The sequence below is a fragment of the Streptomyces sp. NPDC034099 genome (genome assembly GCF_055575415.1).
Window position 1 is genome coordinate 57,407 of the sequence record NZ_JBVISR010000015.1, and the last position, 57,671, is coordinate 115,077.

Below are 57,671 nucleotides of genomic sequence, written 5' to 3' on the forward strand. Positions count from 1 at the left end.
GCCTCCTCCCGGCTCGGCAAGACCGTCTTCGACCTGGAGGACATCACCGTCCAGGCCGGTCCCAAGGTGCTGCTCAAGCACGTCACCTGGCAGCTCGGTCCCGGCGACCGCATCGGCCTGGTCGGCGTCAACGGCGCGGGCAAGACCTCCCTGCTGCGGGCCATGGCGGAGGCCGCCCGCAGCGACGGCGAGCAGCAGCCGGCGGGCGGTCGGGTACGGGTCGGCAGGACCGTCAAGCTGGCGTACCTGTCGCAGGAGGTCGACGAACTCGACCCCGACTGGCGGGTGCTGGAGGCCGTGCAGCGCGTCCGTGAGCGCGTCGACCTCGGCAAGGGGCGCGAGATGACCGCGGGGCAGCTGTGCGAGACCTTCGGCTTCGGCAAGGAGAAGCAGTGGACACCGGTCGGGGACCTGTCCGGCGGTGAGCGGCGGCGGCTGCAACTGCTGCGGCTGCTCATGGACGAGCCCAACGTCCTCTTCCTCGACGAGCCCACCAACGACCTCGACATCGAGACCCTGACCCAGCTGGAGGACGTCCTCGACGGCTGGCCCGGTTCGATGATCGTCATCTCCCACGACCGGTTCTTCATCGAGCGCACCACCGACCGGGTCTTCGCCCTGCTCGGCGACGGCGCGCTGCGCATGCTGCCGCGCGGCATCGACGAGTACCTGGAGCGGCGCCGGCGCATGGAGGAGTCCGCCGCGTCGAGCGCCCCGGTCGTGGCGGCCGGGCCCGCCGCCGCCGTGCCCGAGAAGAGCGCGGCCGACGTGCGCGCCGCCAAGAAGGAGCTCCAGAAGATCGAGCGGCAGCTGGACAAGGTCTCCGAGAAGGAGACCAAGCTGCACGCGCAGATCGCCGAGAACGCCACGGACTTCGCGAAGGTGGCCGAACTGGACGCGGAGCTGCGCGCGCTGACGGGGCAGCGCGACGAGCTGGAGATGCGCTGGCTGGAACTGGCCGAGGACGCCTGACCGCCTGCGCGCGGGGAGCGCGGGTGGTGTAAAGGGCGCGTGAAGGCTCGTAACAGAGGCATCACGGGCCGGTCCGCCCTTGGGAACAGGGGCGGACGCGGCCCGGTGGGCGGTTGGCCGTGGGTGATAGAAAGGCCGTCCGAGGACTGTCCCAGGGCGGTCCGAGGCATGTGGAACGAATGCCTACGACGACTCCGGGGCCAGCGCGTGACCCGGGGCGTGGCTAAAAATCAGTGAGTAATAAGGGGGAACGCGCTGATGAGCCAGCCGCCGAATCAGCCGCCGCAGCCGGGTGGCTTCGGAGCACCGCAGGACCCGCCGCCGGGAGGTTTCGGGGCGCCGACCCCGCCGCCTCCGCAGGGCCCGCCGCCCGGCCCGCCGCCGCAGCAGCCGGGCTACGGCTATCCGCAGCAGCCCGGTCAGCCGGGGCAGCCGGGGCAGCCCGCCCAGCCGGGGCCGTACGCGCAGCCCGGACCGTACAACTCCGGTCCGTACGCCCAGCCGCAGCAGCCCGGGCCGTACGGCCAGCAGCCCGGCTACGGCTACCCGCAGCAGCAGTACCCCGGCTACCCCGGCGCCCCCGGTACGCCGCCGCCCGGCGGTCCCGGCTCGCGCAACCCCTTCAAGGGCAAGCCCGCCCTCGCCATCGGAGCCGCGGCCCTGGCCCTGCTCGTCATCGGCGGCAGCGTGTGGGCGGTCACCGCGAGCGGCGGTGACGACGAGAAGAACAAGAAGCCCGTCGTCGCCAAGACCGACGACCCCAAGCCCTCCGGCTCCAAGGGCGGCGCCCCGGTCAACCCCGGTGACGGCAGCGGCGACGGCGGCGAGGACCCCGAGGACCTCAACGAGGGCCGCCAGGCCGGCGAGTCCAAGGTGCTCTGGTACAAGGAGGCGCCCGACGCCCCCGGTTCCGGCGCCGACGCCGACGGCATGTGGATCACCGGCAAGGCCGCGGTGAAGGCTGCGTACAAGCAGGTCTTCGCCTACAACGTCGGCGACGGAAAGCCCGCCTGGGACCCGATCGCCTTCCCGGAGAAGATCTGCTCGGTCACTCCCGAGAAGACGGCCGACGACAAGATCGTCGTCGCCTACATGAGTGGCTCCAGCGACCGCGCCAAGTGCAACAAGCTCCAGGAGATCGACCTCGCCACCGGCGACAAGGGCTGGTCCGAGGAGGTCGCCGACGGCGACCTGTTCGACTCCACGCTCTCCGTCGAACTCTCGCTCAGCGGCGACATCCTGATGGTCGGCCGCTCCCAGTCCGGCACCGCCTACGACGTCCGCAGCGGCAAGAAGCTGTACGACAAGAAGAAGTACGGCGACGCCTGCTTCCCGGCCGGGTTCGCGGGCAGCGCGACCAAGCTCGTCCAGGTCGCCTCCTGCGGCGCCGGCGGCAACAACGCGCACGACGAGCTCCAGGGCCTGGACCCGAAGACCGGCAAGGTCCTGTGGACCTACAAGTACGAGAAGGACTGGCGGATCGCCCGCGCCTACTCCGTCGACCCGCTGGTCGTCTACGCCACCAACGAGGACAAGAAGGTCTGGAACATCTCCAGCTTCACCTCCGCCGGCAAGGTCCAGGAACAGGTCGGCGTCGACGAGGACTTCGCCCCCGAGTGCGGCTGGGCCATCCTCGAACGCGATCTCCAGGGCTGCTCGGGCGTGGCGGTCGCCGCGGGCACGCTCTACCTGCCGACCGAGGCGACCAGCGGCGCCAACGAGATCGTCGCGATCAACCTCGCCACCGGCAAGGAGAAGTGGCGCACCAAGTCCCCCGCGGACGAGTCGATGATGCCGATGAAGGTCGAGGGCGACCAGCTCATCGCGTACGTCCAGCCGTCCTACGACGCGGGCGGGCAGGTCGTGTCCATCCCGACCGGCGGCAGCAGCCACAAGCCGGCCAAGCTGCTGCAGAACCCGCAGGGCGTCGCGGACATCGAGAACGGCTTCTACTCCAAGGACATCGACTGGGTCGACGGGCGGTTCTTCATCTCCAGCACCCGCCTGACCGGGAACGACGAGTCGAAGGAGAAGTTGATGCTCGCCTACGGCAAGTGACCTCTTCTCCGGCCGCGCTCCCGCGGCCCGTTCCGTCCCCGTCGTCCCCGCTCTCCGAGGTGCTCACGTCATGACCCAGCCGCCGCCCCCGCCGCCCAACCAGCCCCCGCAGGGGGGCGGTTTCGGCCCGCCGCAGAACCAGCCGCCGCAGCAGCCCGCACCGCAGCCGCCCACGCCGCCCTCGGGGCCCGACCTCGGCAAGGCGCCCGGGCCGGGCTACGGCTATCCGCAGACGCCCCCGCAGACCCCGCCGCAGGCGCCCGCGGCTCCGCCCACGCCGCCGGCGGGGCCGCCGCCCCAGCAGCCGGGGTACGGGTATCCGCAGACGCCGCCGCAGCCCCAGCCCGGGTACGGCTACCCGGGTCAGCCCGGTCAGCCCGGGCCGTACGGGCAGCCGACGCCGCCCTACGGTCAGCCGGGCCAGCCCGGATACGGCTATCAGCCGCCGTCCACCATGCCCATGCAGCCGCAGGCCGCGGGGCCGGGCGGCGGGCGGAAGATCAACGCGCAGGTCGCGATCATCGTGTCCGCCGTCGTCGCGATCGCGCTGATCATCGGCGGCGGGGTCTGGTACGCCGGTTCCTCCGACGACGGGGGCAAGGACGACACCGCCGGCTCCAGCGGCGGCACGGGCGGCGACGGCGGTACCGACCAGAAGGGCGGCGACGGCGGCAAGACCTCCGGCGCCCAGGAGAAGGCGCCCGCCGACCCGGCCTCGAAGGTCCTCTTCCAGGTCCCGATGCCCTCGGTGAGCAAGGAGGACAGCAGCGTCGTCGTCTCCGGCTCGTGGCTCACCGACAAGGTGTACGCCAAGAGCGGCGTCGCCGAGGTCGTCGGGTACGACCCCGACAAGGGCAGCAAGAAGTGGACCATCAAGCTGGACGGTCCCGTCTGCGCGACCACCCGGCACGTCACCGACGACAACAAGACGGTGATCGTCCACCAGCCCGCCATGCCGACCAAGGCCGAGCCCTCGCACGGCTGCACCCAGGTCGCGGTCCTCGACCTGGACGCCGGGAAGAAGGTGTGGACCAAGACCGCCGGTGACGAACCGATCTCCTTCGACAACGTCACGATCAGCGGGGACACCGTCGCCGCGGGCAGCACCGACGGCGGCGTCGCCTTCGACATCGCCAAGGGCGACATCCTGTGGTCCCCGAAGACCACCGACACCTGCTACGACGCGGGCTACGGCGGTGGCGAGAAGCTGGTCGCGGTGCGCAAGTGCGGCTCGTACGACGCCCGCCAGCTGAACATCCAGACCATCGACCCGAAGAGCGGGAAGGTGCTCTCCGAGTACAAGATGGCCAAGGGCATCGAGTACGCGGGCGTCGTGTCGACGGAACCGCTGGTCGTGGCCGCCGACGTCGGTGACTCCGCCGGTGACGGCAGCGGCATCTCGGACTTCTTCTCCATCGACAACAAGACCGGCAAGCTGCTCACCCGCATCTCGGCCCCCGGCGACCAGTTCGCGGCCCGCTGCGACAGCATCACCAAGACCGAGAGCTGCAACGGGCTCGCGGCCGGCAACGGCAAGCTCTACATCGCGACCGAGGAGCACGAGGGCAGCGGCGAGTCGTACAGCCGGGCCAACGAGGTCGTCGCCTTCGACCTGGCCACCGGCAAGCAGACCGGCCAGCGCGCGGACTCCGGCGACGACTACACGATCACCCCGCTGCGCATGGACGGCGGCAACGTGATCGCCTACAAGCGCCCGCCGTACGACAAGGGCGGGCAGGTCGTGAGCATCGACGGCGCGACGTTCAAGCAGACGACGCTGCTGGAGAACCCGGCGACGGAGGCGGTGCGGGACGTGGAGTCCAGCATGTCGCCGGACTACTCCGAGCTGCTCTACTCGCAGGGGCACCTGTACATGTCGCAGGTGTACGCCAGCGAGCCGAGCAGTGCGGACGAGAAGGAGTACCTGGCGATCGGGTTCGGCACCAGCGGCTGAACCGGTCCGGATCCCGGCCCCGGCCCCGTCCCTGCTTCCGCAGGGGCGGGGCCGCGCATTTGTGGGGTGGTTGTCGCCGGTAGGGGCAGCGCCCGGACGGGCTAGCGTGTAGCTTCCGGGGCATGCCGGGGGCATGGGTGCCGGGGACTGGGTGACTGGGGGGTTGCTCCATGGGAGTACGGCTCATGGTGGTCGACGATCACCGATTGCACGCCGAGGCGCTGGCCTCGGCGCTGAAGCTGCGGGGGCACCGGGTGCTGGCCGCGGCGGCACCGGCCGCGGGGGCGGCGGAGCTGGTGATCAGCCGGGCGCCGGAGGTGTGCCTGCTGGGTACGGCGACACCGGCGGAGCCGGGAATCTTCGACCCGGTGGTGCGGATCAAGCGGGAGCGTCCGCAGGTGGCGATGCTGGTGCTGGGCCCGGTGCCGAGCCCTCGCGGCATCGCGGCGGCGTTCGCGTCGGGGGCGTCGGGGTACGTACGGCACGACGAGCGCATAGAGGGTGTCGAGCGGGCGATCATGAAGGCGCGGGCGGGGGAGGCGGCGGTGGCGCCCGCGCTGTTGCAGGGGGCCTTCGGCGAGCTGCTGAACCCGGCTGCGCAGCCCGACGACGAGGGGCAGCGGCTGTTGCAGATGCTCACGCCCCGGGAGGTGGAGGTGCTGGTGCGGGTCGCGGACGGCGAGGACACGCGGCTGATCGCGGCGGGGATGGGGATCGCTCCGTCGACGGCGCGTACGCATGTCCAGCGGGTCCTGATGAAACTGGGCGTGGGCTCGCGTCTGGAGGCCGCGGCACTGGCCGCGCGGACGGGGTTGCTGGACCGGGCGGGGGCAAGGGCCTCCGGCGGTTGAGCGCGGTGCCTGCGGCGCCTGTGCGGGTTCGGTGGGGGTGCGCGGTGCGTTGTCTGGGGGTCTCGGGGCCGCGCCGGGGGGTGTCCGTCCTCGGAACGGCGCGGAATCGGTCGGTTACGGGGGCTGAGGGCGTTGACGCGCCAACCGCTGCGGGCGGACACCCCCCGACACGACCCCTTCGCGCCGTACCTACCTAGCTGCGGGCAGTCGTGCCTCCCCCAGTGCCTGAACGGCCTGGGAGGTACCCCCAGGCGGCACGGGTGGGCGCAGCGGCACCCCGGCAGCGCCGGGCCGCGACCCACCCGCGCGCCCACACCCACCCCGGGCGCCGGTCAAGCACCGGTGCACTGGGCGGCGTCACCAAGACACCGTTACTCCTTCGCGGCCTCCTCCACCGGCGGCGTCGGCGGAGCCGTCGGCCTCAGCTTCAGCCAGACCAGGAAGAAGAGCCCGAGGACCAGCATCCCGATCCCGGTCCACAGATTGATGTTCACCCCCTGCGCCTTGTCGATGTCCTCGTCGGACGCCGCGAAGCCCGCGATCGTCACGATCACGCCGTAGATCACGAACAGCCCGCCGATGATCCGCCGGATGTCGAACAGCCGCGCGGCGGTGACGGACTTGGTCTCCAGCTCGGAGACCTCGTCCTGGACGTTCTTGTCGGAGTAGGAATCAGACATGCTCTCTCAATCCTCCCGCGATCAGAACGAGAACGGGATGTAGCAGGCGGCGGCCAGGACGACCGCCCCCCAGCCCAGCAGCGCCGGCTTGCGGTACCACGCGTCGTCGCCCTCGGCGGGCGCCTCCGACATGCCGGGGGAGGTGGTGCCGTAGACCAGGCCCTGGAGATCGGCGACCGGCTTCGGCTTGGTGAACAGGGACACGGCGACCATGACCACCGCACCGGCGACGAAGCCCGCGATCGCGGAGACGAAGTTGGCGCCCTGGTCGGAGGGGATGTCGATGATGCCCTGCTTGTAGATGACGAAGTAGTTCACCATCGCGGCGGTCGTGCCCGCGATCAGCCCCCAGAAGCCGGACTTCATCGACGCGCGCTTCCAGAACATGCCGATGATGAAGACCACGAACATCGGCACGTTGAAGAAGGAGAAGAGCGTCTGGAGGTAGCTCATGATGTTGGAGAAGGACGAGGCCAGGAACGCCGTGCCGATGGAGGCCAGGACGCCGATCACCGTGATCAGGCGGCCGAAGCGGACGTAGTAGCCGTCCTCGCGGTCCTTCACCACGTACTTCTGCCAGATGTCGGTGGTGAAGACGGTGTTGAAGGAGGAGATGTTGGCCGCCATGCCGGCCATGAACGCGGCCAGCAGGCCGGTCACCGCGATGCCCAGGACGCCGTTGGGCAGCAGTTGCTGCATCAGGTACGGGATCGCGTCGTTGTACTGGAGGTCCGAGCCGGGGGTGCCGATCTTCGGGACGAGGACCGCGGCGACCAGGCCCGGGATCATGACGACGAAGACGATGAAGATCTTCGGGAAGGCGGCGATCAGCGGGGTGCGCTGGGCCGCCGAGAGGTTCTTCGCGGACAGGGCGCGCTGGACCTCCGCGAAGTTCGTCGTCCAGTAGCCGAAGGAGAGAACGAAGCCGAGGCCCAGGACGATGGTCAGCCAGTTGGCGCCCAGCGGGTTCTCGCTGCCGATGCCCGTGCCGCCCCACGCCGTCATGAAGTCGGAGCCGTGGGACTTGGAGAGGGAGTCGGACAGGCCGTCCCAGCCGCCGACCTTCTTCAGGCCCAGGATGGTGATCGGGATCAGGCCGGCCAGGATCACGAAGAACTGGAGCACCTCGTTGTAGATGGCCGAGGAGAGGCCGCCCAGGGTGATGTACGCCAGGACGAAGAAGCCGGCCACCACGATGGCCACCCACTCCGGCCAGCCGAGGAGCGCCTCGACGACGATCGCGAGGGCGTAGAGGTTCACCCCGGCGATCAGGATGGCGGCGATGGCGAACAGGGCCGAACTGAGGAGGTGGGAGGCCTTGTCGAAGCGGAGCAGGAGGAACTCCGGGACCGAGCGGACCTTCGAGCCGTAGTAGAACGGCATCATCACCAGGCCGAGGAAGACCATCGCCGGGATGGCGCCGATCCAGTACCAGTGGGTCGTGTAGACGCCGTACTGGGCGCTGTTGGCGGCCATGCCGAGGATCTCGGTGGCGCCCAGGTTGGCCGCGACGAAGGCGAGGCCGGTGACCCAGGCGGGCAGGGAGCGGCCGGACAGGAAGAAGTCCAGGCTGGTCTTGACCGAGCGGCGGGCGGCGAAGCCGATGCCCAGGACGACCACGAAGTAGATCCCGAGGATCGTGTAGTCGAGCCAGTTGGTGGGGAGTCGAAGCTCTGCGGCTAGATAAGTGGAGCTTGTGGGGGTTTGCATTAAGCACTCGCTTCGTTCGCGAACTGATCCGCAGCGGAACCTACGCCTCCGCGTTCAGTAATTGAACACTTATGGTGATGAACTTTGTTTGATTGTGATGTGCCACCGGGGTTGGTGAGTTGTGATGTGTTATGTTTGATTGTGTTGGATGACTGGTGACTGTCATGGGTGGGTGCAGAGGAGTGCGGCAGTGAAGAAGACCTCGACCCGGCTGGCGGACGGCCGTGAGCTGGTCTACTACGACCTTCGCGACGACACCGTGCGCGACGCCGTGGACCGCCGTCCGCTGGAGCGGACCGTCACCACCTCCGAGGTGCGCCGCGATCCGCTGCTCGGCGACTCGGTCGCCGTCGCCTCGCACCGCCAGGGGCGCACCTACCATCCGCCGGCCGACCAGTGCCCGCTGTGCCCGTCGGACGGGGAGCGGCTGAGCGAGATCCCGGACTCGTCGTACGACGTGGTGGTCTTCGAGAACCGCTTTCCCTCGCTGGCCGGCGACTCCGGCCGCTGCGAGGTCGTCTGCTTCACCTCCGACCACGACGCCTCCTTCGCCGACCTGGGCGAGGAGCAGGCCCGGCTCGTGCTCGACGCCTGGACGGACCGCACCTCCGAGCTGTCCCATCTGCCCTCCGTTGAACAGGTGTTCTGCTTCGAGAACCGGGGCGCCGAGATCGGGGTGACGCTGGGTCACCCGCACGGGCAGATCTACGCCTACCCGTTCACCACCCCCCGCACCGCCCTGATGCTCCGGTCACTCGCCGCCCACAAGGACGCGACGGGCGGGGAGAACCTGTTCGACGCCGTGCTGGAGGACGAGCTGGCCGGTGAGCGGGTCGTCCTGGAGGGCGAACACTGGGCCGCCTTCGTGCCGTACGCCGCGCACTGGCCGTACGAGGTGCACCTCTACCCGAAGCGGCGGGTGCCCGACCTGCTCGGTCTCGACGAGGCGGCGCGCACAGAATTCCCCAAGGTCTACCTGGAACTGTTGAGGCGCTTCGACCGGATCTTCGGCGAGGGGGAACCGCCGACGCCCTACATCGCGGCCTGGCACCAGGCCCCGTTCGGGCAGCTGGAGGAGTTCGAGGGCGTGACGCGGGACGACTTCGCGCTGCACCTGGAGCTTTTCACCATTCGCCGTACGTCCGGCAAGCTGAAGTTCCTCGCGGGCTCCGAGTCCGGCATGAACGTGTTCATCAACGACGTGCCCCCGGAGCGCGCGGCCGAGCGACTGCGAGAGGTAGCGAGTTCATGAGCGGGAAGTACCTGGTGACAGGTGGCGCCGGATACGTCGGCAGCGTCGTCGCCCAGCATCTGTTGGAGGCGGGGCACGAGGTCGTCGTGCTCGACAACCTGTCGACCGGCTTCCGCGAAGGTGTGCCGGCCGGTGCCTCGTTCATCGAGGGTGACATCCGCGACGCCGCCAAGTGGCTGGACGCCTCGTTCGACGGCGTGCTGCACTTCGCCGCCTTCTCCCAGGTCGGCGAGTCGGTCGTGAAGCCCGAGAAGTACTGGGACAACAACGTCGGCGGGACCATGGCCCTGCTGGAGGCCATGCGGGGCGCGGGCGTGCGGCGGCTCGTCTTCTCCTCCACGGCCGCCACGTACGGCGAGCCCGAGCAGGTCCCGATCGTCGAGTCCGCGCCGACCAGGCCCACGAACCCGTACGGTGCCTCGAAGCTGGCCGTCGACCACATGATCACCGGCGAGGCGGCGGCCCACGGCCTCGGCGCGGTCTCGCTGCGCTACTTCAACGTCGCGGGCGCGTACGGGGAGTACGGCGAGCGCCACGACCCCGAGTCGCACCTGATCCCGCTGGTCCTCCAGGTGGCGCAGGGCAGGCGGGAGGCCATCTCCGTCTACGGCGACGACTACCCGACGCCGGACGGCACCTGTGTGCGCGACTACATCCACGTCGCCGACCTGGCCGAGGCCCACCTGCTGGCCGTGGCGGCCGCCACCCCGGGCGAGCACCTCATCTGCAACCTGGGCAACGGCAACGGCTTCTCCGTCCGCGAGGTCGTCGAGACGGTCCGCCGGGTGACCGGCCACCCGATCCCCGAGGTCGTGGCCCCGCGCCGGGGCGGCGACCCGGCGGTCCTGGTGGCGTCGGCGGACACCGCCCGGGAGAAACTGGGCTGGAACCCGTCCCGCGCGGACCTCGCGGGGATCGTGTCGGACGCGTGGGAGTTCGCGCAGCGGCGCGCGGGCCAGTACTAACCGCAGTTACCGGAAGGGCGAGGGGTCAGGGCATGGGCGAGGCTGTCACGGGGACCGTCGGCGAGCGGTTCCGGGAGCTGTACGGGGCGGAGCCGGAGGGGGTGTGGGCGGCGCCGGGCCGGGTGAACCTGATCGGCGAACACACCGACTACAACGACGGCTTCGTGATGCCGTTCGCCCTGCCGCACCAGGCCGTCGCGGCCGTCTCCCGGCGCGACGACGGCGTCCTTCGCCTGCACTCGGCCGACACCGACGCCGGCCCGGTCGAGCTGCGCGTCGCCGACCTGACCCCCGGCTCGGACAAGTCCTGGACCGCCTACCCCTCGGGCGTCGTCTGGGCGCTGCGCGAGGCGGGCCACGAACTGACCGGCGCCGACGTCCATCTGACCTCGACGGTCCCGTCCGGCGCGGGGCTCTCGTCCTCGGCGGCCCTGGAGGTCGTCGTCGCCCTGGCGCTGAACGACCTGTACTCCCTCGGCCTGCGCGGCTGGCAGCTGGCCCGCCTGTGCCAGCGCGCGGAGAACGTCTACGTCGGCGCCCCCGTCGGCATCATGGACCAGACGGCCTCCGCCTGCTGCGAGGCGGGCCACGCCCTGTTCCTCGACACCCGCGACCTCTCCCAGCGCCAGATCCCCTTCGACCTCGCCGCCGAGGGCATGCGCCTGCTGGTCGTCGACACCCGGGTCAAGCACTCCCACAGCGAGGGCGAGTACGGCAAGCGCCGCGCCGGCTGCGAGAAGGGCGCCGCGCTGCTCGGCGTCGACGCGCTGCGCGACGTGCCCTACGCCGACCTGGACGCGGCGCTGGAGCGGCTGGGCGACGAGGAGGAGGTGCGCCGCCTGGTCCGGCACGTGGTGACCGAGGACGAGCGCGTCGAGCGGGTGGTGGCGCTGCTGGAGTCCGGCGACACCCGGGCCATCGGCCCCGTCCTCGTCGAGGGCCACGCCTCGCTGCGCGACGACTTCCGCATCTCCTGCCCCGAGCTGGACCTGGTCGTCGACACGGCCCTCGCCTCCGGCGCCCTCGGCGCCCGGATGACCGGCGGCGGCTTCGGCGGCTCGGCGATCGTCCTGGTGGAGGCCACCGACGTGGACGCCGTCACCAAGGCCATCGAGAACGCCTTCGCGACGGCGTCCTTCAAGACCCCGCGGATCTTCGAGGCGGTGCCCTCGCCGGGGGCGCGGCGCCTGGTCTGAGCCGGTCAGCCGAGCCGCTTCACCAGTGTGTACTCCGTGATCCCCGGCGGGTAGTCGGGGATCACGCACATGACGTCGTAGCCGCGCTTCGTGTAGAAGCCGGGGGCCTGGAAGTCCCAGGTCTCCACGCGGGCGGCGGCGCAGCCGCGTTCGGTGCGGGCGGTGCGTTCCGCCTCGTCGAGGAGGGCGGAGCCGAGACCCGCGCCCCGGTGGCCGCCGTCCACCCACAGGTAGGTCACGTGCAGCCAGGTCGCCCAGGTGTGGCCGACCAGGCCGCCCGCCAGGCCGCCGGTGCGGTCCAGGACCCAGACGTGCAGGGGGAATTCGCGTTCGTGAGGGGTCCCGCGCAGGGAACGCAGGACGGAGGAGGCCGCTGTGTTCGTCTCCCGCAGGCGGGTGCGCAGCAGATCGCGCCGTTCCTTGTCGACTTCTGTCACAAGACGAAACATGCGGCTCACCATAAACGTGCCGCGGAGTCAGTTCTGCAAATAGCCTTCCGCTCCCGGCGCCCGTCCGTACTCTGATGAGCAGCACCGGTGGGGGCCGGGGCCGTTCAGGGGGCGAGACAGCCGGGTACGGCGCCCGGAGCGGGGACAGCGGTTACCGCACGGCGGCGGTCGTGCGGCTGCGGCGGCCCGTCCCGGAGCACCGAGCACAACAGCACAGCTGGACGCGGGGCCCTGGGCTTCGTACCCGTGCCGGTGCCGTCGTCCGAGGATGGACAGACGATGGGTATCCCCTGCTCCTCGCGGAGCGCGGGGGAGGGGGTTTCGTGGTTCGTATCCGAGTCCTGGTCGTCGACGACCATCGCATCTTCGCCGAGTCGCTCGCGGCCGCCCTGGCCGCCGAGCCCGACGTCGACGTCTCCGCGGCCGGCAGCGGTCCGGCCGCACTGCGCTGCCTGGAGCGGGCCGCCTCCGAGGGACGGCGGTTCGACGTGCTGCTCGTCGACGCCGACCTGGGCGGCCGGGTGCCCGGCGCCCGGCCCGCCGTGCCCGTGCGGGACGGCAACGAGGACGGCCTGGTGGACGGGATCTCGCTGGTCGCCGGGGTGCGGTCGGGACAGCCGGGCGTGCGGATCGTCGTCCTCGCCGAGAAGGACGACCCCCGGCGGGCGGCCCTCGCCCTGGGGGCCGGGGCCTGTGGGTGGGTGGCCAAGGACTGCTCCCTGTCCCGGCTGCTCAGCGTCATCCGGGGCGTCCTGCGCGACGAGACGCACCTGCCGCCCGCCCTGCTCACCGGCGTCCTGCGTGAGCTGACCGCGGCCCGCAAGCACCGCACCGAGAGCGAGCTGCTGGTGGAGTCGCTGACCCCGCGCGAGCGCGAGGTGCTGCGCTGCATGGTCGCCGGACTCGGCCGCAAGGCGGTCGCCGAGCGGCTGTTCTTGTCCCCGCACACGGTGCGCACCCACATGCAGAACGTCCTGGGCAAGCTGGGCGTCCACTCCACCCTGGCCGCCGTGGCGCTGGCGCGGAGGGCGGGGGTGGGACCGGCGGACCTGGACGGGCCCTCAGCCGGGGATGTTGTCGAACGGGGCGGTCAGCTGGCGTAGCAGCGCCGCCAGTTCGCTGCGCTGGGCGCGGGAGAGCTCGCCCAGGATCGCGCGCTCCTGGGCCAGCAGGCCCGCCAGCGACTGGTCGGCGCGGTCCCGGCCCTCGTCGGTGAGCCGGACCAGGACGCCGCGCCGGTCGCTGGGGTCGGGCAGGCGCTCCACCAGGCCCTTCTTCGCCAGCCGGTCGATCCGGTTGGTCATCGTGCCCGACGTGACCAGGGTCTGGGTGAGAAGCTGTCCCGGGGAGAGCTGGTATGGGGTGCCCGCGCGGCGCAGCGCCGTCAGCACGTCGAACTCCCACGGCTCCAGCTGGTGTTCGGAGAAGGCCAGCCGGCGTGCGCGGTCCAGGTGCCGGGCCAGCCTGCTGACACGGCTCAGCACCTCGAGCGGTTCCACGTCGAGGTCCGGGCGCTCCCGGCGCCACGCTGCGACCAGCCGATCGACCTCGTCCTCCATGACGATCAGTGTAGTGGTTGTGTCGACGTGAAGTCTCTTGAGGTCAACTGTCTTGACGTCGAGATACTTCGCGGGTGACGCTGGGTACCCGTCCCGCACGGACACCCTCTGGAGGCTCCATGCCCGCCACCGCCCCCACCTGGGACCCCGCCCAGTACCTGCGCCACGCCGGCCACCGCGCCCGCCCCTTCACCGACCTCCTCGCCCGGATCCCGGACCTCCCCGCGGACGCGCCCCGCATCGCCGACCTCGGCTGCGGACCGGGCAACGTCACCGTCCTGCTCGCCGACCGCTGGCCCACCGCCCGCGTCACCGGCTACGACAACTCGCCACCGATGCTCGAACGGGCCCGGCAGTACGCCGGCCCCACCCCCGGCGGCGGCCACCTCGACTTCGCCCCCGCCGACGCCCGCACCTGGACCCCGGACGAGCCGTTCGACCTCCTCGTCAGCAACGCCACCCTCCAGTGGGTCCCCGGCCACGCCGACCGCTTCCCCGACTGGATCGACCGCCTCGCCCCCGGCGGCACCCTCGCCCTCCAGGTGCCCGGCAACTTCGACGCCCCCAGCCACCGCCTGATGCGCGAGCTGGCCGGCTCCCGGCGCTGGCGGGACCGCCTCGACGGCGTCCTGCGCCACGACGACGCCGTCCTCACCCCCGAGGGCTACCTGGCCCGCCTGACCGCCGCCGGCTGCGCCGCCGACGTCTGGGAGACGACGTACGTTCACCTGCTGCCCGGTGAGGACGCCGTCCTCGACTGGGTGAAGGGAACGGGGCTGCGGCCCGTACTGGACGCCCTCGACGACGACCGGGCGGCCCGCGACGCGTTCGTCGAGGAGTACCGGGCCGTCCTGCGCGCCGCCTACCCCGCCGAGGCCCACGGCACCCCCTTCCCCTTCCGCCGCGTCTTCGCCGTCGCCCGGAAGCCCGCGGGGACGGCGAGGGAGGCGGTCCGGTGATCACCGGCCTCGACCACGTGCAGCTCGCCGCGCCGCCCGGCGCCGAAGAGCCGCTGCGCGCCTTCTACGCCGGCGTCCTCGGCATGACCGAGATCCCCAAGCCGCCCGTGCTCGCCGCCCGCGGCGGCTGCTGGTTCGAGGCCGGCCCCGTCCAGCTCCACCTGGGCGTCGAGACGACCGGCTTCCGGCCCGCCCGCAAGGCCCACCCCGGGCTGCGGGTCACCGGAATCGACGCGTACGCCGCCCGCCTGGAGGCCCACGGCACGCCCGTCACCTGGGACGACGCCCTGCCCGGCCACCGGCGCTTCCACTGCGCCGATCCGGTCGGCAACCGCCTGGAGTTCCTGGAGCCGGACACACCCGCCCGCCGGTGACCACCCGGCCGGGCTCACACCACGCCGTCCGCGGCGAGCGCGTCGATGTCCTCCTCCGACAGGCCGAGGCCGCCGAGTACGGCGCGGGTGTGCTCGCCCAGCGCCGGGACCGCCTCCATGCGCGGCGCCCGACCGGTCGGTCCCGGCGGCGCCATCGCCGGTACGGGACCGGCCGGGGTGGGCACCTCGTGCAGGCGCCCGCGCGCGGCCAGCTGCGGGTGGTCCCACACCTCGGTGAGCGTGTTCACCCGGGCGTTGGCCACCGGCACCGCGTCGAGCAGCGCGATCGCCTCGGTACTGGTCAGCTCCGCGAACCGCGCCGAGATCACCGCGCCCAGCTCCTCCCGGTGCGCGTCGCGGTCCGCGTTGGTGGCGTAGTGCGGATGCCCGGCCAGCTCTGGACGGCCCAGGAAGCCCGCGCAGAAACCGTGCCACTCGCGCTCGTTCTGCACGGCCGTCATCACGACCTTCCCGTCGCCCGCGGTGAACGGACCGTACGGATAGATCGTCGCGTGCGCGGCACCAGCCCGGGGAGGCGGCGGCGCGCCGTCGAGGGAGTAGTACAGCGGAAATCCCAGCCACTCCACGGTGGCCTCCAGCATCGACACGTCCAGATGCGCACCCCGTCCCGTACGGCCCCGCTCCAGCAGCGCGGCCAGGATCGAGCTGTACGCGTACATCCCGGCGGCGATGTCCGACACCGGGATCCCCGCCTTGGCCATGTCGTCCGGCGTGCCCGTGACCGACAGCAGCCCCGCCTCGGACTGCACCAGCAGGTCGTACGCCTTGCGGTCGGCGTAGGGGCCCGGCGCGCCGTAGCCGGAGACGTCGCACACGATCAGCCCCGGATGCGCCGCCCGCAGCTCCCGCGCGCCCAGTCCGGCGCGGGCCGCGGCGCCCGGCGCCAGGTTCTGCAGGAAGACGTCCGCGTCCGCGACCAGCCGGCGCAGCAGCTCCAGGCCCCGCGGGTCCTTGAAGTCCAGGGTGACGGACTCCTTGTTGCGGTTGACCCACACGAAGTGCGAACTCAGGCCCCGCACCCGGGAGTCGTACGCCCGGGCGAAGTCCCCCGTCCCCGGGCGCTCCACCTTGATCACCCGCGCGCCGAGGTCGGCGAGCTGACGGCTGGCGTAGGGAGCGGCGATCGCCTGCTCCAGCGAGACGACGGTGACGTCGCGCAGTGGCTGCATGTGTTCTGCCCTCGCGGACCTGGCTCTTGCCGGACCTGACTCTCGCGGCCCTGGCTGTTGCGGACCTAGCTCTTGCGGTGCCCGATCAGCCGCGGCTTCGGCTCCAGGCCGTCCAGGCCGTGCCACGCCAGGTTCACCAGGTGCGCCGCCACCTCCGCCTTCTTCGGACGGCGCACGTCCAGCCACCACTGACCGGTCAGCGCCACCATGCCCACCAGCGCCTGCGCGTACACCGGGGCCAGCTTGGCGTCGAAGCCCCGGTTCTTGAACTCGCGGCCCAGGATGTCCTCCACCTGGGTGGCGATGTCCGAGATCAGCGAGGCGAAGGTGCCCGTCGACTGCGGGATGGGGGAGTCGCGGACCAGGATGCGGAAGCCGTCCGTGTACTCCTCGATGTAGTCCAGGAGCGCGAAGGCGGCCTGCTCGCACAGCTCACGCGGGTGCCCGGCCGTCAGGGAGCTGGTCACCATGTCGAGCAGCCGCCGCATCTCGCGGTCCACGACCACCGCGTACAGGCCCTCCTTGCCGCCGAAGTGCTCGTACACGACCGGCTTGGACACCCCGGCCTTCGCCGCGATCTCCTCCACCGACGTGCCCTCGAAACCCTTCGCCGCGAAGAGGGTCCGGCCGATCTCCAGCAACTGCTCGCGGCGCTCGGCACCGGTCATCCGGGTGCGACGCGTGCGCCGCGGCTTGTCATTGCTCGGGGTGCTGCTGGAGTCGGTCGCCACGGCGTCAATCATGCCGCCTTCGCCGTCTCCTTCCGGCGGCGGGCGCCGTCCTGGTCCGTGTTGCGGCGCGAATCGATACGCGAGCGTGACGGCCAGCGCACGTCATAGGCCCACCCGAGCTGCTCGAACCAGCGGATCAGCCGGGCACTCGAGTCGAGCTGCCCGCGCATCACCCCGTGCCGCGCCGAGGTCGGGTCCGCGTGGTGCAGGTTGTGCCAGGACTCACCGCAGGACAGGATCGCCAGCCACCACACGTTGCCCGAGCGGTCCCGGGACTTGAAGGGGCGCTTGCCCACCGCGTGGCAGATCGAGTTGATCGACCAGGTCACGTGGTGCAGCAACGCCACCCGCACGAGTGAACCCCAGAAGAACCCGGTGAACGCGCCCCACCAGGACATCGTGACCAGCCCGCCGATCAGTGCGGGCAGCGCCAGGGACACCACGGTCCACAGGACGAACTGGCGGGAGACCGCCCGCAGCGCGGGGTCCTTGATCAGGTCCGGCGCGTACTTCTCCTGCGGCGTCTGCTCCTCGTCGAACATCCAGGCGATGTGGGCCCACCACAGGCCCTTGATCAGGGCGGGCACCGTCTCGCCGTACCGCCACGGCGAGTGCGGGTCGCCCTCGTCGTCGGAGAACTTGTGGTGCTTGCGGTGGTCGGCCACCCAGCGGACCAGCGGCCCCTCGACCGCCATCGAGCCCGCGATCGCCAACGCGATCTTCAACGGCCGTTTCGCCTTGAAGGAACCATGGGTGAAGTGCCGGTGGAACCCGATGGTGATGCCGTGGCAGCCCAGGAAGTAGAAGAAGACCAGCAATCCCAGGTCCAGCCAGCTCACGCCCCAGCCCCACGCCAGCGGCACCGCCGCCACCAGCGCGAGGAACGGAAGGATGATGAACAGCAGCAGCGTGATCTGCTCGATGGACCGCTTCTGCTCACCGCCCAGCGTGGCGGAGGACCCCGCGCCGGAATCGGCCGGCTGCGGAGCGTCTGGGATCACATCGGAACTCGTGGTCATGCGCGTCCCCTGTGGGGTCGAGGGTGGGGTCGTTGTGGTGTGGCCGGTGCCGGGCTACGGGAACCTGCACGGTTTTCCTACGGTTCCGTAACCTACGGCGACGTAAGTATGGCAGTGCGTGACCGCGCGGCAAGAGCCCCAGAGCCTGCGCGTCCTGGCCGACACCTATCCTGGGAGTCGGTCGGACAGCGCGGTCCGCTCTGATTACTTCCCGGACGTCCGGCCCGGTAAGCGGCGCCCGCCGCGCGAGACGGCCGTCCGGGTTCCCTCCCAGACGAGCTTCAACACTGCAAGGAGCCGCACCTGTGAGCAGTGCCGACGACCAGACCACCACGACGACCAGCAGCGAGCTGCGCGCCGACATCCGCCGACTGGGTGATCTCCTCGGGGAGACCCTGGTCCGGCAGGAGGGCCCCGAGCTGCTGGAACTCGTCGAGAAGGTACGCCGACTCACCCGCGAGGACGGCGAGGCCGCCGCCGAACTGCTGCGCGGCACCGAACTGGAGACCGCCGCCAAGCTCGTCCGCGCCTTCTCCACCTACTTCCACCTCGCCAACGTCACCGAGCAGGTCCACCGCGGCCGCGAACTGGGCGCCAAGCGCGCGGCCGAGGGCGGGCTGCTCGCCCGTACGGCCGACCGGCTGAAGGACGCCGACCCCGAGCACCTGCGCGAGACGGTCCGCAACCTCAACGTGCGCCCCGTCTTCACCGCGCACCCCACCGAGGCCGCCCGCCGCTCCGTCCTCAACAAGCTGCGCCGCATCGCGGCCCTCCTGGACACCCCGGTCAACGAGTCCGACCGGCGCCGCCTGGACACCCGGCTCGCCGAGAACATCGACCTGGTCTGGCAGACCGACGAACTGCGCGTCGTACGGCCCGAGCCCGCCGACGAGGCCCGCAACGCCATCTACTACCTCGACGAGCTGCACCTGGGCGCCGTCGGCGACGTCCTCGAAGACCTCACCGCCGAACTGGAGCGGGCCGGCGTCAAGCTCCCCGACGACACCCGCCCCCTCACCTTCGGCACCTGGATCGGCGGCGACCGCGACGGCAACCCCAACGTCACCCCCCAGGTGACCTGGGACATCCTCATCCTCCAGCACGAACACGGCATCAACGACGCCCTGGAGATGATCGACGAGCTGCGCGGCTTCCTCTCCAACTCCATCCGCTACGCGGGCGCCACGGAGGAACTGCTCACCTCCCTCCAGGCCGACCTCGAACGGCTCCCCGAGATCAGCCCCCGCTACAAGCGCCTCAACGCCGAGGAGCCCTACCGGCTCAAGACCACCTGCATCCGCCAGAAGCTGGAGAACACCAAGCAGCGCCTCGCCAAGGGCACCGCCCACGAAGAGGGCCGCGACTACCTCGGCACCGCCCAGCTCATCGACGACCTGCGCATCGTCCAGACCTCCCTGCGCGAGCACCGCGGCGGCCTCTTCGCCGACGGCCGTCTCGCCCGCACCATCCGCACCCTGGCCGCCTTCGGCCTCCAGCTCGCCACCATGGACGTCCGCGAACACGCCGACGCCCACCACCACGCTCTCGGCCAGCTCTTCGACCGGCTCGGCGAGGAGTCCTGGCGCTACGCCGACATGCCCCGCGAGTACCGCACCAAGCTCCTCGCCAAGGAGCTGCGCTCCCGCAGGCCCCTGGCTCCCAGCCCGGCCCCCGTCGACGCGCCCGGCGAGAAGACCCTCGGCGTCTTCCAGACCGTCCGCCGCGCCCTGGAGGTCTTCGGCCCCGAGGTCATCGAGTCCTACATCATCTCCATGTGCCAGGGCGCCGACGACGTCTTCGCCGCGGCGGTGCTGGCCCGCGAGGCCGGACTGATCGACCTGCACGCCGGCTGGGCCAAGATCGGCATCGTGCCGCTCCTGGAGACCACCGACGAGCTCAAGGCCGCCGACACCATCCTCGAAGACCTCCTCGCCGACCCCTCCTACCGGCGACTGGTCGCCCTGCGCGGCGACGTCCAGGAGGTCATGCTCGGCTACTCCGACTCCTCCAAGTTCGGCGGCATCACCACCAGCCAGTGGGAGATCCACCGCGCCCAGCGCCGCCTGCGCGACGTCGCTCACCGCTACGGCGTACGGCTGCGCCTCTTCCACGGCCGCGGCGGCACCGTCGGCCGCGGCGGCGGCCCCACCCACGACGCCATCCTCGCCCAGCCCTGGGGCACCCTGGAGGGCGAGATCAAGGTCACCGAGCAGGGCGAGGTCATCTCCGACAAGTACCTCATCCCGGCCCTCGCCCGGGAGAACCTGGAGCTGACCGTCGCGGCCACCCTCCAGGCGTCCGCCCTGCACACCGCGCCCCGCCAGTCCGACGAGGCCCTCGCCCGCTGGGACGCCGCGATGGACGTCGTCTCCGACGCCGCCCACACCGCCTACCGGCACCTGGTCGAGGACCCCGACCTGCCGACGTACTTCCTGGCCTCCACGCCGGTCGACCAGCTCGCCGACCTGCACCTCGGCTCGCGGCCCTCCCGCCGCCCCGGCTCGGGCGTCTCGCTCGACGGACTGCGCGCCATCCCGTGGGTGTTCGGCTGGACCCAGTCCCGGCAGATCGTCCCCGGCTGGTACGGCGTCGGCTCCGGCCTCAAGGCCCTGCGCGAGGCCGGCCTGGACACCGTGCTGGACGAGATGCACCAGCAGTGGCACTTCTTCCGCAACTTCATCTCCAACGTGGAGATGACGCTGGCCAAGACCGACCTGCGCATCGCCCAGCACTACGTCGACACGCTCGTCCCCGACGAGCTCAAGCACGTCTTCGACACCATCAAGGCCGAACACGAGCTCACGGTCCGCGAGGTCCTGCGCGTCACCGGCGAGACGGAACTCCTCGACGCCGACCCGGTCCTCAAGCAGACCTTCGCCATCCGCGACGCCTACCTCGACCCCATCTCCTACCTCCAGGTCGCCCTCCTCGGCCGCCAGCGCGAGGCCGCCGCCGCGGGCCAGGACCCCGACCCGCTGCTCGCCCGCGCCCTCCTCCTCACGGTCAACGGAGTAGCAGCGGGCCTCCGCAACACAGGCTGACGGCGGCGCCTCAGCGGCGAGCAGTCGCCCGCCGCTGCGGGCAGTCGTGCCTCCCCCAGTGCCTGAACGGCCTGGGAGGTACCCCCAGGCGGCACGGGTGGGCGGTGGGGGTACCTCCCGCTCGAGCGAAGCCGGGACTGGGGGAGGCACCCCGCCAGCGCCGGGCCGCGCGATCCCCCCTCGCCCCCACGCCCCGCACGTGCAAACACCGGTGCCCCGGACTCCCACAGAGCCCGGGGCACCCGCACGTCGTACGTCAGAACCTCACACCGCGAAGAACGCCGCCGTCAGCAGCACAACCCCCGCCCCCGCCATCCCCCACGCCACCCGAGTCCGCCGCAGCCCCCCGGCCACGACCACCGACGCCAGCAACAACGCCCCACCCAACGGCACCCACGCGTACAGCACCCCCGCCGGCCCCGACCGCACCACCTCGTCACCGCCGGGCTTCACCACCACCGCGTACGTCCGCCCCTTCGCCACCGCGACCGAGTCCTCGATGACGACCCGCTCCCGCGCCTGCGACCCCGCCGACACCGGCGAGTACGGACCGCTGCACGTCCCCCCGCCGCACCGCGTCACCTCGACCGTGCCCCGCTCCCGCCCCTTGGTCAGCAGCACGTGCTGCGCCGTGCCCCACGACGCCCACACCCCCGCGATCAGGATCAGCGCGGCGACCGTCCCCATCGCCGCGACCCGGCCGAAGGCCAACAGAGCGGAGGACGCGGAGGAGGCCTGACGGGAACGAGCGGCGGCGGCAGAGGCAGGCATGGCCGGGATCATTGGCCATGCCTGTACGGCCGGTCAACTCACCCGCGCACCATCGTCGGACAAGTCAGGAGTTGTACGCGCTCTGCGCCCGCTCCAGGCCCTCGATCACCAGAGCCTCCACCGCGTCCGCCGCCCGGTCGACGAAGTAGTCCAGCTCCTTGCGCTCCGTCGACGAGAAGTCCCGCAGCACGAAATCCGCCACCGGCATCCGCCCCGGCGGCCGCCCGATCCCGAACCGCACCCGGTGGTAGTCCGCGCCCAGCGACTTCGTGATCGACTTCAGTCCGTTGTGCCCGTTGTCCCCGCCGCCCAGCTTCAGCCGCAGCACGCCGTAGTCGATGTCCAACTCGTCGTGCACCGCCACGATGTTGCCGACCGGAACCTTGTAGAAGTCCCGCAGCGCCGTCACCGGACCGCCCGACACGTTCATGAACGACATCGGCTTCGCCAGGATCACCCGCCGGTTGGCAGGACCCGGCGGACCGATCCGCCCCTCGACCACCTGCGCCTGCGCCTTGCCGTGCCTCTTGAAGCGCGCCCCGATCCGCTCCGCCAGCAGATCCGCCACCATGAAGCCGACGTTGTGCCGGTTCGCGGCGTACTCGGGTCCCGGATTCCCGAGGCCGGCCACCAGCCACGGAGCGCCCGCGTCCGTCGTCACGTCCATGTCTCCTTAACCACCGGTACCACCCGTCCACACATACGCGTCGGCCGCTGCCCCGCACGGGAACAGCGGCCGACCACACGATGACCGTGCGGGAGGATCAGGCCTCGGCGGCCTCTTCGCCCTCGCCCTCGCCCTCGGCCGGGGCCTCCTCGGCCTGCGCGGCCAGGACCTGCAGCACCACGGTGTCGCCGTCCACGTCCAGCTTCACGCCGGACGGCAGCGCGATGTCCTTGGCGTGGATCGAGGCACCGGCCTCCAGACCCTCCACCGACACGGTGACCTGCTCCGGGATGTGCGTGGCCTCGGCCTCGACCGGCAGCGCGTCCAGGACGTACTCCAGCAGGTAGCCACCCGGGGCCAGCTCGCCCTCGGCCTGCACCGGGATCTCGACCGACACGGTCTCGCCGCGCTGCACCAGCTGCAGGTCGACGTGCTCCAGGAAGCCCTTGATCGGGTCGCGCTGGACCGACTTCGGGATCGCCAGCTCGTTGGTCTTGCCGTCGATGTCCAGCGCGATCAGCACGTTCGACGTACGCAGCGCCAGCAGCAGCTCGTGACCCGGCAGGGTCAGGTGCAGCGGGTCGGAACCGTGACCGTACAGAACACCGGGAACCTTGTTGTCGCGGCGGATACGACGCGCGGCACCCTTGCCGAACTCGGTACGCGTCACGGCGGTGAGCTTCACCTCGGACATGATCACTCCTCGTGGAAATCAGGAACGGACGTGGTCACCCGGCCACGAACGGCCTGCTACGAAGAGCGCGTCGATAACGGAGCGCCACACCCGCACACACGGGTACGGCCTCCCTCGCCGAGCAACTTCAGCAGTCTACTCGGAGAGGAAGGCCGTACCCAAAACGATCAGACAGGCGGGACGACACCTGCAGAACGGTTACTGCACAATGCTCACTGCTCGTCGAACAGGCTCGTCACCGAACCGTCCTCGAACACCTCACGCACCGCGCGCGCGATCGTCGGCGCGATCGACAGCACCGTGATCTTGTCCAGTTCCAGCTCACTCGCCGACGGCAGCGTGTTCGTGAACACGAACTCGCTCACCTTCGAGTTCTTCAGCCGGTCCGCCGCCGGACCCGACAGCACACCGTGCGTCGCCGTCACGATCACGTCCTCCGCACCGTGCGCGAACAGCGCGTCCGCCGCGGCACAGATCGTGCCACCGGTGTCGATCATGTCGTCGACCAGGACGCAGATACGCCCCTCCACATCACCCACGACCTCGTGCACCGTGACCTGGTTCGCCACGTCCTTGTCGCGCCGCTTGTGCACGATCGCCAGCGGCGCGCCCAGACGGTCGCACCAACGGTCCGCCACCCGTACCCGGCCCGCGTCCGGAGACACCACCGTCAGCTTCGAACGGTCCACCTTCGCACCCACGTAGTCCGCGAGCAGCGGCAGCGCGAACAAGTGGTCCACCGGGCCGTCGAAGAAGCCCTGGATCTGGTCCGTGTGCAGATCCACGGCCAGAATCCGGTCCGCACCCGCGGTCTTCATCAGGTCCGCGATCAGACGCGCCGAAATCGGTTCACGCCCACGGTGCTTCTTGTCCTGCCGCGCGTAACCGTAGAACGGCACGATGACGGTGATGGAGCGGGCCGACGCGCGCTTCAACGCGTCGATCATGATCAGCTGCTCCATGACCCACTTGTTGATCGGAGCCGTGTGGCTCTGGATCAGGAAGCAGTCCGCACCGCGCGCCGACTCCTGATACCGCACATAGATCTCACCGTTGGCGAAGTCGAAGGCCTTCGTCGGGACGACCCCGACACCCAGCTGCTGGGCGACCTCCTCGGCAAGCTCGGGGTGTGCGCGGCCGGAGAAGAACATCATCTTCTTCTCGCCGGTCGTCTTGATCCCGGTCACAGCACTTTCTCCTCAGAGGTTCGCAGCTGAGCTCATGGGCGCTCTCCCGACTGGCCGCGGGGGCGTCTCAGCTGGTGGGGTGCGGATGTGCACTTATCACGGTACGCCGTGTTCGACGCGCCGGTTTCCGGTCAGTCTTCGCCGCCCGCCTCGCGGGACACCGCCTCGGCAGCCTTCGCCGCCGCGCTCCCCGGACGCTTCCGGGCCACCCAGCCCTCGATATTCCGCTGCTGGCCACGGGCCACGGCCAGCGAACCGGGCGGGACGTCCTTCGTGATCACCGAGCCGGCGGCGGTGTAGGCACCGTCCCCGACCGTGACAGGAGCCACAAACATGTTGTCCGAACCCGTACGGCAGTGCGAGCCGATCGTCGTGTGGTGCTTGTCCTGACCGTCGTAGTTCACGAACACACTCGCGGCACCGATGTTCGTGAAGTCACCGATCGTCGCGTCACCCATGTACGACAGGTGCGGAACCTTCGTCCCCTCACCGATCGACGCGTTCTTCGCCTCGACGAACGTACCGATCTTCGACTTGACCCCGAGCCGGGTACCCGGCCGCAGATACGCGTACGGACCGACCGAGGCCTGCGGACCGACGTGCGCGCCGACGGCGACCGTGTTGTCCACCCGCGCGCCCGCGTCGACCCGGGTGTCCGTCAGCCGGGAGTTCGGCCCGACCTCGCAGCCCTCGGCCAGATGCGTCGAGCCGTGCAACTGCGTACCCGGATGCACGACCACGTCCTGCTCGAACGTCACCGTCACGTCGACCCACGTCGTCGCCGGGTCCACCACCGTCACGCCGGCCAGCATCGCCCCGGTCAGCAACCGGTCGTTCAGGATCCGGCGCGCCTCGGCCAACTGCACACGGTTGTTGATCCCGGCGATCTCCCGGTGGTCGCCGGCCACCGACGCACCCACCCGGTGCCCCGCCTCGCGCAGGATCCCCAGCACGTCCGTCAGGTACTCCTCGCCCTGGCTGTTGTCCGTCCGCACCTTGCCCAGCGCGTCCGCGAGCAGCTGCCCGTCGAAGGCGAACACACCCGAGTTGATCTCACGGATCGCCCGCTGCGACTCCGAGGCGTCCTTGTGCTCGACGATCGCCGTCACGGCACCCGAGGCCCCGTCCCGCACGATCCGGCCGTACCCCGTCGCGTCCGGCACCTCGGCCGTCAGCACCGTCACCGCGTTGCCGTCGGCGGTGTGCGTGGCGGCGAGGGCCTTGAGCGTCTCGCCGGTGAGGAGCGGGGTGTCACCGCAGACGACCACGACGACCCCGTCCACGGCACCGCCCAGCGCCTCGAGACCCATCCGCACGGCGTGCCCGGTGCCGTTCTGCTGCTCCTGGACGGCGGTGCGTACGTCGGGGGCGACCTCGGCGAGGTGCGCGGTGACCTTCTCGCGGGCGTGCCCCACGACCGCGACCAGGTGCTCGGGGTCCAGCTCACCGGCGGCGGCGAGCACGTGCCCGACGAGGGACCGGCCGCACAGCTCGTGCAGGACCTTGGGTGTGGCCGACTTCATACGGGTGCCCTCACCCGCTGCGAGAACGACGACGGCTGCCGGGCGAATGGCGCTCACGGGATGCCCTTCGGCTGTTGAGGAGGTGGGGACATCCGCAGGATACCGGGGCGGTTTACGGGGGACATGAGTGCGGGCCCCGACGGTTGTGTCAGGGCCCGAACAAGAGCTCCCCCATCAGGATTTGAACCTGAACTTAAGGGACCAAAACCCTCAGTGCTGCCTGATTACACCATGGGGGATGGAACTCGGCTAAACCGGACACTTGGTCAGCTCGCCGAGTCGGCACGCAACACTATGCCGTACCAGGACCCTTCGATGCGACGGTACAAGTCGGCGGGCGGGGTTCACCAGTTCGAGGGATATCGCGTCGTATCGTTTGTCGAAAGTCACCGGAAATGGGGCGCCCGGCGCCCGTAGGCTGGAGGCATGACCACGACGGGGGAAGACCACGTACCGGCCCGGGGTGGGCCTGGGTGGTGGGACAGGCGGCGCGGCGCGGTGCTCGATGTGAGCCTCGGTGCCGTGTCCGCGCTGGAGTGTGCGGCGGAGGGGGTTCCGTTCGCGCGGGATGCCGGTATTCCGTTGGCGATGGGGGTGGTGTTCGGGCTGCTGGCCGGTTCGGTGCTGGTGGTGCGGCGGAAGTGGCCGATCGCGGTGGTGCTGGTGGCGATCGCCATCACGCCGGCCGAGATGGGCTTCCTGCTGGGCGTCGTCGGCCTGTACACGCTGGCGGCGTCGGAGTTGCCGCGGCGGATCATCGGGGCGCTGGCCGGGATGTCGTTCCTGGGGACGCTGATCGTGACGTTCGTGCGGTTGCGGCAGGACATGGGCCGGGACGGCGTGGACCTGGGGGACTGGTTCTTCCCGTTCGCGTCGGTCGGGTCGTCGCTGGGGCTGACCGCGCCGCCCTTGCTGCTGGGCCTGTACGTGGGGCAGCGGCGCCGGTTGATGGAGAGTCTGCGGGAGCGGGCGGACAGCCTGGAGCGTGAGCTGCAGTTGCTCGCGGAGCGGGCGGAGGAGCGTGCCCAGTGGGCGCGCAACGAGGAGCGGACGCGGATCGCGCGGGAGATGCACGACGTGGTCGCGCACCGGGTGAGTCTGATGGTGGTGCATGCCGCCGCGCTCCAGGCGGTGGCGCGGAAGGACCCGGAGAAGGCGGTGAAGAACGCGGCCTTGGTGGGGGACATGGGACGGCAGGCGTTGACGGAGCTGCGGGAGATGCTCGGGGTGCTGCGCAGTGGTGGGGCGGGCGCGCGGGCCGAGCGGGCGTCGGTGCCGTTGGCGGCGGTGGGGGTGGCTGCCGCGGCGGCGGCGTCGCGGGCGGTGGAGGACGGGGAGTCGTCCTCGGAGGGGCCGTGCCTGTCGGAGTTGGACGAGCTGATCGGGCAGTCGGAGGCGGCCGGGATGGTCGTGGATCTGTCGGTGGAGGGGGAGGAGCGGCTGTACGCGGCGGAGGTGGAGTCGACGGCGTTCCGGGTGGTGCAGGAGGCGCTGACGAACGTGCACAAGCACGCGGCGGGCGCGAAGACGTACGTACGGCTGGCGCACCGGGTGTCGGAGATCGCGATGCAGGTGGAGAACGAGCCGCCGCCGGAGGCCTCGGCGGCGTCGTCGGCGCGGTTGCCGTCGGGGGGCAACGGGCTGGTGGGGATGAAGGAGCGGGTGGCCGCTCTGGGGGGTGTGTTCGTGTCGGGGCCGACCGACGCGGGGGGTTTCCGGGTGTCGGCGGTGATTCCGGCGTCGTAGTCGGGCCCCGGGTCAGCCGGTGGTGGTGAGGCGGGCCGGCTGGGTGCCGACGACGAGGGCGGCGAGGGCGGTGTCGATGGTGGGGCCGAGGTACCAGTCGCCGGTGTGGTCGAGGGCGTAGACGCGGCCTTCGGCGTCGATGGCGATGAGGGCCTGGCTGTCGGTCTCGGTGCCGAGGGGGCAGGTCTGGGTGCCGAGGGCGCGGCCGAGGTCGCCGAGGGTGCGGGCCATGTGGAGGCCGTGCAGGGGGTCGAGGTGCAGGGTGGCGGGGGCGATCTGGCGGCCGGGCCCGGTGGGCGCGATGTGCAGGCCGCCGAATTCGGCCCAGGCCTCGACGGCGGCGGGGAACACGGTGTGGCGGTGTCCGGCGGGTGAGGTGTGTTCGCGCAGGGTGTCGGCCCAGATCTCGGCCTGCTTGATGTCCCAGCGTCCCGGTTGCCAGCCGGCGTCGCGCAGGGCGGCGTCGACGGGGACGGGGAAGCGGGTGGTGGAGGTGCGGTCGGCTTGCATCGGCCCTTGGTTCGTCTCGGTCGGCTGGTTCGGGTCGATCTGCTCGGTCAGTCCTTCTCCGTCGTGGGGTCGACGATGCGGACGCCGAAGTGGGCGCTGAGGGCGGTGCAGGCGCGGCAGGGTGCGGCGAAGGCGCCGTGGAGGGGGTCGCCGTCCTCGCGGATGCGACGGGTGGTGAGTTTGGCGTGTTTGAGTGCTTTGCGGGCTTCGCCGTTGGTCATGGGTTTGCGCGCGGCGCGTTTGCTGCGGGTGGCGTCGGCGGTGGCCAGGTGGCGTGAGATGAGGATCGTCTCGGCGCAGCGCCCGGTGTAGCGGTCTCGTTGGCCGCTGGTGAGGGTGTCGAGGAAGTCCTGTACGAGGTGGTGCAGGGCGGGCGGCGTGTCGGCGCGTGTGGCGGTGCCGGTGAGGGTGGTGCCGCGTACGGAGAGGGCGGCGGCGACGGTCGGGAGTATGCCGTCGCGGCGGTGCCGGAGGGCGGGGGTCCGGTGGGCGTCGGCGCTGCTCCAGCCGATGCGCGGGTCGCCGCCGCGGGGGTCGTCGGACCGCCCGGTGTCGGGTCCCGTCTGTGTCGCACTCATGATCGTCTTCCCCTCCTGAGCATCCCCCCGAAGGTCACAGAGTGCCAAATCCCGTGGCTCCTGCGGAAGCTGGGGCGGGGTGACACGCCCGGGTATGGGCGGTGGGTCACGGGAGGGTGACGGCTGGTCACGGAAGCGGAGGTGCGGGTGTCGGGTGCGGGGTCCGGTGCCGGTGACCCCTCTTGCCGTACCGCATAGGCTGTCGGCACCGCGCTCTCGTACGCGGTGGACCCAGACAGTGCAGGCAGATCAGACGGATCTGGCAGCAGACAGACGCCGCAGGGGGCAACCGCCATGACGACAGGTCGGCTCGGGCAAGCAGCCGCGCCGCCGAACGCGGCCTATGCCGGGCAGGTCGTGCATTTCCCGGATCCGGTGCGGGCGGCCCGTCACCCGAGAGGGGTACGGGTGGACGCGGGTGGTTACCCCGACTTCTCGCCGTACGCGCGTGCGGTCGCGGAGATCGCGGATCCGCCGGAGGGGTTCGGGGTCGACGAGTTGCGGCTGACGGACTACGTGTCGGCGAACGCGGCCCTGTCGGCGTCGGGGCACGAGCTGTGGGACACGGTGCCCGCGGTGGCGACGCCGCACGGCTGGACGTGGCACCACGTGGCGGGTTCGCGGCGGATGGAGCTGGTCCCGGTCGAGGTGAAGGCGCTGCTGCGGCACCACGGTGGGATCTCGACGGCGGCGGTGGACCAGGGCAAGCGGGGCACGCGGCCGTTGCAGGAGACGCGTCCGGCGCACTTCGGTCTGCCGAAGTCGGGGGTGGCCGTCACGGAGCAGCAGGTGCAGGGTGTCGAGGAGGACCTCGGGTACCGGCTGCCGGGCGCCTACCGGTCGTTCCTGAAGGCGGCGGGCGGCTGTGCGCCGGTGGGTACGGCGCTCGACGCGGAGCTGGGGCTGCTGGTGGACCAGCCGTTCTTCACGGTGCGTGAGGAGGCGGCGGTCAACGACCTGGTCTATGTGAACAAGTGTCTGCGGGACCATCTGACGAAGGACTATCTGGGCGTCGCGTTCGTCCAGGGCGGTCTGCTCGCCGTGAAGGTGAAGGGCGAGCGGATCGGTTCGGTGTGGTTCTGCGCCTATGACGACGTGCGGGACGTGGACCCGTCGTGGCCGCCGGCGGACCGTGTGGAGCGGCTGCTGGTGCCGTGCGGAGAGGACTTCGACGCGTTCCTGTCCCGGCTGGCGGGTTCCCCGCCGGAGCTGGAGACGGTGGCGAACCTGATGGTGGACGGCGGTTTCGCGCGTGCGGTGCCCGCCTCGGCGTCGGTAGGGGAGTGAGCTGACGATGGTGACGTTCGCACAGGCGCAGGAGCGCGCCGAGGAGTGGGTCAACGGCGAGCTGCCGGCGTACCAGCACCGTGAGGTGCGGGTGCGGGAGTTCGACCTCGGGTTCGTGGTGTGGGCCGAGGACCGGGCGGACGGCCCGCGTTCGGACGGGGGTGCGCAGCGGCTGGTGATCGCCCGGGACAGCGGCGAGGCGACGTTGTGGCCCTCGCTTCCGGTGGGCGAGGTGATCCGCCGGTACGAGGAGGAGTACGGCCGTCCGGACGAGGCGGAGGCGGCGGCTCCGGCGCCTGCGGCGCGGGTGGACCTGAACCAGACGTCATTCTTGTTGAGTCCGCCGGAGTGGTTGCAGGAGGCGGCGGACCGGATCGGCATTCCGGATCGCCGGCGGGGCGACCAGGAGCACGGTGACACGGGGGGCGCCGGGGGCACTGGTAGCGCTGGTGGTGCTGGTGGTGCGCTTCCCGAGACTCAGGCCGGGGTGCCTTCGGCTCCCGCTGCACCGGCATCGGCACCGGCGGGCGGCTCGCCCGGGAGCGGTGCCGGGTGGCCGGCCGCGGACGCCGGGTCGGATGCCGGTGGCTCCGGCGCGGGTGCGCCGAGTGTCCCGAGTGCGCCGAGTGCGCCTGCCGGGGCGACGCCCTGGGCGGGGACGGACACCAACGCGGACGCCGGTGAGGACCGTTCCGTACCGCTGCCCCAGACCGTGTTCGCGCCGCCGTTGAGCGGTGCCGACGACGACACGCCGCCGCCGTCCACGACGCCGGACGCCAAGACCGCGCTGATGTCGGGCGGCAGCGGGCTTCCGCCGACGGCGCTCGCGCCGGCCATCGACGACCCGAACGCGCCCGGTGCGCCCGCCGGCCCGGGCACGCCGCCGCCCGCAGCCCCGGCGCCGCCCGGGGCCGGGCCGTCCAACGGTCCTGGGGCGTCCGCCACGCCGTCCCGGCCGCTCGCGTCGAACGCCGGGGACATCGCCGACGCCGCGACCAGCAAGGCGACGCCGCCCCGCCGTGGTGGTGGCTCGACCACGCCGCCCCCGCCGAGCGCCCCGGGAGTGCCGGGGGCGCGTCCGGTGAGCCCGCCCGCGCCGTCGGGTACGCCCGCGCCGGGGACTCCGGCGGGGGGCTACGTGCCGACGCAGTTGGTGTCGTCGCTCGGTCCCGAGGGCCCGGGCGGCCCGGGTACGCCGCCTCCGCCCAGTGCCCCGGGCACCCCGCCGCCCCACGCGCCGCAGCCTCCGGCCGGTGCGGGCGCGCCGGGTACGCCGCCTCCGCCGAGTGCGCCCGGGGCGCCGGGTGGGACGCCGCCGGGCGGGGTGCACCACGCCGCCACGATGCTGGCCGACCCGGGCCGCACGGGCGGTGCCCCGCAGCCCCCCGGCCCGCCCGGCCCGCCCAACCCCCCTGGTCCGCCCGGGCCTCCCGGTGCTCCGGGTGCGCCCGGCGCGCCTTCCGGCCCCGGCATGCCGCCGCCTCCCCCGGCCGCTCCCGGTGCGCCGGGCTCCGCGGGAGGTGCGGGCGGTGCCGTGCACCACGCGCAGACCGTGCTGGCCTCGCCCTCGGTGGGCGGCCCCGGCGGCATCGGTGCGCCGCCGCCCCCGCCGCCCCCGCCGCCACCGCCCGGTGCCGTGCCGCCGCCGCCCGGGCAGCCCGTGCCCGGTCCGCCGCAGGCGTACGGCTATCCGCCGCAGCCCACCGGTCAGCCGACCGTCGGCCCCGGCTACCAGGCCGTACTGCGCTACCGCGCCCAGGACGGTTCCGAGCAGCAGCTGATCCGGCGTTCCGCGCCGGGGACGCCGCACCCGGAGTGGCAGATCTTCCACGAGCTGCGGTCCATGAACGTGCCGCCGGACCAGGTGCTGGAGCTGCACACCGAGCTGGAGTCCTGCGAACTGCCGGGCGCGTACTGCGCGCGGATGATCCGGGAGCAGTGGCCGCAGGCGCGGATCACCTCGATCGCGCCGTACGGGCTGGACCACGCGAGCCGGCAGCAGGGCATGCAGCAGTTGCTGGCGCACCAGGGCGAGCTGCACCAGGTGGCCGACGGGCCCGCGCGGCCGGCGCCGGTGCGTGCTCCGCTGCCCCCGGTGCAGCCGGTGCCGCCGGTTCCGCCGGAGGCCATCGGGCAGGAGCTGGCGGGCGCGTTCGGTCCCGGGGTCTTCCGGTTCGAGCAGGCCGCGGTGTCCCGGCAGGGTGTGCCGCCGGTCGTGGCGCACACGCTGGTGGCCGCGGGGCTGCCGATGGACATGGGCCCGTTCTTCTGGGCGCAGGCCCAGCCGGGGCGCCCGGTGCCGACGCTGGCGGAGCTGGCGGCCGAGCGCGGGGTGCAGCCGGCCTCGGACGCGGGGTCGTACCTCGTCGTGGGCAGCGACTTCGGCCGGGCGATCTGTGTGCAGTACGGGACGGCGGCCATCGTGGCGGTTCCGGTGGAGGCGGGTCCGGGCGGTGCGCCCGTGCCGCCGCAGTTCGTGAACACGGGGCTGCCGGAGTTCGCGCGCTGCCTGGCGCTGCTGGGCCGGATGTGGCGGCTCAGGTTCGGTCTGAACCAGGAGCAGGCGGGCCGCTGGACGGTGGACTTCCAGGCGCAGCTGGCCGCGCTGGACCCGGCGGCGCTCGGGTCGCCGGAGAGCTGGTGGTCCGTGCTGCTGGAGCAGATGTGGGACGGGCTGCTGTGAGGCGTTCGCGCCGCTGACGTACCCGACGGGCGGGGCCCGGTCGACCTGTGAGTCGACCGGGCCCCGCCCGTTTGTGTGCGGTGTGTCGGATTATGTGGGCTTACATCTGGTCCATAAAGTCGGTCAGGTCCGGGTGATGCGGCAGGTTCACCACAAGCGTGACGCGAAGGGTGATTCAGGGGTGATGAGCGTGAGCGGTGCATCGGCTTCTCCCCACGGTTTCGTGACCGTACGCGGGCGCGAGCGCGGTTACCGTCCCGAGCAGGTGGAGGCGTACGCCGCGGCCCTCTCCGAGGAGCGCGACGCGGCCTGGGAGCGGGCCGCCCGGCTCACCGTGCTGGCCAGGGAGATGGAGGAGGACCTGGGCGACCTGGAGGAGGTGGTCGCGCAGCTCGCCCCGCAGGACTACGAGGTGCTGGGGGAGCGCGCACGGGACCTGTTCCGGCTCGGCGAGGAGGAGGCGGAGGCGGTACGGGAGCGGGCGCGCGGTGCCGCGGCGGAACTGCTGGAGGACGCGCGGGCGTACGCGACCGGTGTGCGGGATGCGGCACAGGCGCATGCCGACGCCGTACGCGCCGAGGCCGACGAACGGGCCGGGCAGCGGCTGCTCGCGGCGCGCGCGGAGGCCGACGAGGCGCGGATCGAGGCGCGGCGCGAGGTGAAGGCGGGGCGCGCGGAGGCGTTGTCCGCGCTGCGCGAGATGCGCAGGCGCAGCGCCGGTGCGGTCGCCGAGCAGAGCAAGGAGCTGGCCGAGCGGTGGGCCGACGCCGAGCGGGCCGAGGAGGAGCGCGCGCGGGCCCTGGACGCGCATCATGAGGAGTTGGTGGCGCGCGCGGAGCAGGCACTGCGCGACGCCGAGCAGGAGCTGGCCGACGCCGGGGAGGCGGCCGAGCGGCGGCAGGAGGAGGCCCGGGCCCGGGCGGCCGAGGTGGTCGCCGAGGCCCGGGCGTGCAGCGAGCGCATCGCCCGCGACACGGAACGGGTGCTGCGCGAACACGGGGAACGGTGGGACGAGTTGCAGGCCCACATGGCCTCCGTACGGAGCAATCTCAGCTCGCTGACGGGGCGGGCGGTGGAGTGATGCCCAGGCAGTGGGCCGGGCCGGTGGGCCGGGACGGACCGCCGACGGGCAGGTCTGCGGTCCGCCCGTGCCGGAGCCCGCGCCCGTGCCGCGGTCAGTCGCCCCTGCGGACCGCGCCCGCCAGGATCCAGCCCTCCACCGCCTCGTAGTGCCGGCGCTGTTCCTGCGCCTTGCGCCGACCGGAGAGCATCGTGCCGAGCCAGCCGCAGGCGAAGCCCAGCGGGATGGAGACCAGGCCCGTCGTGGTGAACGGGAACCAGTTGAAGTCGGCCTCGGGGAAGGCGGAGACCGGGGAGCCGGAGACGAGGTTGGTGCCCGGCATCAGCAGCAGCACGGCCAGTGAGCCCCCGATGAGGGTGCTCAGCAGCCCGGCGCGTGTGTAGCGGCGCCAGAAGAGGCCGTAGACCAGGGCGGGGGCGATGGCCGAGGCGCCCAGGCAGAAGGACAGGGTCACCAGCGGCTGGAGGCTGCGGTGCTGGACGAGGGTCGCCAGGGCGATCGCGGGGACGCCGACGGCCAGCGCGCAGAGGCGGGCGAGGGTCATCTCGCGGCGCGGTGACATCTCCCGCACGCGGGCGGCGAAGACGTCGTGGGCCAGGGAGTTGGCGCAGGCGAGGATCATGCCGCCGACGGAGGCGAGCAGGGTGAGGAAGACGGCCGTGGTGACGGTCGTGAACAGGAACGTTTCCGCGGTGGAGACCCGCGCGCCGAAGGCAGCCTGCGAGCCCAGCAGGTAGGCGGTGTTGCCCTGCGGGTCGATCCCGGCGATGACCGACCGCCCCACCAGCGCCGTCGCGCCGAAGCCGACCACCGTGACGACCAGCACGAACAGCGCCACGCCGGACACCGCCCAGGACATCGAGCGGCGCACCTGGCGGGCGGAGGAGGCGGTGTACATGCGCATGGTGACGTGCGGGAGGCAGGCGCCGCCGAGGACGACGGTGAGCTGCGAGGAGATCATGTCCGCGTCCGGGTGGGGGCCGCCCGCGAACTGGAGCCCGGAGTTCAGGAACGCCGGACCCGCGCCACTCTTGTCCGCCGCCGCGTCGAACAGCGCGCCCGGGTCCCAGTCGAAGCGGTGCAGGATCAGCGCGGCGACCACGAGGCCCGAGCCCAGCAGCATCACGATCTTGAGGATCTGGATGAGGGCGGTGCCCTTCATGCCGCCGATCGCCGCGTATCCGATCATCAGCACACCCAGACCGATGATGCAGCCGGTCTGCAGCGTCTCACCGGAGAAACCGAGGACGAACGCGAGCAGTTGGCCGGTGCCCGCGAGCTGTACCAGCATCAGCGGCAGCAGCGCCGCCAGGGTCACGGCGCAGGCCGTGATGCGCACGCCGCGCCCCGGCATCCGGCGGGCGAGCGCGTCGCCCATCGTGAACCGGCCCGCGTTGCGCAGCGGTTCGGCCAGCAGGAACATCAGCAGCATCAGGGACAGCGCGGTGCTGAGCGCCAGCACGACGCCGTCGTGGCCGAAGAGGGCGATGACACCGCCCGTGCCGAGCACGGAGGCCGCCGAGATGTAGTCCCCGGCGATCGCGAGGCCGTTGCGCATGGGGGACAGGGAGCCGTACCCGGTGTAGAACTCGTCGAGGTCGTCCCGGTCGGGGCCGGTCATCACGCACAGCAGCAGCGTGACGGTGGCGACGGCGGTGAAGCCGACCAGGGACATCGTCTGGGCGTTGCCGCTGAACTCCGTCACCGTCCCGCCTCCCGCCGGGCGTCCAGCGCGGCCTCCTTGCGGATGCGGTCCGCGAGCGGGTCGACGCGGCGCCGGGCGGTGTACTCGTACAGCGCGATCGCCAGCCAGGTGACGGGGAGTTGGACCAGGGCGAGCAGCAGGCCGGTGGGCAGCCCGGCGACGGAGGTGCCGGTCATCAGCCCGGGCGCATAGGCGGACAGGAGCAGGAACAGCGTGAAGTAGCCGAGCGCGGTGAGCGTCGCGGTGCGCCGCTGCCGGCGGTAGGCGCCGCGCAGGATCCGCAGGTCGCTGTGGTGCCCCAGCGGGTCGCGTCGGGGTGCGCGGCGGGTGGTGGGGCGGGGGTGCGGGGCGTACGGGGGCGGGGGCGGCGGCGGGCGGTGCGGGTACGACGGGGACGGGTCGTAGGTCATCCCGGTTCTCCTTGTGCGGCTTGGGTCCGAGCGGTGGACCGCAGGAGGTGGGGGTGGGGAGCCACGCACGTTACTCGCGGGTTGGGCAGCACGCTGCGTTTTGGCCGAACTGGTCGGTCGGTATGTACCCGGGCCCGCGCCCCCGCCGCTTCCGCTTGCCCCTGACGTCGCGTGAGGGTGGACACTCGATGCGTCCCGAGGTGGAGGACGACCCCGAGACCCGCTCCACCGAAGGGTGGACTGCCCCTAGGGGTACCTCCGTACTACGGGTCGGGGAGGGTTCGTACCGACGGAGGACGAGAGGGGCCCCGCGGCGTCCTTAGTCTGGCTTTACGCCGCTGGGGGGCGGTGAACCGGACCCTCGGGGGTGGGGTTTTCCTCAGGAGAAGACTGCGCTGAACACCAGCGCGGTCGACCCCCGGCTCCGGACAGACTCTTCGAGACGGCAGCGCGGCGCCCGCACCACAGCACACCACGACGATCGCGGCACCGGCGGCTCACTCGATGACCGACATAGGAGACTTGACATGACATCGGCCGTAAGTATTCCCACGCACGGGAGCACTGGAGGGCGTACGGCCGTTGCCGCGCGAGCGCGGCAGGTCGTGAAGGCCTACGGATCGGGCGAGGCCCGGGTGGTCGCCCTCGACCACGTCGACGTGGACATCGCGCGCGGCCAGTTCACCGCGATCATGGGCCCTTCGGGGTCCGGCAAGTCCACGCTGATGCACTGCCTGGCCGGTCTGGACACCGTGACCAGCGGGCAGATCTACCTCGACGAGACCGAGATCACCGGTCTGAAGGACAAGAAGCTCACGCAGCTGCGCCGGGACCGGATCGGCTTCATCTTCCAGGCGTTCAACCTGCTCCCGACGCTCAACGCGATCGAGAACATCACGCTGCCCATGGACATCGCCGGCCGCAAGTACGACCGCGCCTGGCTGGACCGGGTGGTGGAGACCGTGGGGCTCGCCGGGCGGCTCAAGCACCGGCCCACCCAGCTCTCCGGCGGCCAGCAGCAGCGGGTCGCGGTGGCGCGTGCCCTCGCCGCCCGCCCGGAGATCATCTTCGGTGACGAGCCGACCGGAAACCTGGACTCGCGCGCGGGCGCCGAAGTGCTCGGCTTCCTGCGCCGGTCGGTCACCGAACTGGGCCAGACCATCGTGATGGTCACCCACGACCCGGTGGCCGCCAGCTACGCGGACCGGGTGCTGTACCTCGCCGACGGCCGGATCGTGGACGAGATGTACAAGCCGACCGCGGAGGCCGTCCTCGACCGCATGAAGGACTTCGACGCCCGGGGGCGCACGTCATGACCGTCGTGAAGACCTCGATGCGCAACTTCTTCGCGCACAAGGGCCGCATGGCGCTCTCGGCGGTGGCGGTGCTGCTGTCCGTGGCGTTCGTGTGCGGCACCCTGGTGTTCACCGACACGATGAACACCACCTTCGACAAGCTCTTCGCGGTCACCTCCTCGGACGTGACGGTCGCCCCGAAGGGCGCCGAGGCCGAGGACACCCCGCAGAACGGGGTGCCCGAGTCGCTGCCGGCGTCCACGCTGGAGAAGATCCGTTCGGCCGACGGCGTGAAGTCCGCCGAGGGCGCGGTCGTCTCGATGAACGTGACCGTCGTCAACGCCGACAACGACAACGTGGGGGCCACCAGCGGCGCTCCGACCCTCGCCGGGAACTGGACCAGGAACGATCTGCGGTCCATGGAGATCACCTCGGGACACGCCCCGCGCGGCCCGACCGAGACGATGGTCGACTCCGACACCGCCGACAAGCACGACCTGAAGATCGGCGACGAGCTGCGCACCATCGCGCAGACCGGCGACTTCAAGGCCAGGATCGTCGGCATCGCCTCCTTCACCGTCACCAACCCCGGTGCCGCGGTCGTCTACTTCGACACCCCCACCGCCCAGCGTGAACTGCTCGGCGGCCCGGACCGGTTCAGCCAGTTCAACGTCACCGCCGCCTCCGGTGTCACCGACGCGCAGCTCAAGCGGAACGTCGCCGGCGCACTGGGCGACACGTTCAAGATCCAGACGGCCAAGGAGGCGTCGGACGAAGGCCGCGAGGACGTCGGCGAGTTCATGGACGTCATCAAGTACGCCATGCTCGGCTTCGCCGGGATCGCGTTCCTGGTCGGCATCTTCCTGATCATCAACACCTTCTCCATGCTGGTCGCCCAGCGCACCCGGGAGATCGGCCTGATGCGGGCCATCGGCTCCTCCCGCCGACAGGTCAACCGCTCGGTGCTGGTCGAGGCGCTCCTCCTCGGCATCGTCGGTTCGGTCCTCGGTGTCGCCGCCGGTGTCGGCATCGCCGTCGGCCTGATGAAGCTGATGTCGGCGGCGGGCATGAACCTGTCCACCGACGACCTGACCATCAAGACGGCGACCCCCGTGATCGGCCTGATCCTGGGCGTCGTGGTCACCGTCCTGGCCGCCTACCTGCCCGCCCGCCGGGCCGGCAAGATCTCCCCGATGGCCGCCCTGCGCGACGCCGGCACCCCGGCCGACGGCAGGGCCGGCTGGATACGCGGCCTGATCGGCCTGGTGCTCACCGGCGCCGGCGTCGCCGCCCTGCTCACGGCCGCCTCCGCCGACAAGGCGAGCGACGGCTCCCTGATGCTCGGCGCGGGCATCGTGCTCTCCCTCATCGGCTTCGTCGTGATCGGCCCGCTGCTGGCCGGCTTCGTGGTCCGGGTGATCAGCGCGGTGCTGCTGCGGGCCTTCGGACCCGTGGGCCGCCTGGCCGAGCGCAACGCCCTGCGCAACCCGCGCCGCACCGGAGCCACCGGCGCCGCCCTGATGATCGGCCTCGCACTGGTGGCCTGCCTGTCCGTCGTCGGCTCCTCCATGGTCGCCTCGGCGACCAGCGAGCTGGACAAGACGGTCGGCGCGGACTTCATCGTCCAGGGCAACCAGCGGATCGTGCCCCCGGCCGAGAAGGCCATGACCGACACGCCCGGCCTGGAGCACGTCACCCGCTACAAGGTGCTCGACGCCACGCTGACCACGCCCGACGGCAAGACGGACGACGACGGCGTCACGGCCGCCGACCCCACCTACGCGGAGGACGTGCGCCGCGTGACGACGGAGGGCAAGCTCTCCGCGGCCTACGGCACCGACGCCATGTCGGTCGGCTCGGACTACGCCGCGAAGCACGGAGTGCACGTCGGCGACACCCTCTCCGTCGCCTTCAAGGGCGGCGAGACCGCGAAACTCAAGGTCGCCGCGATCACCAGCGACGACGTCGCCATCGACCAGGGCGCCCGGTACATCGGCATCGAGACGATGAAGAAGTACCTGCCGGCCGAGAACGTCCCGCCGAACACGATCATGTTCGCCAAGGCGAAGGACGGCCAGGCCGACCAGGCGTACGCCGCGCTGAAGAAGTCGCTGGACGCCTACCCGCAGTACCAGGTGGCCGACCAGACCGACTACAAGCAGGAGCTGAAGGACCAGATCGGCCAGCTGCTGAACATGGTCTACGGCCTGCTCGCCCTCGCGATCATCGTCGCCGTCCTCGGTGTGGTGAACACCCTGGCGCTGTCGGTGGTGGAGCGGACCCGGGAGATCGGTCTGATGCGGGCCATCGGCCTCTCCCGCCGCCAGCTGCGCCGCATGATCCGCATGGAGTCCGTGGTCATCGCCCTCTTCGGTGCCCTGCTCGGCCTCGGCCTGGGCATGGGCTGGGGCGCCACGGCCCAGAAGCTGCTCGCCCTGGAGGGCCTCAACGTCCTCGACATCCCCTGGCCGACGATCATCGGTGTCTTCATCGGCTCGGCCTTCGTGGGCCTGTTCGCCGCCCTGGTTCCGGCCTTCCGGGCGGGCCGCATGAACGTCCTGAACGCCATCGCGACGGAGTAGCACCCGACCCGAAAGCCACCGCACACGGGGGTTGCGGGGGAGAGCCCGGCGCCGACGTCCAGGGGACGCAGGCGCCGGGCCTCTTTTGCGGTCACTTCCGGACCCGCCGAGTGGCCGGCGTCGTCCACAGCCCCCGACGCCGTCGAGCAGACCGACGTAACCTGGACACCCCCGACCCTCACCGAGTCGGGCTACTCGTGTTGCCCCACCCCAGGACGGAAGCGCCCCCTCCATGAGCCTGCACGGTCTGCTAGACGCCGTCGTCAAGGACACCGCCCTCGCGGAAGCGATCTCGGCGGCCGCAGACGGCAACCGCATGCACGTCGACCTGGTCGGCCCGCCCGCCGCCCGGCCCTTCGCGATCGCCGCCCTGGCCCGCGAGACGGGCCGCCCGGTGCTGGCGGTGACGGCGACGGGACGTGAGGCGGAGGACCTGGCGGCGGCGCTGCGCTCCCTGCTGCCGCCCGAGGGCATCGTGGAGTACCCGTCCTGGGAGACCCTCCCGCACGAGCGGCTCAGCCCCCGCAGCGACACCGTCGGCCGCCGCCTCGCCGTCCTGCGGCGCCTGGCCCACCCCCGCCCCGACGACCCCGAGACCGGCCCGGTCTCGGTCGTCGTCGCACCTGTACGCTCCGTGCTCCAGCCGCAGGTCAAGGGCCTGGGCGACCTGGAGCCGGTGGCCCTGCGCACCGGGCAGAGCGCCGACCTGGAGCAGGTCGTCCAGGCGCTGGCGGCAGCGGCGTACGCGCGGGTCGAGCTGGTCGAGAAGCGCGGCGAGTTCGCCGTGCGCGGCGGCATCCTGGACGTGTTCCCGCCGACCGAGGAGCATCCGCTCCGGGTCGAGTTCTGGGGCGACGACGTCGAGGAGATCCGCTACTTCAAGGTCGCCGACCAGCGTTCCCTGGAGGTCGCCGAACACGGCCTGTGGGCCCCGCCCTGCCGTGAGCTGCTGCTCACGGACGACGTACGCGAGCGCGCCCGGGTCCTGGCCGAGGACCATCCCGAGCTGGGCGAGCTGCTCGGGAAGATCGCCGAGGGCATCGCGGTGGAGGGCATGGAGTCCCTGGCCCCGGTCCTCGTGGACGACATGGAGCTGCTCCTGGACGTGCTGCCCAAGGGCTCGATGTCCCTGGTCTGCGACCCGGAGCGGGTGCGCACCCGGGCCGCCGACCTGGTGGCGACGTCCCAGGAGTTCCTCCAGGCCTCCTGGGCGGCCACCGCCGGCGGAGGCGAGGCGCCGATCGACGTGGACGCGGCCTCCCTGTGGTCGATCGCCGACGTCCGGGAACGGGCCCGCGAGCTGGACATGATGTGGTGGTCGGTCTCGCCGTTCGCCGCCGACGACGCGCTGGACGACGCCGACACCCTCAAGCTCGGCATGCACGCCCCCGAGACCTACCGGGGCGACACCGCCAAGGCGCTGGCCGACACCAAGGGCTGGCTCGCCGACGGCTGGCGCGCGGTCTACGTCACCGAGGCCCACGGCCCCGCCTCCCGCACCGTCGAGGTCCTCGGCGGCGAGGGCATCGCCGCCCGCCTCGACCACGACCTCGGCACCCTCAGCCCCTCCGTCGTGCACGTCTCCTGCGGCTCGATCGACCACGGCTTCGTCGACCCGGCCCTCAAGCTCGCCGTGCTCACCGAGACCGACCTGACCGGCCAGAAGGCCGCCGGACGCGAGGGCGCCCGGATGCCAGCCCGGCGCCGCAAGACCATCGACCCGCTCACCCTGGAGGCGGGCGACTACATCGTCCACGAGCAGCACGGCGTCGGCCGCTACATCGAGATGGTGCAGCGCACCGTCCAGGGCGCCACCCGCGAGTACCTGGTCGTGGAGTACGCCCCCGCCAAGCGCGGCCAGCCCGGCGACCGCCTCTACATCCCCACCGACCAGCTGGAGCAGATCACCAAGTACGTCGGCGGCGAGGCCCCCACCCTGCACCGCCTCGGCGGCGCCGACTGGACCAAGACCAAGGCCCGCGCCAAGAAGGCCGTCAAGGAGATCGCCGCCGACCTGATCAAGCTCTACAGCGCGCGGATGGCGGCGCCGGGCCACGCGTTCGGCGCGGACACCCCCTGGCAGCGCGAGCTGGAGGACGCCTTCCCCTACGCGGAGACCCCGGACCAGCTCACCACCATCGCCGAGGTCAAGGACGACATGGAGAAGACGGTCCCGATGGACCGCCTGATCTGCGGCGACGTCGGCTACGGCAAGACGGAGATCGCGGTCCGCGCCGCCTTCAAGGCCGTCCAGGACGGCAAGCAGGTCGCCGTGCTCGTCCCCACCACCCTGCTGGTGCAGCAGCACTTCGGGACGTTCAGCGAGCGCTACGCCCAGTTCCCGGTGAACGTGAGGGCGCTGTCCCGCTTCCAGAGCGACACCGAGTCGAAGGCGACCCTGGAGGGCCTGCGCGACGGCTCGGTGGACATCGTCATCGGCACCCACCGCCTGTTCTCGGCCGAGACGAAGTTCAAGGACCTCGGGCTGGTCGTCGTCGACGAGGAGCAGCGCTTCGGCGTCGAGCACAAGGAGCAGCTCAAGAAGCTGCGCGCCAACGTCGACGTGCTCACCATGTCCGCGACCCCCATCCCGCGCACCCTGGAGATGGCCGTCACCGGCATCCGCGAGATGTCCACGATCACCACCCCGCCGGAGGAGCGCCACCCGGTGCTGACCTTCGTCGGCCCCTACGAGCACAAGCAGATCGGCGCCGCCATCCGCCGCGAGCTGCTGCGCGAGGGCCAGGTCTTCTACATCCACAACCGCGTCGAGTCCATCGACCGCGCGGCGGCCAAGCTCCGCGAGATCGTCCCCGAGGCGCGCATCGCCACCGCCCACGGCCAGATGTCGGAGCAGGCCCTGGAGCAGGTCGTCGTCGACTTCTGGGAGAAGAAGTTCGACGTGCTGGTCTCCACGACCATCGTCGAGTCCGGCATCGACATCTCCAACGCCAACACCCTCATCGTCGAGCGCGGCGACAACTTCGGCCTCAGCCAGCTGCACCAGCTGCGCGGCCGCGTCGGCCGAGGGCGGGAGCGCGGCTACGCGTACTTCCTGTACCCGCCGGAGAAGCCCCTGACGGAGACCGCGCACGAGCGGCTCGCCACCATCGCCCAGCACACCGAGATGGGCGCGGGCATGTACGTGGCGATGAAGGACCTGGAGATCCGGGGCGCGGGCAACCTGCTCGGCGGCGAGCAGTCCGGCCACATCGCCGGCGTCGGCTTCGACCTGTACGTACGGATGGTCGGCGAGGCCGTCGCCGACTACCGGGCCTCCCTGGAGGGCGGTGTGGAGGAGGAACCGCCGCTGGAGGTCAAGATCGAGCTGCCCGTCGACGCGCACGTCCCGCACGACTACGCCCCCGGCGAGCGGCTGCGCCTCCAGGCGTACCGGTCCATCGCCTCCGCCAACAGCGAGGCGGACATCAAGGCCGTGCGGGAGGAACTCGTCGACCGGTACGGCAAGTTGCCCGAGCCGGTGGAGAACCTGCTGCTGGTCGCGGGCCTGCGCATGCTCGCGCGGGCGTGCGCCGTCGGCGAGATCGTGCTCCAGGGCAACAACATCCGTTTCGCGCCCGTGGAGTTGCGCGAGTCCCAGGAGCTGAGGCTCAAGCGGCTCTACCCGGGCAGCGTCATCAAGCCGGGCACGCACCAGGTGCTCGTACCGCGGCCGAAGACCACGAAGGTGGGCGGCAAGCCGCTGGTCGGGCGGGAACTGCTCGGCTGGGTGGGCGAGTTCCTCACCTCGATCCTGGGTTCCTAGCCCGCACACGGGAAGCCGTCCACGGGAACAGTTCCGTGGACGGCTTCGACGTGTCCGAGTTACGGGGAGCGGCTACTGCCGCTCCCGGCCGCCGCCCTGCTCGCGCCCGAAGCCGAGCTTGCCCTCGGCCTGCTGCTGCGCGGCGTCGACCTGCTTCTCGTACTTGCCGCCGGTCCTCTGGTTGGCCTGGCGTTCGGCGGTGTCGGACATCTTCCTTGACTTGTCCTTGTCCTTGCCCGCCATGCTCTTCATCTTGTCGAGGATGCCCATGCAGAGCTCCTTCCGAGACGTGACTCACTGTCGACCGTACGACAGATATGTCTCGTGTGCCCACTAACGCCCATTTAAGGCCCCCTATGGCCGAGACCTCTCCCTCGCTACGGTGGTGGCCGCGAACGGCAAGGGGAGGGGCGCGCATGAGGCGGCACAGCAGGATCCGTACCGGATGGGCCGCCGGGGCGGCCCTCGCCCTGGCCCTGGTGACCGGCTGCGAAGGCCTGGACGCGGGCGACGGCGCCCCGGCCTCGGGCGGCGGCGCCGAGGCCCCCGCCTCCGGCCACGCCGTCAGCCCGCTGGACAACCCGGACGGCACCGAACCGGGCCTCGCCCCGGTCACGGGCGACAGTCCGCAGGCGGCGGCCCGCAAGCTGATCGACGGACTGAAGACCAAGGGGCGCGGCCCCAGGACGGGGTACGACCGCGACGAGTTCGGCTACGCCTGGATGGACACCGCCGACGGTGTCCCGCTCGCCCGCAACGGTTGCGACACCCGCAATGACCTGCTGAAACGCGACGGGCAGCAGGTGCGCTTCAGGTCCGGCTCGGATTGCGTGGTCATCGCGATGACGCTGGACGACCCGTACACCGGGACGAGTGTCGAGTGGCGCAAGCAGAAGGCGAGCGAGGTCCAGATCGACCACGTCGTGCCGCTGTCCTACAGCTGGCAGATGGGTTCCTCGCGCTGGCCCGAGAACAAGCGGGAGCAGCTGGCCAACGACCCGCTCAACCTCCTCCCCGTCGAGGGCCGCGCCAACTCCGCCAAGCGCGACTCCGGGCCGGCCTCCTGGCTGCCGCCCGCCAAGTCGATCCGGTGCGCGTACGCCGTCCGCTTCGCCCAGGTCGCCGTCAAGTACGAGCTGGCGGTGACCGAGGCGGACCGGTCGATGATGTCGAAGCAGTGCCGGGGCTGACGCCTCTGCCGCGCCGGTGTCGTCAGCGCCCCGGGGGGCCGGGCGGAGCCGGTGAGCGGTTGGCGCGGTCCGGTGCTCAGAACTGGCCGTTGCCGAGCAGTTCGCCGTCGGCGTCGTAGATCGTGACGAGGCCGTTCTCGCTGTCCTTCCAGTCGGCGAACGCCGAGGCGAGGAGCTTGGCCGGGCCCATGCCCTCGCCCATGATGCCGCCGGTGAAGTCGGTGTAGACGTCGGCGGCGTCGAGGATGTCGTTCTGCTCGTCGGCGCCCTGCACCTTGGTGACGTGGGAGACGGCGTCCTTCTCCTCGGGCGTGCCGTTCTTGCGCACGAACGCCTTGAACTGCTCGGCCTGGGACGCCTTCTCGACGGCCTTGTCCTCGGCGGGCTTCGCGTCGGACGCGCCGTCCGTCTTCGCGCCGCCGCCCGCCTTCTCGCCCGAGCTCGCGGAGGTCCGGCCGTCGCTCTTGGCGTCGCCGTCCCCGTCGCCCGAGTTCGCCGACAACGCGCCGATGACGGCGATCCCCACCACGGCACCCAGCGCGATCTTGGTCTTCATGCCCATGACGTCAGTCCTCTCCCCAGAGACAAGTCAATCGACCGTGAACCGAAGCCCGTCGCCTCGGCCGGTTCGATGCGTCAATGAGACCAGAGCTCGTGAATCGAGTCAACACGGTTCACGAAGGTGGGGTAGTACACGATGTGAACCGGAGTTCGGCGGTGTTCGCCGGTAGGATCGGCGTCACACACCAGGACGAGGGGGCCCGAGCGTGCAGGACAACGGGACAGAGGTGACCGCCGCCGGGATCGCCCGGCTCGCCGGCGTCGGCCGCGCCGCCGTCAGCAACTGGCGGCGCCGCCATGCGGACTTCCCCCAACCCGTCGGCGGCACCGAGACCAGCCCGTCCTTCGCCCTCGCCGACGTCGAGGCGTGGCTGCGCGCCCAGGGCAAACTCGCCGAGGTCCCCCCACGCGAACGCGTCTGGCAGCAACTCCTCGGCCACCCCGAGGGACCGGCCGCCGCCCTGGTGCACGCCGGCTGCGCCCTCCTGCTCGTCCACGACCGCCCGACCCTCTGGCTGGAGGCGAGCGCCGGCTCCGACGAACGCCTCGCCGCCGCGCTGCCCGCCGCCCTCGACCAGGTGCTCGACGCCCGCTTCGGCCCCGGCCCCGAGCGTGCCGTCACCACCCCGGCCGGCCCCCGGCTGCTCCCCTCCGCTCCCCTCCTGCGCGGCGCCGCCGAACTCGCCGCCGGACCCGGCGCCCGCAAGGCGTACGAGTTCCTGCTCGGCCGGCACCTCGACGCCAACCCGCGGCAGTACACGCTCACCCCGGACCCCCTCGCCGAGCTGATGGCGGAACTCGCCGGCCCCGCCCGCACCGTCCTCGACCCCGCCTGCGGCACCGGGTCCCTGCTCCGCGCCGCCACCACCACCGCCCGGCCCGGACAGGAGCTGTACGGCCAGGACAGCGACCCCGCACTGGCCGCCCTCACCGCGCTGCGCCTCGCCCTGAGCACGGACGCCGCCGTGCGGATCGCCGCCGGAGACAGTCTGCGCGCGGACGCCCGCACCGGACTGCGCGCCGACACCGCGCTGTGCCACCCGCCGTTCAACGAGCGCAACTGGGGCCACGACGAACTCGCCTACGACCCCCGCTGGGAGTACGGCTTCCCGGCCCGCACCGAGTCCGAACTGGCCTGGGTGCAGCACGCCCTGGCCCGGGTCAGGGACGGCGGCACCGCCGTCGTCCTCATGCCGCCCGCCGCCGCATCCCGCCGCTCCGGCCGCCGGATCCGCGCCGACCTGCTGCGCCGGGGCGCCCTGCGCGCCGTGATCGCCCTGCCGGCCGGCGCGGCACCCCCGTACAACATCCCCCTGCACCTGTGGGTGCTGCGCCGCCCCGAGCGGGCGCCCGCGCAGCCCGGGCTGCTCCTCGCCGACGCGGGGCAGTTCGCCGGGGAGGGGCGCGGCGGACCGGACTGGCGGTCCGTGCGGGAGGCCGTGCTCGACGCCTGGACCGACTTCGACCGCACCGGACGGCTCGACGACCGGCCCGGCCTGGCCCGCTGCGTGCCCGTCATCGAACTCCTCGACGACGACGTCGACCTGGCCCCCGCCCGCCACCTGCCGCCCCCCGACGCCACCGGCGGCACCGGGCGGCTCGCGGACGTGCGCGAGCGCCTGGACGAGACCCTGCGGCTGACCGCGGAACTCACCCCCGAGGCCCCCGGCACCTCACGTCCCGCTCCCCACCGGCCGCTCACCACCGTCGGAGAACTCGCCCGCGGCGGCGCCCTCACCCTGCACACCGGGACGAACGCCGGCCACGCGCGCGTACCCCTGCTCACCGACCACGACGTCCTCACCGGCACCGGCCCCTCGGGCACCCTCCCGGAGGGCGACGAGGAACCCGTGCTGACCGAACCCGGCGACGTCGTCGTGCCCGTGCTCGGCGGCGGCTCCGTCGCGCGCGTGATCGACGACGCCACGGCCGGCGCCGCCCTCGGGCGCAACCTCGTGCTGCTGCGCCCCGACCCCGCCGCCCTCGACCCCTGGTTCCTCGCCGGGTTCCTGCGCGGCACCGCCAACCACCGGCAGGCCAGCAGCTACGCCTCCACCGCCACCCGCCTCGACGTACGGCGCCTCCAACTGCCCCGGCTGCCCCTCGACGCCCAGCACGGCTACGGGAACCGCTTCCGCGCCCTCGACGCGTTCGAGCGCGCGCTGCGGCGCGCGGGCCACCTCGGGGAGCAGCTGGTGCGAGGCATGTACGACGGGCTCACGGACGGCACCGTCGCCCCCGACTGAACGGCCCCGCGCGGGCCGGGTGACCAGGACGACAACGGTTCGGTACAACCCTGACCCGTTGTCCGTCCGGGCCTATACGCTTCGACTCCCACTCCGAACGGCTCGGTCCGTTCGCCACGTCGGCATCACCGGTCCAGGAGCAGTCATGTACGGCAACAGCGCCGGGCCGCCGCCCACCCGCGGCGCGGCCACTGTCATCACCCTGCGTGTGCTGTACGCCGCCGCCGGTTTCCTGACGTGCGGTCTGCTCGCCTGCGTACCCCTGTTCCGGGTCGCCGTCCTGCGCGGCCGCTGGTACGACTGGACGGCCGCCTGGGTGAGCATGCCCCTGTCCATCGCCTGCCTCGCCGTGGTCGGTTCGCTGCCCGAGACGGACCACCGGACGGACGCCGCGATGGCCGGGCTCCTGCTCATAGGGGCGGCGGCCACCGCCCACTTCCTGGTGATCGACATACGCCTGCACGCCGCCCCGCGCCCCTTCGCCGGCCATCAGCCGCCCCACGCCCCCGTCGTCGCCCCGCACCCCGGTCCGGTGTACCCCGCGGGACCGTATGCGCCGCCACCGGCCGCCCAGCACCCCGTCGCCCCGCCGCCGCACCACCCCGCCCCCGCCCGCATCGACCAGGTCCGCGCCGAACTCGACGAGCTCAGCGACTACCTGCGCCATCACGACGGCCGCGACGGCCACCACCAGGGCGGAAGGTGACCGTGGCGACGGGACGCGTCGTCGCCGGCCGGTACGAGCTGTCCACGCTCATCGGCCAGGGCGGCATGGGACAGGTCTGGACGGCCTACGACCGGCGCCTCGACCGGCGCGTGGCCGTGAAGCTGCTGCGCCCCGACAAGGTGGCCGGCCAGGAGGCCGACGAACTGCGCCGCCGGTTCGTGCGCGAGTGCCGGATCACCGCACAGGTCGACCACCCCGGCCTGGTCACCGTGCACGACGCGGGCAGCGAGGGCGAGGAGCTGTTCCTCGTCATGCAGTACGTCGACGGCGCCGACCTCTCCGACCACCTCGCCGAGCACGAGCCCTACCCGTGGCAGTGGGCCGTCGCGGTCGCCGCCCAGCTGTGCGCCGTACTGAGCGCCGTGCACGCCGTGCCGATCGTCCACCGCGACCTCAAGCCGCGCAACGTCATGGTCAAGCAGGACGGCACCGTCACCGTCCTCGACCTCGGCGTCGCCTCCGTCATGGACGCCGACACCACCCGCCTCACCCACACCGGCACCCCCATCGGCTCGCCCGCCTACATGGCGCCCGAGCAGGCCATGGGCGGCGCCGTCGGCCCGTACACCGACCTGTACGCACTCGGCGTACTGCTCCACGAACTGCTCAGCGGCGACGTCCCGTTCGCGGGCTCGACGGCCCTCGGCGTCCTCCACCGGCATCTGTACGAACCACCGCTGCCGGTGCGCCGCGTCCGCCCCGAGGTCCCCGAAGCCCTCGAAGCACTCGTCCTGCGCCTGCTCGCCAAGGACCCGCAGCACCGCCCCGACTCCGCCCAGGAGGTCTACGAGCATCTCGCGCTGCTGCTGCCCGCGCGCGGCATGCCCACCGGCGGCCCCCTCGACCCCACCCGCCCCTTCGTACGCCCGCACGCCCCCTGGCCCGACCGCGCCCGCACCCCCGCGCCGCAGCCCGCGCCCGTACCGGCCGCCGCCGACGCCGGGAAGCCGGACGTCGCCCGCGCCGTCGACGACGTCAAGCGCCTCCTCGGCGAGGGCCGCATCACCCAGGCCGTCGACATCCTCGGCGCGATCCTGCCCGCCGCCGCCGAACAGCACGGCGAACGCTCCCCGGTCGTGCGCACCCTGCGAAGGCAGTACGCGGCGACCCTCCTGGACGACGGCCAGTACCGGCGCGCCCTGCCCGAACTGCGCCGCCTCGCCGACGAACGCGCCGCCGAGGCCGGCCAGGCCGACCCGCAGTCCCTGCGCCACCGCTACGACGCCGCCCAGTGCCTGGAACAGCTCGGCGAACCCGCCGCCGCCCTCGCCGAGTACCGGGCCCTGCTGCCGTACTACGAGAACCAGTACGTCGCCGGAGACCCCGACCTCGCCCACGACGTCCGCCGCCGCATCGGCCACCTCCTGCTCGCCCTCGGCGACCGGGCCGCCGCCCACGACACGCTGGCCCGGCTGCTGCACGACGTGGAGCGCGTCCACGGCCCCGGCCACCCGCTCGCGGGCGACATCCGGCGCACCCTCCAGTGGCTCGGCCGGATGCGCGGCTGACACTGCCGGTGCGCGCGGGGGCGAGGCGGTGCCCGAAGTCCTGATGAATCGTTGGTCCAATGGGTTGGCCAGAGCCGGGCCACTGCCTAACATCGATCACCGCAAGACTTTGTGCACCGTCGCACAATCTCCAAACGGGAGGTTCCCTTGCACCGCCGCCGCCGTCGCCCCGCGCTTCTCCTCACCGCCGCGATCGCCGCAGCGGCACCCCTGCTCACCGCCTGCGGCAACGACGCGCATCCGGGCGCGGCGGCCGTCGTCGGCGACCAGCGGATCACCGTCGCCCAGCTGGAGACCCGCGTCGACGAGGTGCGCGAGGCACAGCGCGCCGCCGTCCCCGACGACACCCAGTACCAGCAGGTCGTCGCCCGGACCGGCACCCTCACCCGCGACACCCTGCACGGCATGGTCCTCGACCGGGTCCTGCACCGCGCCGCCCAGGACGCCGGAGTGACCGTCAGCCGCAAGGAAGTGCAGGGCATGCGCGGCGAGCTGGAGAAGCAGGCCGGCGGCCCCGAGCAGCTGGAGACGGCCTGGCTCCAGCAGTACGGCGTCGCCCCCGACCGCCTCGACGACAACCTCCTCGTCCAGATCGAGGCCCAGAAGCTCGCCCAGAGCCTCGGCACCGACACCAGCCGGCCCGAGTTCTGGCAGGCCCTGTCCGAGGCCTCCAAGAAGCTCGACGTCGACCTCAACCCGCGCTACGGCGCCTGGGACGTCCAGAAGAGCAGCCGCGTCGACACCCGGACGCCGTGGGTGCGGGAGATCACGGCGGCGGGGTCCCAGCAGCCGGCGTAGCCGCGCTGACCTGCGGCGATACGCCCCCCTGTGGACAACTCGGGGGGTGGTCGGCGGCGTGCGTTAGGTTCGGAGAGTGAACGCAACCACCGCCGGCGCGACCGCCCCCGACCAGGGCCGCATCGTCCTGCTCACCACCAGCCACCGCGTCGCCCCCGGCCTGCTGTCCTGGCCCGCCTGGCAGGCCCTGCGCACCGCCGACCGCGTCCTGTGCGCCGACGGAGCCCACCCGCAGCTGCCGTACCTGCGCGAGGCGGGCATCCGGGTCGACGAGGCGGCCCCGACCGCCGAGGAGCTGGTGGACGCCTGCGCCGGCGGCCGCACCGCGGTGGTCGTCGCGAGCGGCGAGGGCGACCCCGCGCTCACCGACGGCCTGGCCCGCCTCGCCGGCTCCGGCCGCGTCCCGATGCCCGACCTCGAACTGCTCCCCGCCTCCTACGACCTCCCGGGCGCCCGCCTCCTCGACCTCGTCCAGGTCATGGACCGCATCCGCCTCGAATGCCCCTGGTCCTCCCGCCGCACCCACGAGGGCCTGGCCAAGTACGCCATCGAGGAGGCGTACGAACTCGTCGAGGCCATCGAGGACGGCGACCGCGACGAGCTGCGGGAGGAGCTGGGCGACGTACTGCTCCAGGTCGTCTTCCACGCCCGTATCGCCGAGGAGGACCCCGACGCCCCGTTCTCCGTCGACGACGTGGCCGGCACCATCGTCGACAAGCTCATCCACCGCCACCCGCACGTCTTCGGCGACGAGACGGCCGACACCCCCGAGGAGGTCCGGGAGCACTGGCTGCGCACCAAGGCCGCCGAGAAGCAGCGCACCTCGGTCACCGAGGGCGTCCCCCTCGGCCAGCCCGGCCTCGCCCTCGCCGCCAAGCTCGTCTCCCGCGTCCGCACCGCGGGCCTCGACGTCCCGCTGCCCTCCGGCGACGGCATCGGCTACGAACTGCTCGCCCTCGCCGCCCGCGCCGAGTCCGAGGGCACCGACCCCGAGGCGGCCCTGAGAGCGGCGGCCCGCACGTACCGGGACGCGATCCGGGCGGTCGAGGGATGACCGGCCGCCCGCCCGTCCCCGGCCCTGCCTCCGGCCCCGCTCCCGAGCTGTTCACCTGGGAGTTCGCCAGCGACCCCTACCCGGCGTACGCCTGGCTGCGGGAACACGCCCCCGTGCACCGCACCCGGCTGCCCAGCGGGGTGGAGGCCTGGCTGGTCACCCGGTACGCCGACGCCAAGCAGGCCCTCGCCGACCCGCGGCTGTCCAAGAACCCGGCGCACCACGCCGAGCCCGCGCACGCCAAGGGCAAGACCGGCATTCCGGGGGAGCGGAAGGCCGAGCTGATGACCCATCTGCTGAACATCGACCCGCCCGACCACACCCGGCTGCGCCGACTGGTCAGCAAGGCGTTCACACCCCGCCGGGTGGCGGAGTTCGCGCCCCGGGTGCAGGAGCTGGCCGACGGCCTCATCGACCGGTTCGCCGCCACCGGCTCCGCCGACCTGATCCACGAGTTCGCCTTCCCCCTGCCCATCTACGCCATCTGCGACCTGCTCGGCGTCCCCCGCGAGGACCAGGACGACTTCCGGGACTGGGCGGGCATGATGATCCGTCACGGAGGCGGTCCGCGGGGCGGCGTCGCCCGGTCGGTGAAGAAGATGCGGGGCTATCTCGCCGACCTCATCCACCGCAAGCGCGCCGCGCTGCCGCCCGAGCCGGCCCCCGGCGAGGACCTCATCTCCGGCCTGATCCGCGCCTCCGACCACGGCGAGCACCTCACCGAGAACGAGGCCGCGGCCATGGCCTTCATCCTGCTCTTCGCAGGTTTCGAGACCACGGTCAACCTTGTGGGCAACGGCACGTACGCCCTGCTCACCCACCCCGAGCAGCGGGAGCGGCTGCAGACCTCCCTGGCCGCCGGGGAGCGTGGCCTGCTGGAGACCGGCGTCGAGGAACTCCTGCGGTATGACGGCCCGGTGGAGCTGGCCACCTGGCGCTTCGCCACCCGGCCGCTGACCATCGGCGGCGAGGACGTCGCGGCCGGCGACCCCGTCCTCGTCGTCCTCGCCGCCGCCGACCGGGACCCGGAGCGGTTCACCGACCCCGACACCCTCGACCTCGCCCGCCGCGACAGCCAGCACCTCGGGTACGGCCACGGCATCCACTACTGCCTCGGCGCCCCGCTCGCCCGGCTGGAGGGGCAGACCGCGCTGGCCACGCTCCTCACCCGGCTGCCGGACCTCCGCCTCGCCGCGGACCCGGCCGAACTCCGCTGGCGCGGCGGCCTCATCATGCGAGGTCTGCGCACCTTGCCGGTGGCGTTCACGCCGTTCGCGTCATCGGCCGGCAACGGTCCGTCGACGACGCAAAAGTGACACGCGCTCAACTCTGTGATCTTCACGTGATCTGCGCGGCATGAACTTGTGACAAGCGATGATCTCCCTATACGTTCACGGATCAACGTGGTGTCGAGCGTCATCCGCCACGTGGTCCCCGTCGTCTTGTGAAAGGTCGTCGCATGCTCTCCGGGAACGGTCGTCACCGCCGCCCCCGCCAGGCACCCGCTCTGGTCGTCGCCGCCGGAGTGACCGGCTCCGCCATCGCGATCCCGCTGCTCGGCGCCACCGGCGCCCACGCGGCCGACTCGGCGTCCTGGGACCAGGTGGCCGAGTGCGAGACCGGCGGCGCCTGGAGCCAGAACAGCGGCAACGGCTACTACGGCGGCCTGCAGCTGTCCCAGGATGCCTGGGAGCAGTACGGCGGCCTGGACTACGCCCCCAGTGCCGACCGGGCCAGTCGCTCCCAGCAGATAAGAATCGCCGAGAAGATACACGCGGACCAGGGCATCGCCGCCTGGCCGACCTGCGGTCTCCTCGCCGGACTGGGCAACGGCTCCGGGGTCACGGGCGGCGGCTCGGACACGGCCGGTGACGGGGCGTCGGAGGGTACGGGCACTTCGGAGGGGACGGATACCACCAAGTCGTCCGAATCGCCCACGGCAACCGAAACGCCCGAGTCGTCCGGGTCATCCGGCTCGACCGACTCGTCCGGATCGGCCGGGGTGGCGGAGTCGCCTTCCGAAGCGTCCTCTTCGTCCCCTTCGCCCTCTTCTTCGGAGTCGTCTGACGCCTCGTCCGACGGTTCGGGCGGTACTTCGGGCGACTCGTCCGGCGACGCCGGCCAATCCGCCAAGTCGGACACTTCGCCCGATTCTGACCGTTCCGCCAGCGCCGAACCACGGGAAACCGAGGGCTCGTCCGGCGCCGGCCGGCACCGCGGCGACAGTGCGGAGGAGGGTGCCGCGAAGGAGAGCCTCACGGACACGGCGACGGGGCGGCACGCCTCGCGCGACGGTGGCACGCGGGACGCCGGTGGCGGCCGTTACGTCGTGCGCACCGGCGACAGTCTGTGGGCCATCGCCGACTCCCTTGAGGTCGACGGCGGGTGGCATGCGCTCTACGCCGACAACGAGGCGGTCGTCGGTACCGACCCCGACCACATCCTGCCCGGTCAGACGCTCACGGTCACGGGCGAATCGGGCGAAAAGTAGGGGGAGTTCACGTCACGGTTAGAGATCTTATGTCCCTTTTGGATATCGTGAGAGATAGGTCTCAGAAGCCGTGATCGTCTTTGAAAATCCGCGGAGCGCGTGTCTACGGTCATGACCGCTCGCCACCGCGGGCCCCGACAGCCGCAACGCCGAATCCTGCCAGCGGCCGTACGGGAACAGTCGTCGCGTCAAGCGCCGAAGGCAGGAGCGGGGGACCCAAGGTAAGCGCCGCACCGGGCAGTTGAGCCGGAGTGGCTAGGGGTGAAGCCGAGTTCCGCGAGGAACCCGGCCGGGCAACTCAACCGGCCCGAACCCGACAGCTCACCTCGCAGGCGTCGGTGAGGGGATCAACCATGCTGTTTTCCGGCAAGGGCAAGCACCGTCGTCCGTCCAAGGCCACCCGTGTCATCGCCGTCGCCGGTGTCACCGGTGCCGCCGTCGCCGCCCCGCTGATGGCGGCCGGCAACGCCTCCGCCGCCACCGCGTCCGAGTGGGACGCCGTCGCCCAGTGCGAGTCCGGCGGCAACTGGTCCATCAACACCGGCAACGGTTACTACGGCGGTCTGCAGTTCTCCGCCTCCACCTGGGCCGCCTACGGCGGTACGCAGTACGCCTCCACCGCCGACCAGGCGAGCAAGTCCCAGCAGATCCAGATCGCCGAGAAGGTGCTCGCGGGCCAGGGCAAGGGTGCCTGGCCGGTCTGCGGCACCGGCCTGTCGGGCGCCGCGTACACCGGTGGCGGCTCGCAGGACAGCGGTTCCGGCAGCTCCGAGAGCTCGCAGAGCCAGAGCAGCGGTTCCACCGCCGAGCGCTCCACCGAGCAGAAGGCCTCCCGGTCCTCCGAGCGTCCGGCCGCGGAGCCGAAGGCCGAGAAGCCCGAGAAGACCGAGAAGAAGACCGTCACCACCCCGACCGGCAAGAAGGTCGAGAAGGGCGACGGCGAGTACAAGGTCGTCAAGGGCGACACCCTCAGCTCGATCGCCCAGGAGCACGAGGTCAAGGGCGGCTGGGCGAAGCTGTTCAAGCTGAACGACGACATCGTCGACGACGCCGACCTGATCTACCCGGGCCAGCAGCTGCACCTCAAGTAAGCGGCGGCGGCTCCCGCGACTCCCGCCCCGGTGCGTGTTCCCCCGTACGCACCGGGGCGGGATTTTTCACGTCCCGCGTCCGCCGGGGCCCGCCCACGGTTCCGTCCCGGTTTCCGGAAACGTCTTTGTTCCGTTCGGAAACAATTTACTCTCGGTTCTGTCCAGCGGGTGGGCGATCGGCTGGCCGATCGCCCGGAGCCGGTTAGGCTCGGTCCCGCAGAGCCGCCGCGGTCCTGCGGGACCCGCGCGTCACACCGAAGCGTCACATTGAAGAAGGAGATGCTCGTGCCGTCCATCGACGTCGTCGTAGCCCGGGAAATCCTGGACTCCCGAGGCAACCCCACGGTCGAGGTCGAGGTCGGCCTCGACGACGGCAGCACGGGTCGTGCCGCCGTTCCGTCCGGCGCCTCCACTGGTGCCTTCGAGGCCATCGAACTCCGTGACGGCGACCAGAGCCGTTACCTCGGCAAGGGCGTCGAGAAGGCCGTGCTGGCCGTCATCGAGCAGATCGGCCCGGAGCTGGTCGGCTACGACGCCACCGAGCAGCGCCTGATCGACCAGGCCATGTTCGACCTGGACGCCACCGACAACAAGGGCTCGCTCGGCGCCAACGCCATCCTGGGCGTCTCCCTCGCCGTCGCCCACGCCGCCTCCGAGGCCAGCGACCTGCCGCTCTTCCGCTACCTGGGCGGTCCGAACGCGCACCTGCTGCCGGTGCCGATGATGAACATCCTGAACGGCGGCTCGCACGCCGACTCCAACGTGGACATCCAGGAGTTCATGATCGCTCCGATCGGCGCGGAGTCCTTCTCCGAGGCGCTGCGCTGGGGCGCCGAGGTCTACCACACGCTCAAGAAGGTCCTGAAGAACAAGGGCCTGGCCACCGGCCTGGGCGACGAGGGCGGCTTCGCCCCGAACCTCGGCTCCAACCGCGAGGCCCTCGACCTCATCCTCGAGGCGATCAAGGAGGCCGGCTACACCCCCGGCGAGCAGATCGCCCTCGCGCTCGACGTCGCCGCGTCCGAGTTCTACAAGGACGGCTCCTACTCCTTCGAGGGCAAGGAGCGCTCCGCCGCCGAGATGACCGAGTACTACGCCGAGCTGGTCGACGCGTACCCGCTGGTCTCCATCGAGGACCCGCTGTTCGAGGACGACTGGGACGGCTGGAAGACCATCACCGCCAAGCTCGGCGACAAGGTCCAGCTGGTCGGCGACGACCTGTTCGTCACCAACCCGGAGCGCCTGGCCCGCGGCATCGAGGAGAACTCGGCCAACGCCCTGCTGGTCAAGGTCAACCAGATCGGTTCGCTGACCGAGACCCTGGACGCCGTCGAGCTGGCCCAGCGCAACGGCTTCAAGTGCATGATGTCCCACCGCTCCGGCGAGACCGAGGACGTCACCATCGCCGACCTGGCCGTCGCCACCAACTGCGGCCAGATCAAGACCGGCGCCCCGGCCCGCTCCGAGCGCGTGGCCAAGTACAACCAGCTGCTGCGCATCGAGGAGATCCTCGACGACGCCGCGGTGTACGCCGGCCGCAGCGCCTTCCCCCGCTTCAAGGGCTGACCCCGCCCGCGAGAGGCAGCGTCGTACGTACGTCCCCGTACTCGGTCCCGTACCGTGTGCGGGGACGTACGCACGTATGACGGACGACGCACGAAGGCTGAGGCGGGGCGACATGGCGGTGAAGGACCGGGACCGTTTCTCCACCGCGACCAGGATCCGGATCATCGGGGAGCAGACCGCGGCCCGGGTCTACCGCTCGCAGACCAGGCGCCAGGCCCGGCGCTCCCGGCTGACCGGCCGGGCCGCGCTGCTCGCGATGGTGCTCTGCTCGCTCGTCGTGGCGCTCGCCTACCCGATCCGGCAGTACGTCGCCCAGCGCGCCGAGATCGCCGATCTCCAGCGGGAGCAGCGGGAGACCCGGCAGCGGGTCGAGGACCTGCGCGACCTCAAGGCACGCTGGCAGGACGACGCCTACGCCGAGCAGCAGGTCCGGCTGCGGCTGCACTATGTGATGCCGGGGGAGACGGGGTTCGTCGTCGTCGATCCGAAGGCGGCCGAGCAGACCCGCGCCGAGGCCGGCGCCGCCGACCGCCCCTGGTACCGGAACGTGTGGGACGGGGTCGACAAGGCCGACGCCGCCGCCCGCCGGCAGTGAACCGACCGCGCCGACCGCACTGACCGCGCCGGCCGCTCCGGCAGTGACTCAACAGGAAGACCAGCAGAAGACAGCCATGCAGACTCCCCCGCCGACCACCCCGCGCACCGAGCCGACCGACGCGGACGTGGCGGCCTTCAAGCAGCAGCTCGGACGCCCCCCGCGCGGCCTGCGCGCCATCGCGCACCGCTGCCCGTGCGGTCAGCCGGACGTCGTGGAGACGGCGCCGCGGCTGCCCGACGGCACGCCCTTCCCCACGCTGTACTACCTGACGTGCCCGAAGGCGGCCTCCGCCATCGGCACGCTGGAGGCGAACGGCGTGATGAAGGAGATGACCGAGCGCCTGGGCACCGACCCGGAGCTGGCCGCCGCCTACTGCGCCGCGCACGAGGACTACGT

48 protein-coding genes and 1 riboswitch (2 of these 49 running past the window's edge) are annotated in these 57,671 nt (G+C 71.8%); of the genes, 30 read left to right on the plus strand and 18 right to left on the minus strand.

Annotated elements, in window-relative coordinates; translation table 11 throughout:
- The 4 genes from ACZ56V_RS32860 to ACZ56V_RS32875 form a co-directional block, all read left to right on the plus strand.
- Positions 1-972, plus strand: partial view of an ABC-F family ATP-binding cassette domain-containing protein gene (locus ACZ56V_RS32860; RefSeq protein WP_468947306.1) — the 3' portion only. The gene continues 843 nt to the left of window position 1, outside the view; only the last 972 of its 1,815 coding nucleotides appear in the window; the start codon falls outside the window, past its left edge; it ends in the stop codon at positions 970-972.
- Positions 973-1,230: 258 nt separating this feature from the next.
- The gene (locus ACZ56V_RS32865; protein WP_467379720.1) at positions 1,231-3,030 is read left to right on the plus strand and encodes an outer membrane protein assembly factor BamB family protein; all 1,800 of its coding nucleotides are present in this window, start codon (positions 1,231-1,233) and stop codon (positions 3,028-3,030) included.
- A gap of 70 nt (positions 3,031-3,100) precedes the next feature.
- Positions 3,101-4,984 carry an outer membrane protein assembly factor BamB family protein gene (locus tag ACZ56V_RS32870; protein ID WP_468947308.1) on the plus strand — a complete coding sequence of 628 codons (1,884 nt, stop codon included), beginning with the start codon at positions 3,101-3,103 and terminating at the stop codon, positions 4,982-4,984.
- 170 nt (positions 4,985-5,154) lie between these two features.
- A complete protein-coding gene (locus ACZ56V_RS32875; protein ID WP_356359228.1) occupies positions 5,155-5,835 on the plus strand; it encodes a response regulator transcription factor in 681 nt (226 codons plus the stop codon).
- 371 nt (positions 5,836-6,206) lie between these two features.
- Here ACZ56V_RS32875 and ACZ56V_RS32880 read toward each other — a convergent pair whose 3' ends face one another.
- Entirely contained in the window at positions 6,207-6,515 is a 309-nt protein-coding gene (locus tag ACZ56V_RS32880; RefSeq protein WP_467379723.1) for a hypothetical protein, read from the minus strand.
- 21 nt (positions 6,516-6,536) lie between these two features.
- A complete protein-coding gene (locus ACZ56V_RS32885) occupies positions 6,537-8,225 on the minus strand; it encodes a sodium:solute symporter family protein (protein ID WP_398915610.1) in 1,689 nt (562 codons plus the stop codon).
- Between the two features lie 190 nt (positions 8,226-8,415).
- Here ACZ56V_RS32885 and galT point away from each other — a divergent pair, with 190 nt between their 5' ends.
- Genes galT through galK form a run of 3 tightly spaced genes read left to right on the plus strand, consistent with a single transcriptional unit; the run spans position 8,416 to position 11,638 of the window.
- The gene (galT, locus tag ACZ56V_RS32890) at positions 8,416-9,477 is read left to right on the plus strand and encodes a galactose-1-phosphate uridylyltransferase (RefSeq protein WP_356359222.1); all 1,062 of its coding nucleotides are present in this window, start codon (positions 8,416-8,418) and stop codon (positions 9,475-9,477) included.
- A complete protein-coding gene (gene galE / locus ACZ56V_RS32895; RefSeq protein WP_398915612.1) occupies positions 9,474-10,442 on the plus strand; it encodes a UDP-glucose 4-epimerase GalE in 969 nt (322 codons plus the stop codon). The genes galT and galE overlap by 4 nt, the downstream gene beginning before the upstream one ends.
- Before the next feature lie 32 nt (positions 10,443-10,474).
- Complete coding sequence (gene galK / locus ACZ56V_RS32900; protein WP_398915614.1) at positions 10,475-11,638, plus strand: galactokinase; 1,164 nt, start codon at positions 10,475-10,477, stop codon at positions 11,636-11,638.
- Between the two features lie 5 nt (positions 11,639-11,643).
- On the opposite strand, the gene ACZ56V_RS32905 is transcribed toward galK, so the two are convergent.
- Entirely contained in the window at positions 11,644-12,099 is a 456-nt protein-coding gene (locus ACZ56V_RS32905; RefSeq protein WP_104631852.1) for a GNAT family N-acetyltransferase, read from the minus strand.
- Positions 12,100-12,410: 311 nt separating this feature from the next.
- Between ACZ56V_RS32905 and ACZ56V_RS32910 the strand changes: the two genes are divergently transcribed.
- Positions 12,411-13,190, plus strand: coding sequence for a response regulator transcription factor (locus ACZ56V_RS32910; protein ID WP_398915616.1), 780 nt, complete (start codon positions 12,411-12,413; stop codon positions 13,188-13,190).
- Here the strand turns inward: ACZ56V_RS32910 and tamR are convergent.
- Positions 13,149-13,646 (minus strand): MarR family transcriptional regulator TamR, encoded by a 498-nt coding sequence (tamR, locus tag ACZ56V_RS32915; protein WP_007450665.1) that lies wholly within the window; start codon positions 13,644-13,646, stop codon positions 13,149-13,151. The two genes, ACZ56V_RS32910 and tamR, sit on opposite strands and share 42 nt — an antisense overlap.
- Before the next feature lie 119 nt (positions 13,647-13,765).
- Between tamR and ACZ56V_RS32920 the strand changes: the two genes are divergently transcribed.
- Entirely contained in the window at positions 13,766-14,605 is an 840-nt protein-coding gene (locus ACZ56V_RS32920) for a trans-aconitate 2-methyltransferase (protein ID WP_467379731.1), read from the plus strand.
- Complete coding sequence (locus tag ACZ56V_RS32925; RefSeq protein WP_398915620.1) at positions 14,602-14,979, plus strand: VOC family protein; 378 nt, start codon at positions 14,602-14,604, stop codon at positions 14,977-14,979. The genes ACZ56V_RS32920 and ACZ56V_RS32925 overlap by 4 nt, the downstream gene beginning before the upstream one ends.
- 14 nt (positions 14,980-14,993) lie before the next feature.
- Here the strand turns inward: ACZ56V_RS32925 and ACZ56V_RS32930 are convergent, their stop codons facing one another.
- The 3 genes from ACZ56V_RS32930 to ACZ56V_RS32940 form a co-directional block, all read right to left on the minus strand.
- Complete coding sequence (locus tag ACZ56V_RS32930) at positions 14,994-16,169, minus strand: CaiB/BaiF CoA transferase family protein (protein ID WP_468947314.1); 1,176 nt, start codon at positions 16,167-16,169, stop codon at positions 14,994-14,996.
- Positions 16,170-16,234: 65 nt separating this feature from the next.
- Positions 16,235-16,912 carry a TetR/AcrR family transcriptional regulator gene (locus ACZ56V_RS32935; RefSeq protein ID WP_356359206.1) on the minus strand — a complete coding sequence of 226 codons (678 nt, stop codon included), beginning with the start codon at positions 16,910-16,912 and terminating at the stop codon, positions 16,235-16,237.
- Positions 16,909-17,919, minus strand: a complete 1,011-nt coding sequence (locus ACZ56V_RS32940; RefSeq protein ID WP_398915624.1) for an acyl-CoA desaturase — start codon at positions 17,917-17,919, stop codon at positions 16,909-16,911. Before ACZ56V_RS32940 ends, ACZ56V_RS32935 begins: the two co-directional genes overlap by 4 nt.
- A gap of 305 nt (positions 17,920-18,224) precedes the next feature.
- On the opposite strand from ACZ56V_RS32940, the gene ppc reads away from it, so the two are divergent.
- On the plus strand, positions 18,225-20,960 hold the full coding sequence (gene ppc, locus ACZ56V_RS32945) for a phosphoenolpyruvate carboxylase (protein WP_398915626.1): 2,736 nt from the start codon (positions 18,225-18,227) through the stop codon (positions 20,958-20,960).
- A 264-nt stretch (positions 20,961-21,224) separates the two neighbouring features.
- Here the strand turns inward: ppc and ACZ56V_RS32950 are convergent, their stop codons facing one another.
- From ACZ56V_RS32950 to glmU, 5 genes are all read right to left on the minus strand, one after another.
- Positions 21,225-21,743, minus strand: coding sequence for a hypothetical protein (locus ACZ56V_RS32950; RefSeq protein WP_398915628.1), 519 nt, complete (start codon positions 21,741-21,743; stop codon positions 21,225-21,227).
- 52 nt (positions 21,744-21,795) lie between these two features.
- On the minus strand, positions 21,796-22,398 hold the full coding sequence (pth, locus tag ACZ56V_RS32955; protein ID WP_104631861.1) for an aminoacyl-tRNA hydrolase: 603 nt from the start codon (positions 22,396-22,398) through the stop codon (positions 21,796-21,798).
- A 97-nt stretch (positions 22,399-22,495) separates the two neighbouring features.
- Positions 22,496-23,092, minus strand: a complete 597-nt coding sequence (locus ACZ56V_RS32960; protein WP_398915630.1) for a 50S ribosomal protein L25/general stress protein Ctc — start codon at positions 23,090-23,092, stop codon at positions 22,496-22,498.
- Positions 23,093-23,304: 212 nt separating this feature from the next.
- A complete protein-coding gene (locus ACZ56V_RS32965) occupies positions 23,305-24,279 on the minus strand; it encodes a ribose-phosphate diphosphokinase (RefSeq protein ID WP_104631863.1) in 975 nt (324 codons plus the stop codon).
- A gap of 131 nt (positions 24,280-24,410) precedes the next feature.
- Positions 24,411-25,859: a bifunctional UDP-N-acetylglucosamine diphosphorylase/glucosamine-1-phosphate N-acetyltransferase GlmU gene (gene glmU, locus ACZ56V_RS32970; RefSeq protein ID WP_398915633.1), complete on the minus strand. Its 1,449-nt coding sequence runs from the start codon at positions 25,857-25,859 to the stop codon at positions 24,411-24,413.
- A 369-nt stretch (positions 25,860-26,228) separates the two neighbouring features.
- On the opposite strand from glmU, the gene ACZ56V_RS32975 reads away from it, so the two are divergent.
- Positions 26,229-27,548: a sensor histidine kinase gene (locus tag ACZ56V_RS32975; RefSeq protein WP_398915635.1), complete on the plus strand. Its 1,320-nt coding sequence runs from the start codon at positions 26,229-26,231 to the stop codon at positions 27,546-27,548.
- 12 nt (positions 27,549-27,560) lie between these two features.
- On the opposite strand, the gene ACZ56V_RS32980 is transcribed toward ACZ56V_RS32975, so the two are convergent.
- Complete coding sequence (locus ACZ56V_RS32980; protein WP_468947319.1) at positions 27,561-28,058, minus strand: SUKH-3 domain-containing protein; 498 nt, start codon at positions 28,056-28,058, stop codon at positions 27,561-27,563.
- Positions 28,059-28,105: 47 nt separating this feature from the next.
- Positions 28,106-28,636, minus strand: coding sequence for a YwqJ-related putative deaminase (locus ACZ56V_RS32985; protein WP_356359191.1), 531 nt, complete (start codon positions 28,634-28,636; stop codon positions 28,106-28,108).
- Positions 28,637-28,930: 294 nt separating this feature from the next.
- Between ACZ56V_RS32985 and ACZ56V_RS32990 the strand changes: the two genes are divergently transcribed.
- From ACZ56V_RS32990 to ACZ56V_RS33000, 3 genes are all read left to right on the plus strand, one after another.
- The gene (locus ACZ56V_RS32990; protein WP_398915639.1) at positions 28,931-29,923 is read left to right on the plus strand and encodes an SMI1/KNR4 family protein; all 993 of its coding nucleotides are present in this window, start codon (positions 28,931-28,933) and stop codon (positions 29,921-29,923) included.
- A 7-nt stretch (positions 29,924-29,930) separates the two neighbouring features.
- Positions 29,931-32,606, plus strand: coding sequence for an SUKH-4 family immunity protein (locus ACZ56V_RS32995; RefSeq protein ID WP_468947321.1), 2,676 nt, complete (start codon positions 29,931-29,933; stop codon positions 32,604-32,606).
- A 190-nt stretch (positions 32,607-32,796) separates the two neighbouring features.
- The gene (locus tag ACZ56V_RS33000; RefSeq protein ID WP_468947323.1) at positions 32,797-33,687 is read left to right on the plus strand and encodes a cellulose-binding protein; all 891 of its coding nucleotides are present in this window, start codon (positions 32,797-32,799) and stop codon (positions 33,685-33,687) included.
- Positions 33,688-33,781: 94 nt separating this feature from the next.
- Here the strand turns inward: ACZ56V_RS33000 and ACZ56V_RS33005 are convergent, their stop codons facing one another.
- On the minus strand, positions 33,782-35,362 hold the full coding sequence (locus ACZ56V_RS33005) for a sodium/solute symporter (RefSeq protein WP_468947390.1): 1,581 nt from the start codon (positions 35,360-35,362) through the stop codon (positions 33,782-33,784).
- Between the two features lie 26 nt (positions 35,363-35,388).
- Entirely contained in the window at positions 35,389-35,802 is a 414-nt protein-coding gene (locus ACZ56V_RS33010; protein WP_398915643.1) for a DUF485 domain-containing protein, read from the minus strand.
- 527 nt (positions 35,803-36,329) lie between these two features.
- On the opposite strand from ACZ56V_RS33010, the gene ACZ56V_RS33015 reads away from it, so the two are divergent.
- The 3 genes from ACZ56V_RS33015 (at position 36,330) to mfd (ending at position 43,445) form a co-directional block, all read left to right on the plus strand.
- Positions 36,330-37,118 (plus strand): ABC transporter ATP-binding protein, encoded by a 789-nt coding sequence (locus ACZ56V_RS33015; RefSeq protein WP_468947325.1) that lies wholly within the window; start codon positions 36,330-36,332, stop codon positions 37,116-37,118.
- Entirely contained in the window at positions 37,115-39,679 is a 2,565-nt protein-coding gene (locus tag ACZ56V_RS33020) for an ABC transporter permease (RefSeq protein WP_398915645.1), read from the plus strand. Before ACZ56V_RS33015 ends, ACZ56V_RS33020 begins: the two co-directional genes overlap by 4 nt.
- 232 nt (positions 39,680-39,911) lie before the next feature.
- Positions 39,912-43,445, plus strand: a complete 3,534-nt coding sequence (gene mfd / locus ACZ56V_RS33025) for a transcription-repair coupling factor (RefSeq protein ID WP_468947327.1) — start codon at positions 39,912-39,914, stop codon at positions 43,443-43,445.
- A gap of 72 nt (positions 43,446-43,517) precedes the next feature.
- On the opposite strand, the gene ACZ56V_RS33030 is transcribed toward mfd, so the two are convergent.
- On the minus strand, positions 43,518-43,715 hold the full coding sequence (locus ACZ56V_RS33030) for an antitoxin (RefSeq protein WP_467379749.1): 198 nt from the start codon (positions 43,713-43,715) through the stop codon (positions 43,518-43,520).
- Positions 43,716-43,861: 146 nt separating this feature from the next.
- On the opposite strand from ACZ56V_RS33030, the gene ACZ56V_RS33035 reads away from it, so the two are divergent.
- Positions 43,862-44,635: an HNH endonuclease family protein gene (locus ACZ56V_RS33035; RefSeq protein ID WP_467379751.1), complete on the plus strand. Its 774-nt coding sequence runs from the start codon at positions 43,862-43,864 to the stop codon at positions 44,633-44,635.
- Between the two features lie 76 nt (positions 44,636-44,711).
- Here ACZ56V_RS33035 and ACZ56V_RS33040 read toward each other — a convergent pair whose 3' ends face one another.
- Entirely contained in the window at positions 44,712-45,197 is a 486-nt protein-coding gene (locus tag ACZ56V_RS33040) for a hypothetical protein (RefSeq protein WP_467379753.1), read from the minus strand.
- A gap of 205 nt (positions 45,198-45,402) precedes the next feature.
- Between ACZ56V_RS33040 and ACZ56V_RS33045 the strand changes: the two genes are divergently transcribed.
- The 11 genes from ACZ56V_RS33045 to ACZ56V_RS33095 all read left to right on the plus strand — a co-directional run.
- A complete protein-coding gene (locus tag ACZ56V_RS33045) occupies positions 45,403-47,442 on the plus strand; it encodes an N-6 DNA methylase (protein WP_467379755.1) in 2,040 nt (679 codons plus the stop codon).
- A 145-nt stretch (positions 47,443-47,587) separates the two neighbouring features.
- A complete protein-coding gene (locus ACZ56V_RS33050; RefSeq protein WP_468947330.1) occupies positions 47,588-48,148 on the plus strand; it encodes a hypothetical protein in 561 nt (186 codons plus the stop codon).
- 38 nt (positions 48,149-48,186) lie between these two features.
- Positions 48,187-49,677, plus strand: a complete 1,491-nt coding sequence (pkaE, locus tag ACZ56V_RS33055; RefSeq protein WP_467379850.1) for a serine/threonine protein kinase PkaE — start codon at positions 48,187-48,189, stop codon at positions 49,675-49,677.
- Positions 49,678-49,824: 147 nt separating this feature from the next.
- Positions 49,825-50,475 carry a SurA N-terminal domain-containing protein gene (locus ACZ56V_RS33060; RefSeq protein ID WP_468947332.1) on the plus strand — a complete coding sequence of 217 codons (651 nt, stop codon included), beginning with the start codon at positions 49,825-49,827 and terminating at the stop codon, positions 50,473-50,475.
- A 76-nt stretch (positions 50,476-50,551) separates the two neighbouring features.
- Positions 50,552-51,529 (plus strand): nucleoside triphosphate pyrophosphohydrolase, encoded by a 978-nt coding sequence (locus ACZ56V_RS33065; protein ID WP_467379760.1) that lies wholly within the window; start codon positions 50,552-50,554, stop codon positions 51,527-51,529.
- Positions 51,526-52,845 (plus strand): cytochrome P450 family protein, encoded by a 1,320-nt coding sequence (locus tag ACZ56V_RS33070; RefSeq protein WP_467379762.1) that lies wholly within the window; start codon positions 51,526-51,528, stop codon positions 52,843-52,845. Before ACZ56V_RS33065 ends, ACZ56V_RS33070 begins: the two co-directional genes overlap by 4 nt.
- A 143-nt stretch (positions 52,846-52,988) precedes the next feature.
- A complete protein-coding gene (locus ACZ56V_RS33075) occupies positions 52,989-54,020 on the plus strand; it encodes a transglycosylase family protein (protein ID WP_468947335.1) in 1,032 nt (343 codons plus the stop codon).
- A gap of 183 nt (positions 54,021-54,203) precedes the next feature.
- Positions 54,204-54,370, plus strand: a riboswitch (cyclic di-AMP (ydaO/yuaA leader).
- Positions 54,371-54,373: 3 nt separating this feature from the next.
- A complete protein-coding gene (gene rpfA / locus ACZ56V_RS33080) occupies positions 54,374-55,111 on the plus strand; it encodes a resuscitation-promoting factor protein RpfA (protein ID WP_398915666.1) in 738 nt (245 codons plus the stop codon).
- A 285-nt stretch (positions 55,112-55,396) separates the two neighbouring features.
- The gene (gene eno, locus ACZ56V_RS33085) at positions 55,397-56,677 is read left to right on the plus strand and encodes a phosphopyruvate hydratase (RefSeq protein ID WP_398915668.1); all 1,281 of its coding nucleotides are present in this window, start codon (positions 55,397-55,399) and stop codon (positions 56,675-56,677) included.
- A gap of 112 nt (positions 56,678-56,789) precedes the next feature.
- The gene (divIC, locus tag ACZ56V_RS33090) at positions 56,790-57,272 is read left to right on the plus strand and encodes a cell division protein DivIC (RefSeq protein ID WP_467379852.1); all 483 of its coding nucleotides are present in this window, start codon (positions 56,790-56,792) and stop codon (positions 57,270-57,272) included.
- 76 nt (positions 57,273-57,348) lie between these two features.
- Positions 57,349-57,671, plus strand: the 5' portion of a protein-coding gene (locus ACZ56V_RS33095; protein ID WP_468947337.1) for a DUF501 domain-containing protein. 220 nt of this gene lie beyond the right edge of the window; 323 of the gene's 543 nt are visible here — the first part of the coding sequence; the start codon lies at positions 57,349-57,351; its stop codon lies beyond the right edge, outside the window.

Bases quoted from the DNA above. Each gene is read 5' to 3' on its own strand.
- ACZ56V_RS33035 (WP_467379751.1), top strand. From the start codon at position 43,862: ATGAGGCGGCACAGCAGGATCCGTACCGGATGGGCCGCCGGGGCGGCC.
- galE (WP_398915612.1), top strand. From the start codon at position 9,474: ATGAGCGGGAAGTACCTGGTGACAGGTGGCGCCGGATACGTCGGCAGC.
- ACZ56V_RS32950 (WP_398915628.1), bottom strand. From the start codon at position 21,743: ATGATCCCGGCCATGCCTGCCTCTGCCGCCGCCGCTCGTTCCCGTCAG.
- ACZ56V_RS32880 (WP_467379723.1), bottom strand. From the start codon at position 6,515: ATGTCTGATTCCTACTCCGACAAGAACGTCCAGGACGAGGTCTCCGAG.
- ACZ56V_RS32930 (WP_468947314.1), bottom strand. From the start codon at position 16,169: ATGCAGCCACTGCGCGACGTCACCGTCGTCTCGCTGGAGCAGGCGATC.
- ACZ56V_RS33075 (WP_468947335.1), top strand. From the start codon at position 52,989: ATGCTCTCCGGGAACGGTCGTCACCGCCGCCCCCGCCAGGCACCCGCT.
- ACZ56V_RS32995 (WP_468947321.1), top strand. From the start codon at position 29,931: ATGGTGACGTTCGCACAGGCGCAGGAGCGCGCCGAGGAGTGGGTCAAC.
- ACZ56V_RS32960 (WP_398915630.1), bottom strand. From the start codon at position 23,092: ATGTCCGAGGTGAAGCTCACCGCCGTGACGCGTACCGAGTTCGGCAAG.
- ACZ56V_RS32990 (WP_398915639.1), top strand. From the start codon at position 28,931: ATGACGACAGGTCGGCTCGGGCAAGCAGCCGCGCCGCCGAACGCGGCC.
- ACZ56V_RS33070 (WP_467379762.1), top strand. From the start codon at position 51,526: ATGACCGGCCGCCCGCCCGTCCCCGGCCCTGCCTCCGGCCCCGCTCCC.
- ACZ56V_RS33030 (WP_467379749.1), bottom strand. From the start codon at position 43,715: ATGGGCATCCTCGACAAGATGAAGAGCATGGCGGGCAAGGACAAGGAC.
- ACZ56V_RS32885 (WP_398915610.1), bottom strand. From the start codon at position 8,225: ATGCAAACCCCCACAAGCTCCACTTATCTAGCCGCAGAGCTTCGACTC.
- pth (WP_104631861.1), bottom strand. From the start codon at position 22,398: ATGGACGTGACGACGGACGCGGGCGCTCCGTGGCTGGTGGCCGGCCTC.
- ACZ56V_RS32980 (WP_468947319.1), bottom strand. From the start codon at position 28,058: ATGCAAGCCGACCGCACCTCCACCACCCGCTTCCCCGTCCCCGTCGAC.
- ACZ56V_RS32935 (WP_356359206.1), bottom strand. From the start codon at position 16,912: ATGATTGACGCCGTGGCGACCGACTCCAGCAGCACCCCGAGCAATGAC.
- ACZ56V_RS32920 (WP_467379731.1), top strand. From the start codon at position 13,766: ATGCCCGCCACCGCCCCCACCTGGGACCCCGCCCAGTACCTGCGCCAC.
- ACZ56V_RS33015 (WP_468947325.1), top strand. From the start codon at position 36,330: ATGACATCGGCCGTAAGTATTCCCACGCACGGGAGCACTGGAGGGCGT.
- ACZ56V_RS33050 (WP_468947330.1), top strand. From the start codon at position 47,588: ATGTACGGCAACAGCGCCGGGCCGCCGCCCACCCGCGGCGCGGCCACT.
- ACZ56V_RS33040 (WP_467379753.1), bottom strand. From the start codon at position 45,197: ATGGGCATGAAGACCAAGATCGCGCTGGGTGCCGTGGTGGGGATCGCC.
- ACZ56V_RS32905 (WP_104631852.1), bottom strand. From the start codon at position 12,099: ATGGTGAGCCGCATGTTTCGTCTTGTGACAGAAGTCGACAAGGAACGG.
- ACZ56V_RS32870 (WP_468947308.1), top strand. From the start codon at position 3,101: ATGACCCAGCCGCCGCCCCCGCCGCCCAACCAGCCCCCGCAGGGGGGC.
- galK (WP_398915614.1), top strand. From the start codon at position 10,475: ATGGGCGAGGCTGTCACGGGGACCGTCGGCGAGCGGTTCCGGGAGCTG.
- ACZ56V_RS33020 (WP_398915645.1), top strand. From the start codon at position 37,115: ATGACCGTCGTGAAGACCTCGATGCGCAACTTCTTCGCGCACAAGGGC.
- mfd (WP_468947327.1), top strand. From the start codon at position 39,912: ATGAGCCTGCACGGTCTGCTAGACGCCGTCGTCAAGGACACCGCCCTC.
- tamR (WP_007450665.1), bottom strand. From the start codon at position 13,646: ATGGAGGACGAGGTCGATCGGCTGGTCGCAGCGTGGCGCCGGGAGCGC.
- rpfA (WP_398915666.1), top strand. From the start codon at position 54,374: ATGCTGTTTTCCGGCAAGGGCAAGCACCGTCGTCCGTCCAAGGCCACC.
- ACZ56V_RS33005 (WP_468947390.1), bottom strand. From the start codon at position 35,362: ATGTCCCTGGTCGGCTTCACCGCCGTCGCCACCGTCACGCTGCTGCTG.
- divIC (WP_467379852.1), top strand. From the start codon at position 56,790: ATGGCGGTGAAGGACCGGGACCGTTTCTCCACCGCGACCAGGATCCGG.
- ACZ56V_RS32940 (WP_398915624.1), bottom strand. From the start codon at position 17,919: ATGACCACGAGTTCCGATGTGATCCCAGACGCTCCGCAGCCGGCCGAT.
- ACZ56V_RS32975 (WP_398915635.1), top strand. From the start codon at position 26,229: ATGACCACGACGGGGGAAGACCACGTACCGGCCCGGGGTGGGCCTGGG.
- ACZ56V_RS32985 (WP_356359191.1), bottom strand. From the start codon at position 28,636: ATGAGTGCGACACAGACGGGACCCGACACCGGGCGGTCCGACGACCCC.
- ACZ56V_RS32865 (WP_467379720.1), top strand. From the start codon at position 1,231: ATGAGCCAGCCGCCGAATCAGCCGCCGCAGCCGGGTGGCTTCGGAGCA.
- ACZ56V_RS32875 (WP_356359228.1), top strand. From the start codon at position 5,155: ATGGGAGTACGGCTCATGGTGGTCGACGATCACCGATTGCACGCCGAG.
- ACZ56V_RS33010 (WP_398915643.1), bottom strand. From the start codon at position 35,802: ATGACCTACGACCCGTCCCCGTCGTACCCGCACCGCCCGCCGCCGCCC.